The organism is Streptomyces sp. NPDC053673 (assembly GCF_055585225.1).
Genome location: NZ_JBVJKN010000009.1, coordinates 224,412 through 264,967, shown reverse-complemented (window position 1 = coordinate 264,967; position 40,556 = coordinate 224,412). Strand labels below are relative to the sequence as shown.

The following is a 40,556-nucleotide window of genomic DNA, read 5'->3' as shown; positions in this document are numbered from 1 at the left end:
GTAGACGGCTACGCTCGCGATCCCGGCGTCCCGGCATGCACGGGCAACGCGGACAGCGATCTCGCCTCGGTTGGCGATGAGCACCTTGCGCACGATGGCTCCCTCCTTGCTGTGTTATCCCGGGGGCCACCCCCGGACTCCCGGCCGGTCTCCCGGGCCGGGGTGCTCGGCGGGTCACCGCGCCGAAGACTTCCCTGAAACACGCTGAGTTTAGGGACTGCCGACACGGCCTTTCGACCCGTCCCCAATGGTGAGCTTGCCCACACGGAGCGTGATTCGAGGCGTGCTCGCGACGCGAAACCCCTTGTCGCACCACGGTACGCCGAGTTTCTTCACCGCAGAGTAGCTCTCCGATGTGGTCAAGGTCTCTGTTCTGCCGCCCCTCGGCCGATCGTGATTCTTTGTGGAGTCCCTACGAATGGCCGAATGATTCTTTGCCTGTGCTCAGACCCTTGTCCGGTGGTTTACCCATTAGTAGCGTTCGAGGTGTCGTTCGTACTGCTGGTAACAGAGGCTGGGAACCTGAGGGGTGGGCGTCGTGGCGCGGAGACCGGTGGCTGTGGTGGCCGCGATCGTGCTCTTTCTGGAAGCAGTCGGCATCGTGGCGATCAACGGCATCCTCGCCACCTTCGTCGACGGCCAGAACATGTCCCTGGACGGCCTGGATCCGGATGTCATGGCCATGAGTACCTGGGTGATGGGCGGCGTCCTCGGCTTCTACCTGGCCGTCTGCGGTGTGGTGCTGCTGGTCACCGGCCTGCGTGACCGTGCGCCCGGCCGCTTCGGCCGCATCCTGCTGATCGCCTGCGCGGTCCTGCACGGTGTCCTCGGCGCCCTGACCGTGGGCCTGGTCGGCTGGCACGCCTTCGCGTTCCTGATGGTGGTGCTGGGGCTGGTCGTGCTGTCGCTCGTGCTGTACGCCCAGCCGGAGGCGGCGGACGCGGAGGAGCCGGTGCCCGCCGACGCGGGGTCTCCGGTCTCCGACGGTCCCGCCACTGCGTGACCGTTCTGCGGCCGACGGGAGTTGACGGACGTCGAGGCCCGGTGCCTCAGACCCAGAGGTCCGTGATCCGGATCTCCAGCTCGCCCAGCAGCCGCCGCAGCAGCGGCAGCGACAGCCCGATCACATTGCCGTGGTCGCCCTCGATCGCGTCGACGAACGGTGCCGAGCGGCCGTCCAGCGTGAACGCGCCCGCCACGTGCAGCGGTTCGCCGCTCGCGACGTACGCGGCGATCTCGGCGTCCGTCGGGTCGCCGAAGCGGACCGTGGTGGAGGCCGTGGCCGAGACGCGGCGGCCGGAGGCGGTGTCGATCACGCAGTGACCGGTCTGCAGGATGCCCGCGCGCCCGCGCATGGACTTCCAGCGAGCGATGGCCTCTTCCGCGTCGGCCGGCTTGCCGAGGGCCTCGTTGTCGAGTTCGAGGACGGAGTCGCAGCCTATGACGAGTGCGCCGGCGGTCCCGAGCAGGGCGGCCACCGCGGCGGCCTTCGCCTCGGCGAGGACCAGGGCGAGCTCACCCGGGGTCGGGGCGGTCAGCGCGTCCTCGTCGACACCGCTGACGATCACCTCGGGGGCGAGTCCGGCCTGGCGGAGCAGGTTCAGGCGGGCGGGCGAGGCGGAGGCGAGGACGAGGCGGCGGCGCTGATCGGTCATGCGGGCCATCGTAGGGGGCGGGGTGTGCTGCGGTCCCGGGGTCGGGTCGATGCGGGCCGGCCGCTGATGCGGACCCACTGCTCAGTGCGACCCACGGCTCAACGCAACCCACCGCTGCGGACCCACGATCCGGTGTGGACCAGCGGTTCAGCGCGGACCTGCGATCCAGTGCGGACCACGATTCGGCGCTGACCCGCCGCTGAGTGCTGACCCGCCGCTCAGTGCAGACCCACGACGAACATCGCGACGATCATCGCGATCGCCAGCAGGATCCCCGCGCGCCGCATCATCACCTGCATGTCGCGCATCTCCTGGGGAGGCTCGTTCTCGGGGTCGGACCACAGCATGCCTTCGATCCTGATGCTGTGGTGTCCGGGGCGCCTGAGTATCCGTACTCAGGCGCCCCGGTGCCAACGGACTAATCACGCACAGGTGAAGCTACGGTGAACGCACCCACCGTGCCAGGCGTCGCGAGCCAGGCGGGAGTTCTAAAACACGGCCTAGCTGGGCCAGAACGTGCGCGACCAGGCCCGCGGCCCCGGCTGCAGTGCCCGCTCCCGCGCGATGCGCGCGGGATCCGACCAGCCCTCGGGCGGCTGCGGCGCGCCGGACACGGCCGAGGCCGTCGCCGCGGCGCGCGCCTGGACCACCGCCAGTGCGGCGGCCAGCTCCTCCGGGGTCGGATTGCCCCGTACGACCTTGATCATCTCGACTCCTCGAGGTCCAGGGGGCTACAGGGGAATGTTGCCGTGCTTCTTCGGAGGAAGGTTTTCCCGCTTCGTTCGCAGCTGACGCAGGCCCTTCACGATCTGCGCGCGGGTGTCGGACGGCATGATCACCGCGTCGATGTATCCGCGCTCGGCCGCGATGTACGGGTTGAGCAGGGTGTCCTCGTAGTCCGCGATCAGCTCGGCACGGAGCGTCTCCTGGGACTCCGGGTCATCGGCCGCCGCGATCGTACGGCGGTGCAGGATGTTCACCGCGCCCTGCGCTCCCATCACCGCGATCTGCGCGGTCGGCCAGGCGAGGTTCAGGTCGGCGCCGAGGTGCTTGGAGCCCATGACGTCGTACGCGCCGCCGAACGCCTTCCGCGTGATCACCGTGATCAGCGGAACCGTCGCCTCCGCGTATGCGTAGATCAGCTTGGCGCCGCGCCGGATGATGCCGCCGTACTCCTGGTCCACGCCCGGCAGGAAGCCAGGGACGTCCACGAAGGTCAGCACCGGGATGTTGAAGGCGTCGCAGGTGCGCACGAACCGTGCGGCCTTCTCGCTCGCGTTGATGTCGAGACAGCCCGCGAACTGCATGGGCTGGTTGGCGACGATGCCGACCGGGTAGCCCTCGACACGCCCGAAGCCCGTGACGAGGTTCGGCGCGAACAGCGCCTGTGTCTCCAGGAATTCACCGTCGTCCAGCACGTGCTCTATGACGGTGTGGATGTCGTACGGCTGGTTGGCGCTGTCCGGGATCAGTGTGTCCAGCTCGCGGTCCTCGTCCGTGAGGTCGAGAGCGGCCTCCTCGGGGAAGGCCGGCGGCTCGGACAGATTGTTCGACGGCAGGTACGACAGCAGGGACTTGATGTACTCGATCGCGTCCTTCTCGTCGCCCGCCATGTGATGAGCGACACCGGAGGTGGTGTTGTGCGTACGGGCTCCGCCCAGCTCCTCGAAGCCGACGTCCTCACCGGTGACCGTTTTGATGACGTCGGGGCCCGTGATGAACATGTGCGAGGTCTGGTCGACCATCACCGTGAAGTCGGTGATCGCGGGGGAGTAGACAGCACCGCCCGCGCACGGGCCGACGATCAGCGAGATCTGCGGGATCACACCGGAGGCGTGCGTGTTGCGGCGGAAGATCTCGCCGTACATGCCGAGGGCCATGACGCCCTCCTGGATCCGGGCGCCGCCGGAGTCGTTGATGCCGATCATCGGGCAGCCGGTCTTCAGCGCGAAGTCCATCACCTTGACGATCTTCTGGCCGAACACCTCGCCCAGCGCCCCGCCGAAGACGGTGAAGTCCTGCGAGAACACGGCCACCGGGCGCCCGTCCACGGTGCCGTAGCCGGTGACGACCCCGTCTCCGTACGGGCGGTTCTTCTCCAGGCCGAAGTTGGTCGAGCGATGCCGGGCGAACTCGTCCAGCTCGACGAACGAGCCCTCGTCAAGGAGGAGCTCGATCCGCTCACGGGCCGTCAGTTTGCCCTTGGCGTGCTGCTTCTCGACCGCACGCTCGGAGCCCGCGTGTGTTGCCTCGTCGATGCGGCGCTGGAGATCAGCGATCTTTCCCGCGGTCGTACGAATGTCGATCTCGGACATCGGGATGCGGCTCCCTGCCTGGTCACGGGGTTCTTGGCTACTGACTCGTAGCGTATCGGCGCGGATACGGTTCGGCAGTGCGGCGTTTGCCACACCGCACTGCGCTTGCGAACGAGATCCGGTACGGGTTTCCGCCCGCCCATGCCCATCATCGCGCTCCACCGCGCCTCCTCCACCGCGCCCGTTCCCGGGCCACCACCGCGCCCGTTCCCTGGCTCACCAACGCGCCCGCCGCCCGGGATGCGCCGCGCCGTCCCCGAGGCCCGTTCGCCTCACGGGCACGGGAACGGCCAAGCTGTGCGGCATGACGCCTGACGACGCCTCCCAAGGCCGCTGGTCCGACCTCGACCGGCCCCCGCTGAACGCTGCCGCGCTGCGCCGCGCCCTGCTGCGCCCGGGCGGTCTGTGGACCTCGCTCGACATCGTCGCGGCGACCGGCTCCACCAATTCCGATCTCGCGGCCCGCGCCGCTGAGCTCCCCGAGGGCGCCGTGCTCGTCGCCGAGGAGCAGACCGCGGGCCGCGGCCGCCTCGATCGCACCTGGACGGCGCCCGCGCGCTCCGGGCTCTTCCTCTCCGTACTGCTCAAGCCGGACGTGCCGGTCGAGCGCTGGGGCTGGCTGCCACTGCTCACCGGGGTCGCCGCCGCGACCGGCCTGGCCAAGGCCGCGGGCACCGACTTCGCCCTCAAGTGGCCGAACGACCTGCTGGTGAAGGTCCACGGCGAGGAGCGCAAGACCGGCGGCATCCTCGCCGAGCGCACGGGTGACGACGGTGTCGTCATCGGCATCGGCATCAACGTCACCCTGCGTGAGAACGAACTCCCCGTCCCCGAGGCCGGCTCCCTCGCCCTCGCCGACTCCGTGTCCACCGACCGTGACCCACTGTTGCGGGCACTGCTGCGCTCACTGGAGCACTGGTACGGACAGTGGCGCGACGCGGGCGGCGATCCGCACCTGTCCAGGCTCCAGGAGACCTACGCGGCGGGCTGCTCGACGCTGGGCCGCACGGTCCGGGCCGAGCTGCCGGGCGACCGCTCGCTCACCGGCGAGGCGGTCGCGATCGACGGCGACGGGCGGCTCGTGGTGACCACTCCGGACGGCGAGGATCACCCCATCGGCGCCGGCGACATCGTCCACCTGCGCCCGGGCGGCTGAACCGGCCGGGCAACCAGGACGTGAGCCAGGGCACACCTGCCGTATCGTTGAGGCCGCGCCGGGGGTCCGTGGGATCCACGGACCGGCACGGCATGACAGATCGGCAGGGCAGTGCGCAGGGAACGGGCAGGAGGCGGCCGGTGACCGTCGACGACACGACTTCCGGCGCGGGCTCCTCCGGCAAGGGTTCCTCCGGTTCCGGCCGGAAGCAGCAGTCGGACGTCCACCCGACGCCGCACCACGAGGTCGACCACACGGCCGAACCGACCAAGGACCCGCTCGCCATCCGTCTGGAGCAGCTGATCCTCGGCGCCGACCGCCGCTACACACCGTTCCAGGCGGCCAGGACCGCCGGTGTCTCCATGGACCTGGCGTCCCGCTTCTGGCGGGCCATGGGCTTCGCCGACATCGGCCAGGCCAAGGCCCTCACCGAGGCCGACGTCCTGGCCCTGCGGCGGCTCGCCGGTCTGGTCGAGGCGGGACTGCTGAGCGAGCCGATGGCGGTGCAGGTTGCCCGGTCGACCGGGCAGACCACGGCGCGCCTCGCGGAATGGCAGATCGACTCCTTCCTGGAGGGGCTGACCGAGCCGCCGGAGCCGGGCATGACCCGCACCGAGGTCACGTATCCGCTGGTCGAGCTGCTGCTGCCGGAGCTGGAGGAGTTCCTGGTCTATGTGTGGCGGCGCCAGCTGGCCGCCGCGACCGGTCGGGTCGTGCAGGCCGCGGACGACGAGGAAATGGTCGACCGGCGGCTCGCGGTCGGCTTCGCGGACCTCGTCGGCTTCACCCGGCTGACCCGCCGGCTGGAGGAGGAGGAGCTCGGCGAGCTGGTCGAGTCGTTCGAGACGACCTGCGCCGACCTGGTCGCGGCGCACGGCGGTCGGCTGATCAAGACCCTCGGTGACGAAGTGCTGTACGCGGCGGACGACGCGGGCACGGCCGCGGAGATCGCGATGCGGCTCATCGAGACGCTGACGCATGACGAGTCCATGCCGGCGCTGCGGGTCGGGATCGCCTTCGGCACGGTCACGACCCGGATGGGCGATGTGTTCGGTACGACGGTGAACCTGGCGAGCCGGCTCACCTCGATAGCGCCGAAGGACGCGGTCCTGGTGGACGGGGCGTTCGCGGAGGAGCTGTCGCGTGCGGGCGACGCGCCGGTGTCGGAGGCGCAGGCGGCGGAAGAGGCGGTCGCGGCGGAGAAGGAGGGCCGGACGCCGCCGTCGTACCGTTTCGCGCTGCAGCCGATGTGGCAGCGGCCGGTGCGTGGACTGGGTGTGGTGGAGCCCTGGCTGTTGACGAGGCGCCCCACCTAGGGCCTGTCGTTCGGATCTTGCCGGGCTCGGGCCAGGCCCTAGGATCCTCCCGGTGAACCATCGTTAACCAGGAGGCTATCCATATGTCCGAGCAGCGGTTCGGGGAATTCGTCGTCGTACGCCGCCTTGAGGACGGGCACGTCGCCGAGCTGGTGCTCGACCGGCCGAAGGCGATGAACGCGGTGTCGACGGACATGGCCCGGTCGATCGGCGCGGCGTGCGAGGCGCTCGCGGCGGATCCCGCGGTCCGGGTGACCGTGCTGACATCCTCGAACGAGCGGGCGTTCTGCGTGGGCGCCGACCTCAAGGAGCGGAACTCCTTCACGGATGCCGAGTTGGTACGGCAGCGGCCGACCGCCCGGGCGGCGTACACCGGAGTGCTGGAACTGCCGATGCCGACGGTCGCGGCAGTGCACGGCTTCGCGCTGGGCGGCGGGTTCGAGCTGGCGCTCGCCTGCGATGTGATCGTGGCCGACGCGACGACGGTCGTGGGGCTGCCCGAGGTGTCCGTGGGGGTGATCCCGGGCGGCGGCGGTACGCAGCTGCTGCCCCGCCGGGTGGGTGCGGCGCGCGCGGCGGAGCTGGTGTTCACGGCGCGTCGCGTGGAGGCGTTCGAGGCGCGGGAGTTGGGCCTGGTGGACGAGCTGGCCGAGGACGCCCGTACGGCCGCGCTGGAACTCGGGGCGCGGATCGCGGCGAACTCGCCGGTCGGGCTGCGGGCCGCCAAGCGGGCGCTGCGGCTCGGGCAGGGGCTCGACCTGCGGGCCGGTCTGGAGGTCGAGGACGCGGCGTGGCGGTCGGTCGCGTTCTCCGGGGACCGGGCCGAGGGCGTCGCGGCGTTCAACGAGAAGCGGAAGCCGGAATGGCCCGGCGAGTGAATCCTTCCCACCCGTCGAGTGAAACCTTCCTGAATGTCCCTAAGCTGGGGTAATGGGTGAGGATGTTCGGCTGCGAGCCGTGGTGGCGCTCGCACAGTCGATGGCCGCCGCGCACACTCCGCGGGAGTCGTGGCGGGCGGCCGCCGTGGGCGCGTGTGACGCGCTGGCCGGGAGCTTTGCCGCGCTGTCGGTCTGGGAGCGGGACTGTGGCCGGCTGAAGGTGCTCGTCAACGCGGGGGACAGGGCCGCGGACGAGGAGGAGTTCCCGGACGGCGAGACCTATCCGGTGCACCGCTTCCCGGAGATCACGGAGTTTCTCCATGAGCAGTGGGCGGGGGGCGGTGCACCGCGCGCGTGGGTCGAGACGGCGGAGGGTCCGGCGGCGGACGACCACGGCTACAGCCATCACCGCGTCGACGCGCTGCGGCAGCGTGGGCGGGGCTGCTGCGTCGTCGCACCGATCGTGCTGCACGGGCGGGCGTGGGGGGAGCTGTACGTGGCCCGGGCGGCGGGCCGGCCCGTGTTCGACCGGGACGACGCGGACTTCGCGACGGTGCTGGCGTCGGTGGTGGCGGCCGGGATCGCGCAGCAGGAGCGGCTGGAGGAGGTCCGCAGGCTCGCCTTCACGGACCCGCTCACCGGGCTCGCGAACCGGCGGGCCGTGGACATGCGGCTCGACGAGGCTGTCGAACAGCACCGTACGGACGGTTCGGTGGTCTCGCTGGTGGTCTGCGACCTGAACGGTCTCAAGCGGGTCAACGACACCCTCGGCCATGCGACGGGCGACCGTTTGCTGGAGCGCTTCGGCTCGGTGCTGTCGCTCTGCGGGGCGATGCTGCCGGGCGCGCTGGCGGCACGGCTGGGCGGTGACGAGTTCTGCCTGCTGACGGTCGGGCCCCCGGCGGACGACGTGGTGAAGGTAGCCGACGAACTGTGCGAGCGTGCGGCCGAGTTGAAGCTGGGGGAGGGTGTGGCCTGCGGCGTGGCCTCCACCGGCGACCCCATCGGCCCGGTCCGCTCGGCCCGCCGTCTGTTCCGTCTGGCCGACGCGGCCCAGTACCGGGCGAAGGCCGCCCGCTCCCGCGCCGCGGTCGTCGCGGGCCGCGACGACACGGTCCTCCCGCTCGCGGACGCGCCGCCCTCCACCCCCCAGGACCGCCGCCGCTTCCGCGATGCGCGTCATTGACGCGGCAGGGAACCGGGGCAGGTCTCCGGACCGGCAGGTCCCGGGACCTCCGTACGGCCGCCGGTCGTGTGCTCAAGCGCCGGACGGGCTCCGACGCCCGCACGCAGGCGTAAGGAGTCCCTCCCCGCAGAGGTGGTGACAGAAAGAGATTCAATCCGTAGGGTGCTGAATATGGATATGCACACTGTCGTGGTGGGGACATCCGGGACCACCGTCGAGGACGTCATCGCCGTCGCCCGCGGCAACGCCCGTATCGAGCTCTCCGAGGACGCCGTCGCCGCCCTCGCCGCCGCGCGGGAGATCGTGGACGCGCTGGCCGCGAAGCCCGAGCCGGTGTACGGCGTGTCGACCGGTTTCGGCGCGCTCGCGACCCGGCACATCGGTCACGAGCTCCGCACCCAGCTGCAGCGCAACATCGTCCGGTCGCACGCCGCCGGCATGGGCCCGCGCGTCGAGCGCGAGGTCGTTCGCGCGCTGATGTTCCTGCGGCTGAAGACCGTGGCCTCCGGCCGCACCGGAGTGCGCCCGCAGGTCGCGCAGACCATGGCCGATGTGCTCAACGCCGGGATCACGCCCGTCGTCCACGAGTACGGCTCGCTCGGCTGCTCCGGTGACCTCGCGCCGCTGTCCCACTGCGCGCTGACGCTGATGGGGGAGGGGGACGCGGAAGGGCCCGACGGCACGGTCCGCCCCGCCGGCGAGCTCCTCGCCGCCCACGGCATCGAGCCCGTCGAGCTGCACGAGAAGGAAGGCCTCGCCCTCCTCAACGGCACCGACGGCATGCTCGGCATGCTGATCATGGCCCTGGCCGACCTCCAGCGGCTCTACACCTCCGCCGACATCACCGCCGCCCTCTCCCTGGAGGCCCTGCTCGGCACGGACAAGGTCCTCGCCCCCGAGCTGCATGCCATCAGGCCCCACCCCGGCCAGGCCGCCTCCGCCGACAACATGCTGCGCGTGCTCGCCGGTTCCGGGCTCACCGGGCACTTCCAGGAGGAGGAGGCGCCCCGCGTCCAGGACGCGTACTCGGTGCGCTGCGCCCCGCAGGTCGCGGGCGCCGGCCGCGACACCCTCGCGCACGCCCTGCTCGTCGCCGAGCGTGAGCTCGCCTCCGCCGTCGACAACCCCGTCGTGCTCCCCGACGGCCGTGTCGAGTCCAACGGGAACTTCCACGGCGCCCCCGTCGCGTACGTCCTCGACTTCCTGGCGATCGCCGCCGCCGACCTCGGCTCCATCGCCGAGCGCCGCACCGACCGGCTCCTCGACAAGAACCGCTCGCACGGCCTGCCGGCCTTCCTCGCCGACGACGCCGGCGTCGACTCGGGTCTGATGATCGCCCAGTACACGCAGGCCGCCCTGGTCAGCGAGATGAAGCGACTGGCCGTCCCGGCGTCTGTCGACTCCATCCCGTCCTCCGCGATGCAGGAGGACCATGTCTCCATGGGCTGGTCGGCCGCCCGCAAGCTGCGCACGGCGATCGGGAACCTCACCCGGATCATCGCCGTGGAGCTGTACGCGGCGACCCGCGCGATCGAGCTGCGGCGCCATGTGACCCCGGCTCCCGCCTCGCAGGCCGCCATCGGGGCGCTGCGCGCGGCGGGCGTCGAAGGCCCGGGACCCGACCGCTTCCTCGCGCCGGACCTGGCTGCCGCCGAGGAGTTCGTACGGGACGGCAAGCTCGTCGCCGCCGTGGAGCCGGTGACCGGCCCGCTGGCCTAGGCCGTGCACCGGCGCCGTACGCGCCGTAGCAGGCAGAGCAGGGCCTCCCCGCCCGGGGGAGGCCCTGCTGTCGTGCTTCAGGTCTGTCGTGCTTCAGGCCATGTGGCCGGTCCTGTCCTGCGCACCGCGAAGCTCACGAACCCGGCCCCGATCCCCAGGAACGCCATCCCGCCGATCAGATACGGTGCGGTCCGCACGCTGCCCGTGTCGGCCAGAGCCAGCTCCTCGGAGCCGTTCCGCGTGGTCGGCGCCGAGCCGGAAGCGGAAGCTCCGGACTGCTCCTGGGCCGGCTGCGCGGCCGCACCGCCAGCTGTCGCGTTTGCCGAGGGGACGAACCACAGAGCGCAGAGAAGGGTGCCGGCCGCGGTGGCGGTCAGCAGTGGACGGCGAGCGACGGACACGGGATCGATCCCCCTTGTGACATCGGCGAATTGGCCGTGTGCGGTGATGCTGCCGCGATGCTAGTGAAAGCAGCGGGTCGCAGGAAAGTCGGGTGTCCCTGAGGCCTAGTCTCCGTCGTATGACCACTTCTGAGACATCACGCTATGTGCGGCTACACGTCGAATTGGTGCTGGAGGTCGCGGAACCGGAGGCGCTGACCGGCGCCGCCCTCGACCGTATCGAAGCGGACGGCCTCATGCCGGACGAGGAACGCCTGCACGCCGGATCCGCCGTACGCGAGGACGCCGCCGAGGCGCTCGCGTATCTCGTCGACCCCTTCGACCTGCTCGGCGAGGTCCCGGGCGTGGATCTCGCCCAGGCGTCATGGAGCTGTGAGCAAATCGACTACGACCCCGATGCCGAAGAGTGGATTCTCGACGAGGAAGATGGGGAGATGGACGACGGCGAGGACGACGAAGACGAAAGCCAGAGCGACCGCGCCGGGCGGCTGTAACAACCTGAACCCCGGAGCCCCGCACCTCCGGGGCCTCCGGGGCCACCCGAGGACGGATGAGCCGGAGCCCGCCGGGGCCCCGGGGCGCCGCGTCGGCGAACCGGGGCCCGTTGGCATCCGTGTCCGAAGGGGGAGCCCATAGCCGGTACAGCCGGAACCGGAGCCTCCGGAGGCGCGTCGGTCAGTGGTGTGCGCCACATCGGCGCCCGAAGCGAAACCGCGCGTGGCGGAATGGGTGTTCTGAAAAGAGATGGCAGGGAATCGGCGACGATGGAGAAGCGTGTGATGACGGTCAGCAAGCGGCGCAGAGGCCTCGTGGCCGCGTCCGCACTGCTCGGCGGCGTGCTGGTGCTTTCGGCCTGCAGTGGGGGCGACGACGGCAAGAACAGCGGCGACGAGGGCTCGAAGAAGTCGCAGGCGCAGGTCGACGCGGCGGCCGCGAAGGACGCCTCGGACGCCCGAATAGTCATCTCACCCAAGAACGGCGCGACCAACGCGAGCATCAACAAGGACGCCAAGGTCACCGTCAGCAAGGGCAAGCTCACCGAGGTCACCATGACCACCGGCGAGGGCAGGAGCGTCAAGGGCACGCTCGCCGCCGACGGCACGAGCTGGCAGCCGGACGAGCAGCTGGAGCGCGCGACCGTCTACAAGATCGCCGCCACCGCCAAGGACTCCCAGGGCCGTGAGGCCCACGAGAACTCCTCCTTCACCACCGTCTCCCAGGCCAACAGCTTCATCGGGAACTTCACGCCCGAGGACGGCTCCACCGTCGGCGTCGGCATGCCGGTCTCGATCAACTTCAACAAGGCGATCACCGACCGCAAGGCCGTCCAGTCCGGCATCACCGTCTCCAGCAGCAGCGGCCAGGAGGTCGTCGGCCACTGGTTCAACTCGCAGCGGCTCGACTTCCGCCCCGACCAGTACTGGCAGGCGGGCTCCACCGTCACGCTGAAGCTGAAGCTCGACGGAGTCGAGGGCGCCGAGGGCGTCTTCGGCGTCCAGCAGAAGACGGTCACCTTCAAGATCGGCCGTAACCGGGTCTCCACCGTCGACGCCGCCGCCAAGACCATGACGGTCACCGAGGACGGCAAGACGATCAAGACCATCCCGATCTCCGCCGGTTCGCCGGAGAACCCGACCTACAACGGTCAGATGGTGATCTCCGAGAAGTTCAAGGAGACCCGGATGAACGGTGCGACGGTCGGATTCACCGACGACGACGGCAAGGGCGAGTACGACATCAAGGACGTCCCGCACGCCATGCGGCTCTCCTCGTCGGGCACGTTCATCCACGGCAACTACTGGGGCTCCGACAGCGTCTTCGGCAGCGTCAACACCAGCCACGGCTGTGTCGGCCTGAACGACGTCAAGGGCGCGGGCGACCCGAACCAGCCCGCCGCCTGGTTCTACGACAACTCGATCGTCGGCGACGTCGTGGTCGTCAAGAACTCCCAGGACACGACGATCAAGCCGGACAACGGCCTCAACGGCTGGAACCTGAGCTGGGCCGACTGGAAGGCCGGCTCGGCGGTCTGACCCTCGCGACCTCGTCCACCGCACCATGACGGCGGCGGCTCCCGGAACACTCCGTGAGCCGCCGCCGTCGTCGTACGGCATCCGCCCGGTGCCCTCGTACGGCCCGGGTCCGCCCGGTGCGCCGAGGACCGGTGCGCGTGGCGTACCGCCGGCGCCAGGGACACTCAGTGCGTCGCCGAGGTGACCGTGCTGTCCCAGTCGCTGCGGAAGAAGGACGACGGGGTGCGACTCGGCGCCCATCACTACTACGCGACCAGCGACGACGCGACCTTCGAGGCTCTGGCAGGCACCTTCGACCTGATCATCAACACGGTGTCGGCGCCGCTGCCGCTGGACAAGTTCCCGGGGCTGCTGAAGACCGACGGGGCGATGGTGAACGTCGGCGCCCCCGAGGAGCCCGTGTCGCTGAACGTCTTCTCCCTGATCGGCGGCCGCAGGACCCTCGCCGGCTCCGGGATCGGCGGACTCCCCGAGACCCAGGAGATGCTCGACTTCTGCGCCGAGCACGGGCTGGGCGCGGAGATCGAACTGATCCGGGCGGACCAGATCAACGAGGCGTACGAGCGGGTGCTGCGCAGCGACGTCCGCTACCGGTTCGTGATCGACACCTCGACGATCTGACGGACCGGCGCGTGCCCGCCCCGGCCGGCTCACCTGCCCCGCCCGGCTTACCCGGCAGGTAATCGACGGGGCGGACCAGTCCGGGCACGATCGGATCATGAGCGCATACGCGATAGGCAATCTGCATCCCGCGGCCCGTCTCGACGACGAGGTCCTCGTCTACATGGAGCGCATCCAGGCCACGCTCGACCCCTTCGACGGACGGTTCCTCGTGCACGGAGCCCCCGAGCGCGAGGTGCCGGAGGGGAAGTGGCCGGGTGCACTCGTCATCATCGCATTCCCTTCCCTGGACGCCGCCCGCGGCTGGTACGACTCCGCGGCCTACCAGGAGCTGCTGCCGCTGCGCACCCGGCACATGGCGGGCGACGTCCTGCTGATCGACGGCGTACCGCCGGGTTATGCCCCCGCGGACACCGCGGCGAAGCTGAGGGCCGCGCAGACGTCGCAGGCGCAGGCCTAGACGAGTAAGTCCTATCTCCCGCCTGCTTCGCGACGCCCGGCACGCACATCTGCTGCGTTGTCGGGATCGTCCAAGTACGCCCAGTACGAGGACGACCCTCCGCCTTGCATCTGCACGCACCAGACGCCGCGAAGCCCGCCCTCCGGGCGGACGGCGGGAGATAGGACTTACTCGTCTAGGGCCGGCCCAGGGCCTGTCCTGCAGGAGGCCGATGATGCCGCCATTGATGCCGCCGGTGATCAGACGATGCCGGTCAAACCCTCGATCGCCGTCCGCGCCCACTCCTGCGCCCCTACCGCCGTACCGGCCGCCACCCCGGTCGCGACCGGAGCCAGTGAACCCTTGAGCATGGCAAGCGCGCGGCGGAGCCTGCCTTCCTCGGGGGCGTCCGGCCGGCTGATCGTCGCGAGGACCTCTCTGGCCGCGGACTCGGCGTCCTCGCGGTCCTGTTCGGCGAGGCCGGCCTGGGGCAGCTGCCGGAGCAGGCCGGTGACCAGCTCGGCGAGTGCCTCGAAGCCCGGGGCAACCGTGCTGTTGGTCTGCTGGTTCTGGGTGACCGTGTCGTTGTTCCAGGCGAGCTGAGCGCCTGAGACCCCGGCGTTGAACACCGGCCCGTCGTAATTATTGACGTTCTGCGGGTCGTTCATGTGCTGGAACCGTCCTCGTTGGTCTGCTGCTGGATGACGTTGTTGTTGTTCCACGCCAGCTGAGCACCGTGGACCTCGGCGTTGAACACCGGGCCGTCGTAGTTGTTGACGATCGTCGACGGACGCTCGACCGGCTTTTCGATCTGCTTGACGACCGGCAGCGACGTGCGCAGCGAGACCAGGTCGACGCGGCCGTTGTCCTGCACGGCCACGCCCTGCGTTCCTTTCACGGAACTGTCCACCAGCCGACCGCCGCACGTGCCTTGGAAGGTGGCACCCGCTGTCGCGCAGTCGACGAACTCGCTGTTCACGACATCCAGATAGGCGGAGTCATTGCCGCCGAGGCCGAAGCCCTCCGAGCCGGTCACAGTGAGGTTCCGCGCGACGAGCCTCGCCTTGCCGAACGCGATGACCCCACCGGTGCTCACGGCTTTGACGTCACAGTCGTGCACGAACAGCTGAGCGTCCTCGGCGACGCCGAAGCCCAGCGCTCCGCGCTCCGCCGTCACGCCTCTGAGCGTGACCCGGGACTGGCCGAGAACCTCCACCGCGGACATGTCGAAGTCACGGAACACCGTGTCGGCAATGTCGGCCGTGGTGCCGCCGTTGCCCCGGGTCTCCACGTGCGACGGGCAGCGCTCCACACGGACTTGCTCGAACACGGCCTTGGCTCCGTCCATGACCCGCAGTGCGACACTCGTCAGATCCTCGATGTCGACCCTTGTGAAGCGGCCTCTGGCGGCGTCGGTGACGGCAATGCCGACGTTGCCTCGCGAGATGCGGCAGCCGTGGACCTCCGGAGCGCCGCCCTTGGTCGACAACACCGCGACGTTGCCCGCGTCGAAGACCTCGCAGTCCTCGAACCTGCCACGGCCCGAGGTCGCGACGTTGATGCCGGTGTCGCGACACCCGGTGAACGCGCAGCCGCGCACCACCGGGTCGGCACCACTCGCCACCCCGATCCCGTGTTCCGCATCGGTGACGCGCGTGCCGTCCACGGAGCCCCTGGACTGCTCGATGAACATGATCGCCTCTGCGTGCACGGCGTTGATCGCGCAGTCGGCCACGGTGAGCTCGGCCCGCGTGTCGGCCATGATGGCCGCCTTTCCGGTGCCGGTCAGCTCGCACCCGGTGACCTGGGCACGCGCATCGCTGACGCGCACGCCGTGGATCCGGCTGCCCCCGATCCAGCTGTCGCGGACCAGGACGCGGGCGCCTTCGATCACCGCGACCGCATTGTCGGCGGCGTCGGTGAACCGGCATCGTTCGACGAGCCCGCCGGACCCGGTGAAGACGGCCCGGCCATACAGGATCACGCTGTCCCGCAGTGTCACGGAGGTGTTGGGCCTCGCGTGCACGCTGACGCCGTTGTGCGCCCGGATCTCCGACCGCTCGAGGGTGAGCGTTCCGGCGTGGCAGCCGACGACATCGGCGTCGCGGCCGATCAGCACCAGGCCGTGGACACGAACCGACCCGAAGGCGTCGAGGACGGCACCACGGGGCCTGCTCACCACCACGGAGCCAGGGCCGCCGACGGCGGCCAACTGGACCTCGCCCCGGACGGTGAGCGCCTCCTCGTAGCGGCCGGGCGCGATCTCGATCAGTGCCGCTCGGCCCCGTCCGGCCGCGGCGGAGAGAGCGGAGCTGATGTCGGGGTAGGCACGACGACCGCCGTGCGGCGAGACGAAGTACCTCGAGACCATTCCCGGCTTCCCCCCGCGCCGCTCACTCGGAACTGCCGATGTTACCCGAGCGGTTGAACGGCGGCGGCTATGAAGGGAGCCTGCGCCGAAGCTTGCGCCGTGGCTTCACGGTGTGGCTTCGGGCGTACGCGTAGGTGCGTATACGTATACGTATACGTATACGCATAGGTGGAGGAGCGCCGGGAGGACGCCTGCCTGTGCCTTACCCCGCGGGGGCGGCCACCGCCGACAGGGACGGTGGAGTCGCGGTCTCCGGGATCTCCACATCGGCCATCGATTCCGGCGTCTCCGAGACGGCTGCGGCGGCCGCGACGTCCGGGACCTCCGAGAGATCCGGGTTGTCCACCGGATCCGGGTCGGCCATCGATTCCGGCGTCTCCGAGACGGCTGCCGCGGCCGCGACGTCCGGGACCTCCGAGAGATCCGGGTTGTCCACCGGATCCTGCGGGCCCGGCAGGGCCAGCAGCCGCGACACGTCCGGCAGTGCGGCGGCGGGCAGCTCCGTGGCGCCGTCCCATGTGCCGTCCAAGAATCCGTTCAGGAGGTTCAGGACGCTGAGCAGGAGGTCGTCGACGACGCCCGGGCCCTCGGGGGCCGTCTCGGACTCGTCGGTGTCCGCCATCGTGTCGATCGGCTCGACGGCATCGACCTGCATCGGAGGAACGGGCTCGGCGGCGAAGGCGCTCGCCGCACCGGCGGCACCGAGCAGCAGGGCGACGGACAACATGGGTGGGGCCACGACGCGGGACAGCGCTCTGCGGGACATGGGACTTCCTTCTGATGGTGAGTGCGGGGTTCGATCGAATCCCCGCACTCACCGTCAGAGCCCCCGCAACCGACTGCAACCAGGGTGATCGCTTCGAGTGAACGGCCACCAGGTGAGTCGGCCCCCCGCGCCTCGTGGCTCCGCGCTGCTGTCTCTTCGACGCGTCTCGGGCCCCGAGACGCACGAGCAACCGGAGGTCCTGCCGTGCCCGTGCATCACGTCGGACAACGACGCCTGCCACGTCGGTAGGCGCGTCACACCGGGGCAGGCATCACCTTCAGGACGCTCCCACGCCTCTCGGACAGTCGCACGGCGCCGATGTGCTCGTCGCCGCTGCCGTAACCGGGACGGCTGCAGAGAGCGATGTGGCCGAGCCGCACGTTCCAGCAGCCATCTCGTGATGTGAGGGAAACCGCGGTCATGGGCGGCACATCGAGGTGCCAGAAGGCCTTCGCCGGTGCGGACAGAGCATGGATGAGCGAGGCCCGTACAACGGCCGGCTCGGCGATGGCCAAGGCGCGGCCCGTGTCGGGCCGCATGGCGCTCAGCCAGTCCGCGGTTCGGCGGCAGAGCTGGCGTACGGACTCGCCGCCGTGTGGTGCGGCATCCGGATCCGTGAGCCAGGCGGCAAATCCGTGGGGGTCGGTGGCGGCGATTTCGTCGACCGTGCGCCCGCTCCACGTGCCGTAGTCGAAGTCGCGCAGCGCGGGCTCCGGCGTCGCCTTCACGCCGAGCGCGTCAGCGGTCTGCGCGCAACGGAGCGAGGGCCCCCGGACGGCCCGCGAGTACGGGGGGAGCGCTGTTCCGGCGGCCCCTCCTGCCCCAGGCAGTGCCTCACGCTGGTCCCGATGCAGTGCCCCATGGCGATCCTCGTGCACTGCCCCACGGCGATCCTCATGCACTGCCTCATGGAGGCCGAGCTCGCTCACGGGTACGTCACCGAAGACTGCATCCCTCGTGAGGTCCCCGGCGGTGGCACACAGAAATGTCAGACGAACAGTCATACGGCTGACCTTCTTCCTGGACCGGCAGGACGCCGGAAGGTTGTGAGACTGCCGAAATCTCCGGGGGCCGGGGAGGCTGCAACGCTGCAGGCCGGGCCCCGTAGGGGGTTTCCTTGCCCGCCGCCGGTGAGCTGACCAGGCAGGCGGGTGTGGTGGCGGCGTGAAGCAGGTACTCCAGTGGTCCGCGCCGGAAGGCCCGGGTCCAGAGAAGGGCCGCCGACATGGCGACCACGGCGAAGCCGAGGAGGGCCAGCAGGGCGTCAGAGCCCTGCAGGCCGCCGATGCCCAGGGCCTTGATGGCGATGATGTGGCCGACGTATGCGGTCAGGGAGATCGAGCCGACCGCGACGACCGGCGCGGTCACCCACCGCAGTCGCGCCGCCGGGGCCGTGGCGACCAGGCAGGCGGCCAGGACCACCAGGCCGACGCCCGTGTTGCCCAGGATCGACCATGTCGTCTGGCTGTGCGGCGCGGCCACCAGCAGCCAGGCGGGAACGCCCGTGGCGGGGTTTTCACCGACTCCGTCGGCCCACCAGGCCGATGCCGCCGCCGTGGTGCCCGTGGCCGCGTTCACGGCGGCCGGCGCACCCGGGACCAGGTGCAGGGCCAGCCATGAGCCTCCGTAGCCGAGCACGGCCAGCGCGCCGCCGGACAGGGCCATCCTGGCACGTACGCCGGGCCTGGTGAGATCGAGCTTGGCCACCGCCATTCCGGCGATGACGAAGGACAGCCAGGTCAGTACCGGGTACGCGCCGGTGATGAACAGCTCGATGATCCCGTCCGAGCCGGTGATCCGGGCCAGCGGGTCGAAGGCGATGACGGCATCGGCCCAGCTTCCGTCGGCGACCGCCATCCGAAGCAGATACAGGACAGGGGGCAGCACGAGCGCGGTCGACGCGGCGATCACGGCCAGCGTGCCGGCCCGCAGCCGGTACAGCGGAAGGGTGAGGACGAAGAGCAGCCCGTAGAAGGCGAGGATCACGTCGACGTCGGTGCCCAGGGCGGTCAGGGCGTACCCCAGGGCGATCAGGACCGCGGAGCGGATCAGCACCCTGGCCACGGCCTGCTGCCCTGCGAGCCCGGTCCGCGGTTGCGGGCGGCCGGTCAGAAGGACCAAGGTGAAGCCGGCGAGCAGAGCGAACAGGGCAGCGGACCGGCCGCGCGCCAGCTCCATCACCCAGCCCAGTGGGCCGCCCACCGACGGGTCGGGGCCGACGTGGGCCGCGAACATGCCCAGGATCGCCAGACCGCGCGCCAGGTCGATCCCGATGAGTCGTCCTGTCGACGACGCACGGGAAGGGTGGCTTGCGCCGGCCACGGATCCCTGGGACGGCACGGCCGGCTGGACGTCGTGCCTCATGTGCTCCAGGGTCCGGGTCGGCCGCCGGGTTCAACCATCCTGCACGTGTCCGGAACCACCCCCGCCGACTGACTGGCGAGGTCCCGCCGCCCGGCCGGATCCGGTGTCCGGCACCGGCGGGGCGAGCCTCGGCGTGGTACGAATCGGACAGTGGTCCGACGGCGGTCCGACGGTGGTCCGAAGGCGAGTGGAGCACACGTGATCCGGGTACTGGTGGTCGACGACGAGGCCCTTATCCGTACGGGCTTCCAGCACATCCTCGACGCGGCGGACGACATCGAGGTCGTGGCGACGGTTCCGGGCGGCCTGGCGCTCCGGACGGCGCAGGACGTACTGCCCGACGTCGTGCTCCTGGACATCCGGATGCCGGACGTGGACGGACTCACCGTCCTGGCCGGTCTCCGTCGGCTGCCGCACCCTCCAGTGGTGGCCATGCTCACGACATTCGACATGGACGAGTACGTGGTGGCAGCTCTGCGCTCGGGCGCCGCCGGCTTCCTGCTCAAGGACACCGACCCCGAGGAGCTGCCGTTCCTGGTGCGGACCCTCGCCGACGGCGGCACCGTACTGTCGTCCAAGGTCACCCGGACGGTCGTGGACGGCTACCTGGACGCCGGCTGCCAGGAACCCGCCGCCCGCAGCCTCGACCGGCTGACCGAGCGCGAACGCGCCGTACTCGTCCTCATCGCCGAGGGCCTGTCCAACAGCGACATCGCCACCCGGATGAACCTGAGCACCGGGACGGTCAAGGACCATGTGAGCGCCATCCTCACCAAGCTGGAGGTGGGCGGCCGAGTCCAGGCCGCCCTGCTCGCCGAACGGGCCGGCCTCCTCAAGCCGGCGCGGGAGCCGGAGCGGCCGCGGGAGCCTGAGCGGACGCGCGATGGGGAGCCGCCTCGGGAGGAGCGGCCTCGGGACCAGGAGCGGTCTCCGGATCAGGATCGGCCTCGGGACCAGGAGCGTCCCCGGGATCAGGAGCGGTCTCCGGATCAGGATCGGCCTCGGGATCAGGATCGGCCTCGGGATCAGGAGCGGCCTCGGGACCTGGAGGAGGAATGACCCCCCGCCGCCTGCCCGCCCCGCTGCTGGACGCCGCTCTCGTCGCAGCCTCGCTGCTCGACGTCTGGGTCCACTTCGACGCCGACGAGCGGCTACGGATGGCGTGCGCCACGGCCGCTGCCTTCGCTCTTCTTCTGCGTCGCCGGCTGCCGCTGCTCACCTTCCTGCTCACGCTGCCCGCCGTCCTGTTCTCCGACGCGATCGTCGCCGCGCTGGCCGCGCTGTACACGCTCGCCACACTCACGCGCCGCCGCATCCTGCTGGCCGTCTGCGCTCTCGCGTTCACGATCAGCGGCATCACCTCGTGGCCGTCACCGGCCTTCGACCTGTCGGACACCTCGACCTTGATCACTCTGGGCTATACGGCGGCGACGGCGGCCGCTCCCGTCTTCCTCGGCCAGCTCGTCCAGGCCCGGCGCGATCTGTCGCTGCGGCTCGCCGAGATCTCCGAGGCGCGTGACCACGAGCGGCTGCTGACCGCCCAGGCCGTACTGGCCAAGGAACGCGCGCAGCTCGCCCGGGAGATGCACGACGTGGTCTCCCACCAGGTCAGCCTGATCGCGGTACGGGCCGGAGCGCTCCAGGTCGGCGCCCAGGACGCCGAGGTCAAGGAGGCCGCGGCCACGATCCGGAGGCTGAGCGTCCAGACCCTGGACGAACTGCGGCACATGGTCAGCGTCCTGCGCGCCTCCGGGGGCCGCCCCACAGAGCTGACCCCGCAGCCGTCCCTGGCCGATCTCCAGCAGCTGGTCACCAGCAGCGGCATCGATGCCGAACTGCGGACGGACCTGCCCGACGGCCTCCCGCCCACCGTCCAGCGGGCCATCTACCGCACCGTCCAGGAGGCGCTGACCAACGTACGCAAGCACGCGCCCGGCGCCACCGCGACGGTTCACATACGCCACGCGGGCGACGTCGTCCGTGTCACGGTCACCAACACCGCACCGACCCGGCCCTCCCTCCCACTGCCCAGTGCGCACTACGGCCTGGTCAGCCTGCGCCAGCGCGCCGCGCTCCTCGGCGGCACCGTCAGCGTCGGCCCGACGCCCGACGGCGGCTACGAACTTCGCCTGGACCTTCCGGTCGACGGCACGTCGTGACCGGGTACGCCGGACCGTTGGCCAGGCCGGCGACCGGGTGCGTCACGCCCACGCCTCGAGGAGGTCCTCCGGCGTGATGCTGAGGACACCCCCGGCAGTACAGCCGCTACGGGCGACGGCAAGCAGAGGCGTGCCATCGTCGGCGCCGGGGAGCCGGGAGCGGTGAGTGATCAAGCGGGCGAGGTCCCGATGATCGAAGGGCTTGTTCTCCAGCCATTTGATCGATCCGGCGAGAGTGATCTTCTTGGCGATGGGCGAACGGTCGGCGCCGATGATGTCTGGCGTGAGGAATCTGCGCGCGGAGCGCGCTGCTCACCGGTCGGTGTCGGTGAGCAGCGCGGTCAGTGTTGCGGCGACGTCCGAAGGCAGTGCCTCAGCCGTCGGCCTTCGCGACGTCGATCGGGCACGAGGCGCCCGTCCCGGCGAGCCCTTGCTGCCATATGACCCGTGGGATCACGCGCGCAGACCCGTGAGCCCGTCATACGCGGCCGTGACGATCTCCAGTCCCCGATTGTCGTCCGCCGGTTCGCGCATCTGATGTGTCACGTACGCCACTGCCATACGGGCGGCAGGATCGATCATGACCAGTGAGCCGCCCCAACCGCCCCACCCGTAGGTGTTGCCGAAGAGCCCGTAGCCCAGACCCCAGCGCATCGGCATGCCCAGGACGCGGTCATCGCCGTGGAACTGCTCCTCCCGGGCACGGTCACACCCCGCCTGCGACAGCAGCCGCGCCCCCCGCACCGATCCTCCGCAGGCCATCACGGACTGGACGAGGGCGACCGAGCGGGCGTTGCCGAGCCCGTTCGCCGCAGGGATTTGCGCACGGCGCCAGGCCACGCTGTTCCCGTCGTGGACCCGTATCGGGGTCCCGGCGGCGGGAGTCGCGCCGCCGGCGGGGGCACTCGCGGCGTAGCCGTCGTCCCGGGACTGTGGCGGGATCGTCAGCGCCACCCGGTGGTCGTGCTCGGCGGGCAGGCCGATGTGGAAGTCCGCGCCCAGCGGGCCGGCAACCTCGTCGGCGAAGAACGCGCCCAGGGTCCGGCCGGTGATGCGGCGTACGACCTCGCCCACGAGGAACCCCTGGGTGAGCGAGTGGTATCCGGCCTCGCTGCCCGGCTCCCATTGCGGAGCCTGCGCGGCCAGTCGTGCCGTGGCGGATGTCCAGTCGTACAGCTCCGCCACCGGCCCGTCCCAGTCGGGCAGGCCGGCCGTGTGCGCGAGCAGGTGGCGTACCAGCACCTTCTCTTTGCCCGCCGCGGCGAACTCCGGCCAGTACCGGGCGACCGGTGCGGCCAGGTCGAGTTCGCCACGGTCGGCGAGAACCAGCGCGCACAACGCGGTCATCGTCTTGGTGACGGACCAGACGTTGACGATCGTGTCGCGCTGCCACGGGATCGTACGGTCGGCGTCGGCGAATCCGCCCCAGACGTCCACCACCGGCCGGCCGTCCACGAAGACGGCCACCGAGCCACCGGCGTCTCCCTCGTCCAGCAATCCCGCCAGCGCGCTGGGCACGGCAGTGAACAGATCATCGTATGAGCCCTGAATGTCTGCCATGCGGAGAATCTAGCCAGCTTGGGGTGACGCGAGGCAACTGAATTCCCGGCCCGCTAGGCCGTGTTTGAGAACTAGCGCCGTCCGCCCGTAGGGCGGGGCGCGCGGCGTCAGGTGCGTGCGATCGCAAGGCGGTGGGGGCACCTCCCAGGCGCAGCTCTGGGGGAGATCATCCTCGTACTGGACGTACGTGGATGAGTCCGACAACGCAGGGTGGGGGCACCTCCCGTGCCCGAAGGGCTACGGGGGAGTGCGTGCCAGGCGTCGCGTGCCAGGCGGGAGTTCTCAAACACGGCCTAGGGGCGACTGTCCCTCAGTGGCTTCCGGCGCAGGGGCGATGCCGGTCGGGCGCGACGCCCCCTGGTTCGTCTCGAACGGGGTACTTGGCTTTACCCCCGTGCCGGCGAGCCTGTGCTGCCATGTGACCCATGGGCCGGAGCGGGCTGTCGGGTGGAGCAGCCCGTCATCCGCGTAGGTGGGCAAGAAGCTCGTCTCCAGCGGGATAGGGGCGTTCCTGGGGCAGCAGTCGGGCGGCGGAGGCCAGGTCCCCGCTGCTGACGAGGGCTGGGATCTCGTGGGCGAGTGGGGTTACGTCGCGGATGGCGACCGTCCACTCGTCCGCGTAGCGTCGTGCGGCCTCACCGGAGAGGCCGAGTTGCAGGGACCGGTACGGCAGGGGTTGCAGGTGCAGGTCCCGCTCGGGGTCCCACTGTGCGCGGGTGGGCGCGCGCTTCAACTGACGCTGCCAAGTTGCGCGGTCGGGGTGGAGCCCGCGGGCGTAGCTCGACAGACACGCCTGGCGCAGCGCCCACTCGAAGCCGTCGCGAGTGATCTCGACAGCCAGAACGGTCTCCTGCCCTGCCTTGGCGCCCCAGCCGCAGCGGTACATCATCCACAGGAACGACGGCTTGATCCATGTCAAGCCTCGCTCACAGACTTTAGCCGCGCGCTGGGGTCGGTCGCCCGTCAGTTGTTGGCCCGTGTGCCCTGTCCCGTAGCTACGCGTGTGATCTTGAATATCGCCATGGTGACCAGAAGGGGCTTGGGACCACCACCGATGGGGTGGTTGTCGATGGTGCCCGCGTAGACGGCGAGCCCCTTAGCCTTCAACTCGTCCAAGAGACCGGTGATGCCTCGCTGAGACTCACGCACGGAAGAGCGGGACACCTCTATGTCCTCAGAAATCTCAAGACAGTCCGTGAAGGTTTGGACGGCAGCGTCAATGAGGTCTTCCTCCTCCTCTGTGCAGTCGTCCGGCTCGACCGCTGGCATCCACGCGTCACTGACCTACAGCGAAGACAAGAGGGCCTCGGATTCCGATCGATCCGGGGCCCTCTGCTGTCGATGTTGAGCGGTGGCGCGATGGGGCGGGCACCACGGGATTTACCACGCCCCCGGCGCGCGCCGAAGGCGCGCTGCACTGCTGACCTGCGAGTATGGCGCTCCTGTCACTGCCCGGAGAGCTAGTTGGTCCACGCAGGTCCAGATCTTGGAAGTAGCTCTCATATGTGGTGAGTGGTCGATGCAAGCACAGCCACGAGCGGGCAGAGCGATCTCAACGGCAACGAGTTCAGCGGGCTATCGTGAGGGCGGCGGTTCGTGAGCGTAGAGGAGCTTGCCGCCCTTGCCGTAGACGGCAGCTCGCACCGTGGTGTCAGCGTTGTCCTCCCACTCGGTGAACGCCTCGGCGACCGTTTGGGCCGGGGCCTTCTCGCTGTGATCGGTCAGGACGAACCCGAGCTCACCGGGGGACTTCCAATCCCCCCACATCATCGACACGTGGCCCACGACGGCGCGGCGCTGTTCCTCGGTGCCCTCCTCCTTCACCCAGGCAGTGAACGACTCGGCCGTCGAGCCGGCCATGCCTTCGTTCTGAACAGTGGGAAGCTGCAGCGGGGCCACCTTGTCCCCCTGCGGCTCCTCTCCCATCAGTCCGCAGCCGGACAGCAGCACCGGGACGAGGAGCAGAGGAAGGATCCTCTTCGCTCGCATTTGGATTCTCCTTGCCATGCATGTGGGCCCCGCGCCGTACCCATCGCGGGGCCCAGAGTGACGGGTGTCACATGTCGATGGAATCTACCCTGTCGTTCCAGCTACCACCGTAGGTGTATTCGTATTTGCTGAAGTTGTTGTAGCAGGACTGTGAGGCCAGTACCAGATACGGGTCGGGCAGTCCCGTACGGTGATCGTTGAGCTCCGCCCCGCCCTGGGGGCGATTCACGCAGGCCGAACTGGCCTGGTCACGGAAACCCCAGTCCGAGAGTTCCTTGTGGCCCTTCGCGGACCACTTCAGCATGCGGCCTGCCCTCTTGGTGTTGTAGTCGTAGTGCTCCCACACGCACACATATCCCGACGGGCAGTCACTGGCCGCCCTGGTCGACACCGTAGATGCGGCGGCGCGAGAGTCCTCCGTCTTGGATGCGGCAGCGCGAGAGTCCGCCGCCTTGGAGTTCTTGGCCAGGCTCGCGTGTCCCGCGTCGATCTTGGCCAGGGCCTTGTTGGACTCCGCAACCGTGTCGTAGCACCGGACATCGTCGACGGCCACTTCGGTGCAGACCTTGGCGCCACCCCACCCGTTGGCAAGATCGATCTTCTTGCCCTTGTACGTGGCGACTACCGGCTCGCTCTCCTTCTTCTGGCGAGCCTCTTCGACGGCTGTTCTTACGCCGGTCTTGTAAGGCGCGCCGCCGGGATCAGCCGCCATGGCAGTAGCCGTGCTCCCGATGGCAAGCGCCGCGCTAGTAGCGAGAACGGCTATGAGCCGTGTGAACTTCACGTGATTCCCCCTTGAAGGTAGTGCAACGAGGAGGAACTCTAGAGGTACTGATGGGTAACATGCGCCTATAGTCGAAAAGTTGACCTAAAGTCACTTGTTCCACTACGGCGAGGCAGCCGCCAACCGTGCCGCTCTGCGGATGATTGGCGAGTCCCCCGAACTCTGTGGCCATTGCAACCTTCGACGGTCCGCATTCGTGCCGCCAGCGCTCATCCGGCGCAACCTCGAAGGTACGAGGATGGGGCAACACGCCGCGAGGAGGGCCGACGGCCTCCTGTTCCGATCGCTCAGGTTGGTGATCACGGGCGTCTGCGCGCCGTCGAGGCTCCCGTGCCGTTTAGGGAGGTGCGTCGGACCTGGGCCAGAGACTTACGGTGCACTGAAAGCCCCTGACCTGCGGCAACGCCGTCGTTACAGGCTCCAAAGCCCCGTTAAGTCAGCGGCATTGGGGCTAGAACGGAAGCTCGGGTCGAGCTGTGCCTCGCTTGATGGCCATCACCTGCTCGTGGAAGTCGCGTGTGGAGGCCTCACGCGGGTACCGGGAGCGAAGTTCCTTGTTCAGCTCGTCAGCGACTAAAAGCAGGGATGGGAGGGACTTGCGGTCTGCTTCGAGTGCCGTGGTGCCCATGCCGATGGCTTGCTCGATGTCGCCGGTGCGGGCGGCGGCGACTCCGAGCGTGAGACGGGCCTCCGCCGCGCGCATGGGGGAGATCTCGGTTCCGTCGGGGCCGGTGCTGATGCGGATCACTGAGTGGGCGTGGGCGGCGGCGCGCTCGTCGTCTCCGAGGAGACGGTAGGCGTCCATCTCGTAGAAGTCCCACTTGTCCGGGTCGATGATGAAGTGGTGTTCGGGGTGGTCGGGGCGTGGTAGGCGGTCCAGCCGTGCGCGTCCGGCGTCCAGGGACTCACGGACGAGGCGGCCGTTTCCCATGCGTGCGGCGGCGCGGGCCTTGTGGGCGTACAGCTGCACGCCAACGGAGTGTGTCTGGTCGGCGATGTGCCCGGCCTCGACGGCCTCGAGCATGTCCTGCCAGCGGCTTTGGGTGAGGGCGAACCACGCCTCGATCTCCCAGGCCCACGCCTTGATCTCGCCGTGGCCGGCCTCGTCGCCGATGCGGAGTGCGGCTGCTTTGCTGAGGTTCGCGGCCTCGCGCTGGCCTCGGTCGTACTGGACGCACGCGTTCAGCAGGAACAGCCATCCGGCGTCAACGAGTAGTTCCCGGTGCTGGCGGAGCGTCATCCGGCCTTCGAGTTGCTTGGTGACGTAGTGGAGGCCGTTGCGGGTGCGCTCGTGTAGGTAGTCAGCGTCGGCGTATGGGTACGCACGGGCCAGTTGGTCAATGCCCTGTTCGATCGACTCCAGCGCGGCGCTGTTGATGTTGGACATCTCCGTGCGACGCAGCATCTCGGCGACGTCCCACAGTCCGGCACCCCCTTGCGCGATCAAGGCGCTTGGATCGGCGGTGCGAGAGCTGATGGCGGGTCGTTCCAACTCCCATGGGCGTGGGGCAAGTCCGGCGAGATGGCCGGGGATGCGCAGTCCGTCCACCACTTCAAGGATCTTGTGGAACTGGGTGATTCGCGGGCGGACGCCCTTGCCGTCGGTCTCGAGCCGGGCCATCTTGCCGATGTGTTCGCGCTTGTAGCTGACGGCCTCGGCAATCTTGGCGAAGCTGATGTTGCCGTGAAGCTTGGCGAGTCTGAACACTTCGCCGAAGTCGTGGTTGGCGATGGCTGACCGCACGTCCGCGCGTTCCAGCACATGCGGCGGTAGAGCTGCCGGTGTCGGTGCAGCTTCGGTCATCTCACTTCCCCATGGTGATTGACCTGACGTTTCTTCTGGCTCGACCTGCTCTTTCGATCTTCGCTTGCGTCCGTCTTGCGAGTGTACCCAAGAGGGGGGTCCCCAAGAGGGGGGAGCGGTAGGCCGTGCAAGGGGTGCACCCTCGGGTCACCCTGCCGGGAGAGCCTCGGTAGACGTGACCTGCGACGGGACCGTTTCATGGACGCGAGGAAAGCGCGGACGCATGAGCACTTAGCGAATGAGCTGGATGCGTACGCTCACTGGTACACGGCGCCGGACGCTTCCTCCGGTGGGCACTTCCTGACGCTGACTCTCTTCGCCGAGTGCGGCAACACCGCCCGCATCGCGCGTGACCACACGGCCGAGTTCCTTCGGGGCGCGGGTGCCGGTGACGTGGCGGACGATGCCCGGCTGATCGTGTCAGAGCTGGTCGGGAACGTGGTCAACCACGCAGTCCCGGAACGCTGTCTCGCACGCCCCGGCGGCTCCCGGCGCATCGACGTGAAGTTCAAGATGTGGCCGAAGTGGCTGTTCATCGGGGTCGCGGATGAGGACTCGACGCCTCCGCTGCTTCCGCTGGGCGAGACGTTCTCGCCGGGGTTGATGGGTGAACTGTCGGAAGCGGTCGTGCCGGACAGCGGCCGTGGGCTGCTGATCGCTCAGCGGCTGGCAACGGCGGTCTGGTGGACACCGGAAGACCGGGGCGGCAAGACCGTGTGGTGCCGACTTGACCTAGACGGCGGAACTCGGGGCATGCCGTCTTGATGATCCCCGGCTGTCGCTTCGCCGGTCGCTGTCTCGCGGGCGACAGCCGGGGGCTGGAGGGTGAACCCTCTGGCGGACGGGGCGCGGTCCCTGGAACGGTCCGCTGAGCTCCCCACTCAGCCCCAGGGGCCGCGCTTCACAACCGAAACCGAGACCGGGCCACCCATTCAGCCCTGGAAAGCGACGGGTGGCCCGGTTGGGGAACGCGAAGATCCCCGGTGCCTGATGGTACCGGGGTCTTCGTGCTGTGCATCTGCCCTGGGCCAAAGGAAGTTGATGACCCATTACCTAGATCAGGGCAGAGGTGGGACAACGTGACTGGCTCGGGTGAGGGCTGGCTGAGCGACGGACTCGACGACGTCGCGGGGGCGAACGCCGGACTGTGGGTGTCCGGCGTCGACTACGTCGCGGGTTGGCGTACGGCACGTGAGGCTGCGGACCGCCTGAACCGGGCCTTACTCGGTTCCGGGCTGGAGCTGTCGGAGTTACGGGCTGTCGCCTCAACGAACGAGGACGGGCGCGGGGTCGTGCGGCTGGCGGGCTGGCCGGACGCCGTGGACCGGCTTGCCGGGCTCCTGGAGGCGCTCGCAGATGGCGACGGTGGTTCGCGGTGAGGGGTGTGTCCGCTGGTGAGAGGTGCACGTGGGCACGTCGCCGGCCGCAGAGGCTTTGGGCGGTAGCTGCCATGGGGCGAGAGAGCAGGGGGCCTTACGCTGGCCCGGCGAATCGGGCAGGCTCCTGCCCTGCCCGCTGTGGTGCCCGATCGGCCCCCTGCTCTTCGAGGCTCGCCCCATGGGAGCTGCCTAAAGCCTCGAAGGCCGTCGCCCCCGGCCACGAGTACCCCGGCTGATGTCGGCCGGTCGCCGTATCTCGACCTCTGACGCGTTGTGGTGTGGGGCGCCCGGTGCCCGGACGGGACCGGCGGCCACGCCGCATGCCCGGCCGGGGCGGCCGGGCTGCCTGGCGCGCCGCAGGCGCGCCCTTGAGGAAGTGAAGGCGGTTTCGACCGATGCCTGTTGGCGATCATGCCGAGGGACGTCGGGCGGGTTCTTTTTCGGCGGTGATCCGGTAGGCGAGTTCGGTGCGGTCCGCACCGATACGGAGTTCTTCGAGGATCAGCGCCTGGTCATCGGTGCCGCAGGTGACCCGGGACAAGTGCAGGACTGGGGTCGCATCCGGCAACCGCAACGCGGTGCGCTCGTCGGGCAGTGGCATGCGGGCGCGGACCGTCTCGGACCACCACAGCTTGTGACCGGCCTTCGTCAGCATCGCGTACACGGCCTCGGGCTCGGCATCCGGCGCTTCGGCCAGATTCGGTACGGCCTCGGCCGTGGCGAACGGGATCAGTGTGCGGTGCATGGCGCGCGTGCCGGTGGCGGGGTCGGTAAGCAGACGGTCGCAGCCGAACAGCGCTTCCTCAACCTGGAGTTCCAACAGGTGCGCCGTGGGCTCGGTGGTGTGCGTGCGGTAGGCGCTTGGCTCCTCGGCCTGCTCCCACGCGGCCACTCCATGGAGCACGAAGCGGCCGCCGGACGTACGGCCCACGTAGCCGGGGAGGCTGACGATGGGGTGGCCGTCGGAGCGCACGAAACTGCCCTTGCCGTGGTGCACGTCGATCAACCCTTCCGCGCGCAGGGCGGCAACGGCGTTGCGGACGGTCGGGCGCGAGACCTTGTAGCGCTCCATGAGCTGCGTCTCGGAGGGCAACGGGGCGCCGGGTTCGTACTCGCCGGACAGGATCGCTTCGCGAATGGCGGCGGCCACCTGCTGGTAGAGGGCTCCGGGGCGCTGGAGTTCAGACATCTCGGCATCTCCGACGGCTTGAGGTCGTAGTCACGTCGCACGCGCGACGTCACTCGTCAGCATAAGTAGTTGCGCTCTCGCCGTACAGCACCCCACACTCATAACTCGTAAGGACAAGTGACGTCAGCATAAGCTTGGCGTCGTGACTGGCCAGGGAGGCCAAAGATCATGCAGTCCATTCCCGTGGACACGGCGCGGCTCGGCGTACTGCGGTGCGCCATCGCGCCGGAAGTGAAGCTCAGCAACTCCGAGACACAGGAGGTGAAGAAGGACCGGGACGGCAACCCCGTCTACACCGTGGCGGTCACCGTGCGGCAGGACCGGCGGCGGATCTCCGTCATCGAGATCGCCGTCAGCGGTGAGCCGACCGGCATCGAGGAAGGACAGATCGTCAAGGTCACCGGCCTGACCGCGTTCGTGTGGTCGATGGGCGACCGCCACGGCGTCAGCTTCCGGGCCGACGCCATCACGCCCGTGCCCGTGCCCGCGGCTGCGGCGCAGCGCAAGGGCGGTGACGCGTGATGGAGCCGTACATCATCGCCTTCGCCCTGGCCGTGCTCGCCTGGATGCTCGTCGTCGGCGACCTGGCGCGTCGACACCGTCCGGTCTGGCACTGGTACCTCGTCGGCTACCCGGTGACCGCCTGGCGCGTGGTGTCCACCTGGCGGCGCGTCGCGGTGCTTCACGATCTCGCGGTGTCCCGGCTTCCGGCGCGCACGCTCGTCGGTCACCTGCTGGTCAAGGGTGACCCGGTGCGGCCGATGGCGCCTCGCTGCTCCTTCCCGCGCGTCACCTCCATGGGCCTGACGCTGGTGGTGCGGCTGCACGCGGGCCAGACCCCGGCGACCTATCTGAAGGCGGCGGATGCCTTCGTGCACGCGTGGAAGGTGCACGCGGTGCGCGTCACCTCGCCGGAACGCGGCCTCGTGCTCCTGACCGCGATGGCCCATGACCCGCTGGAACGGCCCGGCTTAGCCACGGCCCCGGCCGAACTCCTCTCCGCGCTCATCGGCGCGCTGGAGACCGGTGGGGCGTGGGTGATGAACCTGCGCCTGGTGCCGCACTGGCTGATCACCGGAGCCACCCGGTCGGGCAAGTCGACCCTGCTCGCCCGGCTCATCACCCAACTCGCAACACAGCGCGTCGCCCTGGTCGGGATCGACTGCAAGGGCGGCATGGAACTCGGCCTGTTCGCCGGGCGGCTGAGCGCGCTGGCCACCTGCCGCCGTGAAGCGGTTGCGCTCCTCTCCGCCCTGGTGGTCGACATGCAGGACCGGATGAGCGCGTGCCGGTCGGCCGGAGTCCGCTCCATCTGGGAGCTCCCGGACAAGCTCCGCCCCGTGCCCGTCGTCGTCCTGGTCGACGAGATCGCGGAACTGTACCTGTCCGACGGCACCCGCGAGAGCAAGGCGGAAGCCGAACAGTGCTCGACGCTGCTGCTGCGGCTGGCCCAGCTCGGTGCCGCCCTCGGCATCCACCTGGTCGTGGCCGGCCAACGCGTCGGATCCGACCTCGGCCCCGGCGTCACCGCCCTGCGCGCCCAGCTCGGCGGCCGGATCTGCCACCGGGTCAACGACCCCGGCACCGCGGAGATGACCCTCGGCGACCTGAACAAGGACGCCGTGGCTGTCGCCCAAGCCATCACACCCGAGGAACGGGGCGTGGCGGTGTGCACCGGCCCGGACGGCGGATGGAGCCGCGCACGCTCCCACCTCACCCCCACCGATGAGGCCGTGGCCACGGCCCGCAAGTACAGCGCGATGACCCCGGAACTGCCCCTCGTCACCCGCGCGCTGACGGCGCTGAAAGGAGAGTCCAAGTGATCAGCGAAGGCACGGCGTTCACGTTCGCGGTGATCTTCGGGATCATCACCCTCCTCCTCATCCGCTCCCGCGACGTGCGCGCCTGGGAAGCGGTGTGCGTCGGCCTCTTCGGCCTCTACCTCGGTCAGACCCCCGTGCTCTTCACCATTCACGGGCTCGTGACCTGGTTCATCAGCGGCTTCTCCCACACCTGAGCAGAGAGGACACCCGGCCATGCCCATGCCTCGCGTGAGGTGCCCGAACTGCAAGGGCGACGGCGCCCGTAAGACCTGGACCGGACGCATCCGGCGCTGCCGCGTCTGCCGGGGCACCGGCACCATCCGCTGAACCCCCGCTACACCCAACCGCACAGGGAGTGATCCCCATGACCAACCACGCGCCACCAACCCACATCCGTGCCGCTACGGCGGCTCACCCCGGAAGGTCACCACCATCACCCCGCAGTACACCCCGGCTGACAGGCGCGCCGTTCTCGACCGCGCGGCGCGCCTGCGTCAGCTCCCCGAAACCGACCGCGACGCCATCCGCCTCGCCCAAGACCCGAGATTTGCCCGCTGGCTGGAGCAGATCACCGCAACCGGCGGATGCTCCCAGCCCGTCCACCTCTCCGGCTCCACCACCACCCTGGACGGCACAACCGGCGAGATCCTCCACCACTACGACACCCGCGACGAACCCGGCGAACGCCTTCTCGTCCGCTGCCGTAACCGGCGGGCGACCATCTGCCCGGCCTGCTCCCGCCTCCACGCCGGAGACACCTACCACCTCGTCCGCGCGGGCCTCCTCGGCGGCAAGAACGTCCCCGCCACCGTGCGCCACCGGCCGCGGCTCTTCGTCACCCTCACCGCCCCCTCCTTCGGACCGGTCCACCGTGCCGGAGGACGGTGCTATCCCCGCCGCGACGGTCGTACGTGCGAGCACGGGCGTTCCCTAGGCTGCGGCACCGTCCATGCCCCGGACGCCCCGGTCGTCGGCCAACCTCTGTGCCCCGACTGCTACGACTACACGGCACATGTTCTGTGGCACGCGCACGCCTCCAAGCTGTGGGATCGGTTCGTCATTGACGTCCGGCGGCGCCTCGCCTCCTCGGTCGGCCTCGTACAGTCCCGCTTCGCGCAGGCTGCCCGGCTGTCCTTCGCCCGCGTTGCTGAGTACCAGAAGCGGGCGGCCGTCCACGTTCATGCCGTCGTCCGCCTCGACGGCCCGAACGGTCCCGATGAGGAACCCCCGGCCTGGGGCACTGCGGAACTCCTCATCGAAGCCGTACGCGTCTCCGCCCGACGGGTCCTGGTCCGCTCGTCCTACAGCCCGGCCGTGGGTGAGCGGGCCTTGCACTGGGGCGACCAGATCGACGCCCGACCGCTGCACGCCAATGGCGACGGCCCGGACGACGACGCCGTAGCCGCATACGTCGCCAAGTACGTCACCAAGGGAGCCAGCGAGACCGGCGCCGGCCTCGACCACCCGCTCACCGCCTGGGCCGACATCGCCACGGCACCCGTCAGCACACACGTCCGCACGCTCATGCGCACCTGCTGGCGCCTCGGCAACCTCCCGGAATACGAGCCTCTCCGCCTCCGGGCCTGGACCCACACACTCGGCTACCGGGGCCACATCCTCACCAAATCCCGCGCCTACTCCACCACCTACGCAGCACTCCGCGCCGAACGCGCCCACCACATGGGCCACGCCGACATCCCCGACGCGATCACCGAACGCAACTGGCGCTACGTCGGATCGGGCCACACCCCCGGGGCGGCCCTCATCGCGGCCGGAGTCGCCGAAGATCTCGCCACGAACCGCGAGATCGCCCGCGAAGCGATCCACTGGACGGTGGTGGGCCATTGACAAATCAGAACCGTGACGCGGAAAGAGCTCGCCATCTGGAAAGAGTGTGCCGGACCTTCTCCACCAGGATCGGCCCGGAATCAGCAAAGCGCCTTGCGCGACTCCTGGAACGCCAACCAGGGGGCAAGATCGAATAAGACAGCGAAGAGGGGGCCTCGCGTGAGGCCCCCTTCGTTCTCCTGCGAGTCAGGTCCAGATAGGGTTCTGCTCGATCTCGATCCTGCCGTAGTCGAAGTATCGACCCTTCTTCGTCGCTTCCTTGATCTTGACCGCCGCGAACAGGAAGCGGATCACGGCGTTCATCCGCTGGCAGTCCTCCGCCTCCTTCAGGGCTTCCCAGCTCGCCCGTGCGTTCGGGCCCACAAGACCATCCAGCACCTCGGTGGTCGGACGGACGACCATCTTGCGCTCTATCTCCGCGATGCGTGCTTCGACGATCTTGCGCATCTCGCGATACTCCCGAGTCTTCAACTCCTGCTTCTGCCACATGTCCTTGAGCTCGTCGAGCTCGCGACGGTCGACCTCGATGGTGGCCCGATCCTCGTCCGACAGTTCAGAGGGCGTCGGTGCCTCCGACAGGTCAAGCCGCTCAAGGAGGTTGACAGCGGCCTCGCTCACGAACTCTTCCAAGATCGGAGCGGAGATGACTCTGTTGCAGCGCGGGGTATCGAGCCGGTGAGTGTGACGATGGCAGACGTACTTGGCGCCACTTCCTCCTGAGCCGCCCATGATCCTGCCGCATCCTGTGCAAGTAACCACGCCACGCAGCAGATAGAACCTGCTCGGCTTCTTGCCGCTCGCCAGCTTCGCGGCCCGGTAGGCGCGGCGCTCCCGGACTTCGAGCCACATCCCCCGGTCGATGATCGCGGGCCATTCACCGTCCCCGACTTCCTCGCCCCGGAAGACACGGATCCCGGCGACGTGGCGGCTGTCGAGAACATCCCGCACTCGCGGGGCACTCCAGTTGCGCCCTTCAGCGGTCTTCTCACCCCGCTCGTACAACTCCTTCGCCAGTTGGACCGGGCTCACTCCGTCGAGATAGCGAGTGAAGATCTCCCGCACGATGTCGGCCTCTTCAGGGACGAAAACCATGCCGGTCTTGTCGTACCCGTACCGTCGCCTGCCGGTGTGCGGCCTGCCGTCCTGCACACGGTCGATCATGGAATCGATCAGTCGGCGAGAAGTGTCGTCACTTGACCGGCACGCGTGCGCGACCTCGATCCGCAGGAAGAAGCGGTCATCGGGGTCGGCGAGATCACGCCGGTTCGCCTGACCATGCAACGTGATGTCGTGATCGTCAGCGATCTGCAAGAGCTCTTCGAGATCGCGCGGCTGTCGCATCAGCCGATCCGGGTGGTACGTGAGGACGTGACGCACGCGGCCCTTGCTGGCCTCAGCCAGTAGTGCGTCCCACCCCGGACGCTTGCGCTTCCGCTGCCATGCCGACCGGTTGTTGTCCACGAAGACCTGGTCTTCGTCCACTATGAGCCCTAGACGGTCGGCCACCTCGCGACAGATGCTCTCCTGGCGTTCCACGCCCGTCTGGTCGTCGTCGTTCACGTGAGAGATGCGGCAGTAGATCGCCGCCGGCTCTCCTGCCCAGTTGGCCCGGTGCTTCTTCTCCCTCTGCCCGCCAGCTGCCTGCCTAGCCCGGAGGGCGCGCCGTAACCGGGCGTCCGTCTGCTGGTCGTTGTCGTCTTCAGCCATGGAAAGAGGCTATGAGCACTGCTTGATCCATGTCATCCTGTCCCGCTTCCACGCGGCGGGGAAGCGGCCGTCGCGGACGGCGGGCAGGCCGATTTCCGGGGAGTACGCCTGGTAGACGGTGATCGTGGATTCCGAGTAGGCCGCACGGATCCTGCGTTGCGGTTCTTCCATGGCGTACAGCGTGGGGTCGGCCGGTTCAGGCGGCCACCGAATTTCGACTCGAGGGTTCAGCAGCGCGCTTCACCGCCTCACTTGGCCGGCACGATGAGCGCCCCGGCGTTTCCGGCGACTGCCAGGGGCCTGGGGAAGGGATCATGCGCCAGGGTTGCCATGCGGGACGTCGAGGATGATGTCGGCGGCGCGGGCGATGACCGGGGCGCGGGTGCGGCCGGGGTGGTCGGCGGCGAGGAAGTGAATGCCGATGGCCGCGCAGAACGCGAGCAGGGCGCGAGCCTCGACCTCGTCGGGGTCGGCGCAGAAGGTGCCGATCGCGTCTCGGGCCAGCTGAATGCGCCTGTTGTCCACGCGGCGCAGGCGGTCGGCGACGGTGTGGTCACGGCGGGCCCATTCGCGGATGGCCAGGTCGATGGGGAGCAGGCGGTCGCTGGAGAAGGTGAGCTGTCCGGCCAGGCGGACCTTGTTCCGTGCGTCACCGCCCTCCCGCTCGACCCGGTCCACTACGTCGTCCACGCTCTCGCGCTCCCAGGCGTCCAGCATCTCGGTCAGCAGTGCGTCACGGTCGGCGAAGTAGCCGTAGAAGCCCCCTTTGGTCACCCCCAGCGCCTTGGCGAGCGCCTCGACCCGCACCGCGTCCACTCCGCCTGCGGCCAGCGCCCGAAGCCCCTCCTCGACCCACTTCTCGCGCGGTGTGCGCAATGCGCCCATCTGTGACCCACCTCACCCAGTCAGACCTGTTGTACGGCCTCGTACAACAGGTCTAGCCTCGTCTTGTACGGCATCGTATAACCCGAGAGGGGACACGTCATGTCATTCGGTTTCGTTGCCTTCCACTACCCGGCCGCCGAGCACGTCGAGGAGTTCGTCGGCGAATGCCACCAGGTCGCCGAGGCGACGCGGCGGCAGCCGGGCTTCCTGTCCGTCGGGGTCTGGGTCACGCCGGACGGCGACGCCGTCGTCACCACCGGCGCCTTCGAGTCCGAGGAGGCATTCCTGGCGGCGGCCGACGTCGCCCGCGAGATGGGCGCGACGCCCGACGGCTTGAGCGACCTGGAGGTCAGGCCCCGTGAGGTCCACTTCCTTGTGTCGCGCTAGTGCCCCTCCCAGCAAGCTTTGCCCTGTCGCGCCGCCCGGCACGCACCCTCGCTGCGTTGGCCAAAAGCCCTGGTAGCTCCGCTACAAGGACTTCTGGCCGCCTTGCGATGCTTCCCCTCGGCCCTGCGGGCCTGGGGAGACCCCATGCACCGGACGATGCTCCTTGACGGGCAAACATTGCCGGTCGCGGCACTAGGTCTCGGTGAGGTCAACTCCCCGTTGGGGTTGGAGCTTTGGCGGGCGTGGCGGTGATGCCGAGGCTTTTGGCGGTGGAGTTGACGCCTGAGCAGCAGGTCCAGCTGCGGCAACGGCCAGGCGGTCTTGAGTGCGTGGCTTGTGGTTGTGGTTGGTGCCAGTGCGGCGGCTCGTCGGCTCGTTGGACCGCTTGGTTTGACCCGCTTCTCGGCGGGTCTGTGATGCCGGGTGACTCACCCCGGCAGCGACGGTTGAGCGTTCGGCGGCCTTGTCGGCGTGGGGGTGGGCAACAGGTCGGTGCGCTTCTCGACGTGGCCGGCGGTCGGCGACCGCAGGGCCGGTCGGAGGGGCACGGAATCGTCTGGATCTCTCGCGCGTTGAGGAGGGCGGGTATGGGATGCCGGTGGTGTGCGAGCCGGGTAGCCCGAGTGAGCGAGCTGACAGATATTGGAGGGCAGCAATGGCTGCGCAGACGCAGAGGGCCGTGCTGGCGGGCGGATGCTTCTGGGGGATGGAGGAGCTGATCCGCCGACTTCCGGGCGTGACGGCGACCCGGGTGGGATACACCGGGGGTGACGTGCCGAACGCGACGTACCGTAACCATGGCACGCACGCGGAGGCCATTGAGATCCTTTTCGACCCCGCGAAGACCGACTACCGCGCGATCCTGGAGTTCTTCTTCCAGATCCACGACCCGAGCACAAAGAATCGTCAGGGCAACGACATCGGCCTCAGCTACCGCTCGGCGATCTACTACGTGGATGACGAGCAGAAGCGGATCGCCGAGGACACGATCGCGGATGTGGATGTCTCCGGCCTGTGGCCGGGCAAGGTCGTCACTGAGGTGGAGCCGGTCGGCCCCTTCTGGGAGGCCGAGCCCGAGCACCAGGATTACCTGCAGCGTTACCCGGACGGCTACACCTGCCACTTCCCGCGCCCGGGATGGCGACTGCCCGCCCGCGCTGAGGGCTGACCGCGAGGCGGCCCGGCGGAAGGCGAAGGCTGCGGGGTGGGTGCCGCTGCTGTGCACCGTCCCCCTTCGGTGGACGGTCACAAGTCAGGGGCCCGCCCCGCGGGCCGCGTACGCGGCACCCCAGGAGAGATCCGTCACCGTGCGTCGCGTAGCTGAACAAGGTACGCCGCTTCCGGCACGAGCACGACCACGGCCCGCCAGGCGCTCCGCGCCACTTCGTCGTCGGCGTCGGACAGGAGCGCCCGTGTGATCGCCGGCCACGCCCGCCGGTCCCCGATCTTGGACAACGTGTGCAGCGCCTGGCTCCGTGCCTGCACACGCTCCGAGCGGACTTCGCGGAGCAGCTCGGGGAGCGTCATGGACACCGGGTGGCCGGTGAGCGCCCAGGTCAGCATGTCGCGGACGAAGAACTCGGGCTCGATCGCGCATCGCTCGATGAGCTTCTCGACGAAGCGCGGATCTGGCGTCGTGCCGACCGCCAGAGCCGCCCGCAGTCGCACGGACGAACGGCTGTCCTCCAGGCCCTGGAGCGCTCGTATCGCATCCGCGTCCTGTCTCGTCATGGTCATCGAGACCACCTCCCTGGCAAGCGGTGAAGGCCTTGTCGCTGTGTCAAGGTCAAACGCTCACCGGGTGACTTCGCACCTTCGCCGGCCTTGAGGGCTCACCCGGGCTCAGCTGAGCAGCGTCGCCGGGCTTCCCCCATTCGCCTCGTAGCCCGCCACCGCCATCGCCCGGTACACGGCGTAGGCCTCCGCCGGGTCGCCGCCGTGGGTCCAGGGCAGGGCACCGACATGGCCGTCGACCCGTACCAGCTGGTACATGGCCTCGGCCCAGCGCTCCGACCCGACCAGGAAGAAGACCAGCAGATGGCGGACGTGCGGGAGCACCGGGTCGTCGGCCGCGGCGGTCTGCGTCGCGTGCAGCGCGCCCTCCACCGCCCTGGTGACCACCGCGCTCTGGTAGAAGCCGGACACGAGATTGACCTCGGGCAGATGCTCGAAGACCGCGAACAGCGGCAGCGCCGCGAGCAGCGAACCCTGCGGGGCGCGGGCCGCGGCTGTGGTCGCGAAGTGGTCGGCCTCCTCCCGCGAGCCGTGCCACTTCTCGCACCAGTAGTGCAGGGCGGCGAGGTGTGCGCCCATGTGCGTGGGGGCGCGGTCGATCACCTTCGCCCAGAGCTGGTCGAACTCCTCGTGGGAGTAGCCGAGTCCGCGGGCCACGGCCAGTTCGACGATGTACGGGACGGGGTCGCCGGGGGCCAGCAGCGCCGCCTCCGCGCAGACCGTACGGGCCTCCTCCAGGATGATCCGGAAGTCGTCGCTCCCGGAGCCGCCGGAGGACCGCCAGGCCTGCTGCACCAGGAACTCGGCGTGCACGGCCGCGCCGCCCGCGTCCTTCGGGGACTCCGCACGCCAGGTACGCAGCCACGAACCGCCGCTGCCGGGCTGCTGCTGCAGTTCGAGTGATGCCGCGCCCGCGAACGCCTGCACGCGCTGCCAGCGCAGCTCGCCCTCCTTGCCCGTGCCGGCGAGCAGCTGGGACGCGGCCCGCCAGTCCTGGGTGCGCTGCACGATGTCGAGCACGTCGAGGAGGTCCTGGTCGGGCCCGGGCAGCCGCAGATCGAGAAACTCCTGGCGGACGAATCCGTACGCGGAAGGGTCGGCGGCGTCCGGTGATCCGGGCGCGACCTGCCGGACGGCGTTACGGCGGCGCATCACATACGGGCCGATCGCGGCGGCCAGCAGGCCCATCGCGATCAGGAACCAGAGAATCTCCATACGGCCATTGTCCCGGACGGCACGGGGACGACTACCGGCCGGGGACTACCCTCGGGGCACATGAGCGACCAGCACAGCTTCGAGACCATCGCGATCCACGCGGGCAACACCGCCGACCCGCTGACCGGCGCGGTCGTCCCGCCCATCTACCAGGTGTCCACTTACAAGCAGGACGGCGTGGGCGGACTGCGTGGCGGCTACGAGTACAGCCGCAGCGCCAACCCCACCCGTACCGCGCTCGAGGAGAACCTCGCGGCCCTCGAGGGCGGCCGCCGTGGCCTCGCCTTCGCCTCCGGCCTCGCCGCCGAGGACTGCCTGCTCCGTACGCTGCTGACCCCTGGGGACCACGTGGTGATCCCCAACGACGCGTACGGCGGCACGTTCCGGCTCTTCGCCAAGGTCGTCCAGCGGTGGGGTGTGGAGTACTCCGTCGCCGACACCTCCGACCCGGCTTCGGTACGGGCGGCACTCACCGACCGTACGAAGGTGATCTGGGTCGAGACCCCGTCGAACCCGCTGCTCGGCATCACCGACATCGCCGCCGTCGCGGACATCGCCCGTAGCGCCGGGGCGAAGCTCGTCGTCGACAACACCTTCGCCAGCCCCTACCTCCAGCAGCCCCTCGCGCTCGGCGCGGACATCGTCGTGCACTCGCTGACGAAGTACATGGGCGGTCACTCGGACGTCGTCGGCGGCGCGCTGATCACCGCGGACGCCGGGCTCGGCGAGGAGCTGGCGTACCACCAGAACGCGATGGGCGCGGTCGCCGGCCCGTTCGACTCGTGGATCGTGCTGCGCGGTATCAAGACGCTGCCGGTCCGTATGGACCGCCACAGCGACAACGCCGAGCGCGTCGCGGAGATGCTGACGAAG

Annotated in this window: 40 protein-coding genes and 4 pseudogenes (1 of these 44 only partly in view); 21 read left to right on the top strand and 23 right to left on the bottom strand. The window is 69.4% G+C overall.

All coding sequences use genetic code 11. The annotated features are described in order from the left end of the window. The coding region (locus ACZ6ZQ_RS16450) for a biotin carboxylase N-terminal domain-containing protein (protein WP_280842533.1) at positions 1-93 on the bottom strand (93 nt) is incomplete at its 3' end. Positions 94-529: 436 nt separating this feature from the next. Here ACZ6ZQ_RS16450 and ACZ6ZQ_RS16445 point away from each other — a divergent pair. Continuing rightward, entirely contained in the window at positions 530-1,003 is a 474-nt protein-coding gene (locus ACZ6ZQ_RS16445) for a hypothetical protein (protein WP_469769217.1), read from the top strand. A 46-nt stretch (positions 1,004-1,049) separates the two neighbouring features. Here the strand turns inward: ACZ6ZQ_RS16445 and ACZ6ZQ_RS16440 are convergent, their stop codons facing one another. The 4 genes from ACZ6ZQ_RS16440 to ACZ6ZQ_RS16425 form a co-directional block, all read right to left on the bottom strand. Further along, positions 1,050-1,664: a nucleoside triphosphate pyrophosphatase gene (locus ACZ6ZQ_RS16440; RefSeq protein WP_469769216.1), complete on the bottom strand. Its 615-nt coding sequence runs from the start codon at positions 1,662-1,664 to the stop codon at positions 1,050-1,052. 209 nt (positions 1,665-1,873) lie between these two features. Continuing rightward, positions 1,874-2,002 (bottom strand): morphogenic membrane protein MmpB, encoded by a 129-nt coding sequence (gene mmpB, locus ACZ6ZQ_RS16435; protein WP_469769215.1) that lies wholly within the window; start codon positions 2,000-2,002, stop codon positions 1,874-1,876. Between the two features lie 153 nt (positions 2,003-2,155). After that, a complete protein-coding gene (locus tag ACZ6ZQ_RS16430; protein ID WP_469769214.1) occupies positions 2,156-2,362 on the bottom strand; it encodes an acyl-CoA carboxylase epsilon subunit in 207 nt (68 codons plus the stop codon). Positions 2,363-2,386: 24 nt separating this feature from the next. Beyond that, positions 2,387-3,970, bottom strand: coding sequence for an acyl-CoA carboxylase subunit beta (locus ACZ6ZQ_RS16425; protein ID WP_469769213.1), 1,584 nt, complete (start codon positions 3,968-3,970; stop codon positions 2,387-2,389). A 304-nt stretch (positions 3,971-4,274) separates the two neighbouring features. On the opposite strand from ACZ6ZQ_RS16425, the gene ACZ6ZQ_RS16420 reads away from it, so the two are divergent. The 5 genes from ACZ6ZQ_RS16420 (at position 4,275) to hutH (ending at position 10,225) form a co-directional block, all read left to right on the top strand. Continuing rightward, positions 4,275-5,126 carry a biotin--[acetyl-CoA-carboxylase] ligase gene (locus ACZ6ZQ_RS16420; protein ID WP_469769212.1) on the top strand — a complete coding sequence of 284 codons (852 nt, stop codon included), beginning with the start codon at positions 4,275-4,277 and terminating at the stop codon, positions 5,124-5,126. Between the two features lie 140 nt (positions 5,127-5,266). Then, entirely contained in the window at positions 5,267-6,442 is a 1,176-nt protein-coding gene (locus tag ACZ6ZQ_RS16415) for an adenylate/guanylate cyclase domain-containing protein (protein WP_469769211.1), read from the top strand. A gap of 83 nt (positions 6,443-6,525) precedes the next feature. Continuing rightward, complete coding sequence (locus ACZ6ZQ_RS16410) at positions 6,526-7,320, top strand: enoyl-CoA hydratase/isomerase family protein (RefSeq protein WP_469769210.1); 795 nt, start codon at positions 6,526-6,528, stop codon at positions 7,318-7,320. A 52-nt stretch (positions 7,321-7,372) separates the two neighbouring features. Beyond that, entirely contained in the window at positions 7,373-8,506 is a 1,134-nt protein-coding gene (locus ACZ6ZQ_RS16405) for a GGDEF domain-containing protein (protein ID WP_469769209.1), read from the top strand. 177 nt (positions 8,507-8,683) lie between these two features. Continuing rightward, a complete protein-coding gene (gene hutH, locus ACZ6ZQ_RS16400) occupies positions 8,684-10,225 on the top strand; it encodes a histidine ammonia-lyase (protein WP_469769229.1) in 1,542 nt (513 codons plus the stop codon). 77 nt (positions 10,226-10,302) lie between these two features. On the opposite strand, the gene ACZ6ZQ_RS16395 is transcribed toward hutH, so the two are convergent. Further along, positions 10,303-10,626: a hypothetical protein gene (locus ACZ6ZQ_RS16395; RefSeq protein WP_469769208.1), complete on the bottom strand. Its 324-nt coding sequence runs from the start codon at positions 10,624-10,626 to the stop codon at positions 10,303-10,305. A 119-nt stretch (positions 10,627-10,745) separates the two neighbouring features. Here ACZ6ZQ_RS16395 and ACZ6ZQ_RS16390 point away from each other — a divergent pair, with 119 nt between their 5' ends. From ACZ6ZQ_RS16390 to ACZ6ZQ_RS16375, 4 genes and pseudogenes are all read left to right on the top strand, one after another. Beyond that, positions 10,746-11,120, top strand: a complete 375-nt coding sequence (locus tag ACZ6ZQ_RS16390; RefSeq protein ID WP_469769207.1) for a hypothetical protein — start codon at positions 10,746-10,748, stop codon at positions 11,118-11,120. A 270-nt stretch (positions 11,121-11,390) separates the two neighbouring features. Continuing rightward, positions 11,391-12,659: a L,D-transpeptidase gene (locus ACZ6ZQ_RS16385; protein WP_469769206.1), complete on the top strand. Its 1,269-nt coding sequence runs from the start codon at positions 11,391-11,393 to the stop codon at positions 12,657-12,659. A 174-nt stretch (positions 12,660-12,833) separates the two neighbouring features. Continuing rightward, a pseudogene (locus ACZ6ZQ_RS16380) lies at positions 12,834-13,280 on the top strand (zinc-binding dehydrogenase); the annotation flags it as partial. A 97-nt stretch (positions 13,281-13,377) separates the two neighbouring features. Further along, a complete protein-coding gene (locus ACZ6ZQ_RS16375) occupies positions 13,378-13,740 on the top strand; it encodes a DUF1330 domain-containing protein (RefSeq protein WP_469769205.1) in 363 nt (120 codons plus the stop codon). Between the two features lie 239 nt (positions 13,741-13,979). On the opposite strand, the gene ACZ6ZQ_RS16370 is transcribed toward ACZ6ZQ_RS16375, so the two are convergent. The 5 genes from ACZ6ZQ_RS16370 to ACZ6ZQ_RS16350 all read right to left on the bottom strand — a co-directional run bounded on the left by ACZ6ZQ_RS16370 (position 13,980) and on the right by ACZ6ZQ_RS16350 (position 19,220). Further along, entirely contained in the window at positions 13,980-14,387 is a 408-nt protein-coding gene (locus tag ACZ6ZQ_RS16370; RefSeq protein WP_469769204.1) for a hypothetical protein, read from the bottom strand. Then, a complete protein-coding gene (locus ACZ6ZQ_RS16365; protein ID WP_469769203.1) occupies positions 14,384-16,090 on the bottom strand; it encodes a right-handed parallel beta-helix repeat-containing protein in 1,707 nt (568 codons plus the stop codon). Before ACZ6ZQ_RS16365 ends, ACZ6ZQ_RS16370 begins: the two co-directional genes overlap by 4 nt. A gap of 202 nt (positions 16,091-16,292) precedes the next feature. Further along, the gene (locus ACZ6ZQ_RS16360) at positions 16,293-16,856 is read right to left on the bottom strand and encodes a hypothetical protein (RefSeq protein ID WP_469769202.1); all 564 of its coding nucleotides are present in this window, start codon (positions 16,854-16,856) and stop codon (positions 16,293-16,295) included. Positions 16,857-17,110: 254 nt separating this feature from the next. Beyond that, the gene (locus ACZ6ZQ_RS16355) at positions 17,111-17,860 is read right to left on the bottom strand and encodes a histidine phosphatase family protein (RefSeq protein WP_469769201.1); all 750 of its coding nucleotides are present in this window, start codon (positions 17,858-17,860) and stop codon (positions 17,111-17,113) included. Beyond that, positions 17,793-19,220: a DUF418 domain-containing protein gene (locus tag ACZ6ZQ_RS16350; protein ID WP_469769200.1), complete on the bottom strand. Its 1,428-nt coding sequence runs from the start codon at positions 19,218-19,220 to the stop codon at positions 17,793-17,795. Before ACZ6ZQ_RS16350 ends, ACZ6ZQ_RS16355 begins: the two co-directional genes overlap by 68 nt. Positions 19,221-19,418: 198 nt before the next feature. Between ACZ6ZQ_RS16350 and ACZ6ZQ_RS16345 the strand changes: the two are divergent. After that, positions 19,419-20,075: pseudogene (locus ACZ6ZQ_RS16345) on the top strand (response regulator); the annotation flags it as partial. A gap of 200 nt (positions 20,076-20,275) precedes the next feature. Continuing rightward, the gene (locus ACZ6ZQ_RS16340; protein WP_469769199.1) at positions 20,276-21,379 is read left to right on the top strand and encodes a sensor histidine kinase; all 1,104 of its coding nucleotides are present in this window, start codon (positions 20,276-20,278) and stop codon (positions 21,377-21,379) included. 453 nt (positions 21,380-21,832) lie between these two features. On the opposite strand, the gene ACZ6ZQ_RS16335 is transcribed toward ACZ6ZQ_RS16340, so the two are convergent. The 6 genes from ACZ6ZQ_RS16335 to ACZ6ZQ_RS16310 all read right to left on the bottom strand — a co-directional run bounded on the left by ACZ6ZQ_RS16335 (position 21,833) and on the right by ACZ6ZQ_RS16310 (position 27,516). Beyond that, positions 21,833-22,939 carry a serine hydrolase domain-containing protein gene (locus tag ACZ6ZQ_RS16335; RefSeq protein ID WP_469769198.1) on the bottom strand — a complete coding sequence of 369 codons (1,107 nt, stop codon included), beginning with the start codon at positions 22,937-22,939 and terminating at the stop codon, positions 21,833-21,835. Between the two features lie 460 nt (positions 22,940-23,399). Continuing rightward, positions 23,400-23,906: a DUF4291 domain-containing protein gene (locus tag ACZ6ZQ_RS16330; RefSeq protein WP_469769228.1), complete on the bottom strand. Its 507-nt coding sequence runs from the start codon at positions 23,904-23,906 to the stop codon at positions 23,400-23,402. Next, entirely contained in the window at positions 23,903-24,208 is a 306-nt protein-coding gene (locus tag ACZ6ZQ_RS16325) for a hypothetical protein (protein ID WP_469769197.1), read from the bottom strand. Before ACZ6ZQ_RS16325 ends, ACZ6ZQ_RS16330 begins: the two co-directional genes overlap by 4 nt. A gap of 306 nt (positions 24,209-24,514) precedes the next feature. After that, entirely contained in the window at positions 24,515-24,928 is a 414-nt protein-coding gene (locus tag ACZ6ZQ_RS16320) for a hypothetical protein (protein ID WP_469769196.1), read from the bottom strand. A gap of 67 nt (positions 24,929-24,995) precedes the next feature. Continuing rightward, the gene (locus ACZ6ZQ_RS16315; protein WP_469769195.1) at positions 24,996-25,712 is read right to left on the bottom strand and encodes a peptidase inhibitor family I36 protein; all 717 of its coding nucleotides are present in this window, start codon (positions 25,710-25,712) and stop codon (positions 24,996-24,998) included. A gap of 451 nt (positions 25,713-26,163) precedes the next feature. Next, positions 26,164-27,516, bottom strand: coding sequence for a tetratricopeptide repeat protein (locus tag ACZ6ZQ_RS16310; protein WP_469769194.1), 1,353 nt, complete (start codon positions 27,514-27,516; stop codon positions 26,164-26,166). A gap of 198 nt (positions 27,517-27,714) precedes the next feature. Here ACZ6ZQ_RS16310 and ACZ6ZQ_RS16305 point away from each other — a divergent pair, with 198 nt between their 5' ends. Together ACZ6ZQ_RS16305 and ACZ6ZQ_RS16300 are read left to right on the top strand one after the other, a co-directional pair. Beyond that, positions 27,715-28,281 carry an ATP-binding protein gene (locus tag ACZ6ZQ_RS16305; RefSeq protein WP_469769193.1) on the top strand — a complete coding sequence of 189 codons (567 nt, stop codon included), beginning with the start codon at positions 27,715-27,717 and terminating at the stop codon, positions 28,279-28,281. Positions 28,282-28,595: 314 nt separating this feature from the next. Next, on the top strand, positions 28,596-28,895 hold the full coding sequence (locus ACZ6ZQ_RS16300) for a hypothetical protein (RefSeq protein WP_469769192.1): 300 nt from the start codon (positions 28,596-28,598) through the stop codon (positions 28,893-28,895). Between the two features lie 409 nt (positions 28,896-29,304). Here the strand turns inward: ACZ6ZQ_RS16300 and ACZ6ZQ_RS16295 are convergent, their stop codons facing one another. Beyond that, positions 29,305-30,084 carry a GntR family transcriptional regulator gene (locus ACZ6ZQ_RS16295; protein WP_469769191.1) on the bottom strand — a complete coding sequence of 260 codons (780 nt, stop codon included), beginning with the start codon at positions 30,082-30,084 and terminating at the stop codon, positions 29,305-29,307. A 168-nt stretch (positions 30,085-30,252) separates the two neighbouring features. Between ACZ6ZQ_RS16295 and ACZ6ZQ_RS16290 the strand changes: the two genes are divergently transcribed. The 4 genes from ACZ6ZQ_RS16290 (at position 30,253) to ACZ6ZQ_RS16275 (ending at position 33,755) form a co-directional block, all read left to right on the top strand. Next, complete coding sequence (locus ACZ6ZQ_RS16290; RefSeq protein ID WP_469769190.1) at positions 30,253-30,606, top strand: SCO3933 family regulatory protein; 354 nt, start codon at positions 30,253-30,255, stop codon at positions 30,604-30,606. Then, positions 30,606-31,907, top strand: coding sequence for an FtsK/SpoIIIE domain-containing protein (locus ACZ6ZQ_RS16285; RefSeq protein ID WP_469769189.1), 1,302 nt, complete (start codon positions 30,606-30,608; stop codon positions 31,905-31,907). The genes ACZ6ZQ_RS16290 and ACZ6ZQ_RS16285 overlap by 1 nt, the downstream gene beginning before the upstream one ends. Next, the gene (locus tag ACZ6ZQ_RS16280) at positions 31,904-32,101 is read left to right on the top strand and encodes a hypothetical protein (protein ID WP_469769188.1); all 198 of its coding nucleotides are present in this window, start codon (positions 31,904-31,906) and stop codon (positions 32,099-32,101) included. Before ACZ6ZQ_RS16285 ends, ACZ6ZQ_RS16280 begins: the two co-directional genes overlap by 4 nt. A gap of 295 nt (positions 32,102-32,396) precedes the next feature. Next, positions 32,397-33,755: a replication initiator gene (locus ACZ6ZQ_RS16275; protein ID WP_469769227.1), complete on the top strand. Its 1,359-nt coding sequence runs from the start codon at positions 32,397-32,399 to the stop codon at positions 33,753-33,755. A 186-nt stretch (positions 33,756-33,941) separates the two neighbouring features. Here the strand turns inward: ACZ6ZQ_RS16275 and ACZ6ZQ_RS16270 are convergent, their stop codons facing one another. The 3 genes and pseudogenes from ACZ6ZQ_RS16270 to ACZ6ZQ_RS16260 form a co-directional block, all read right to left on the bottom strand. After that, entirely contained in the window at positions 33,942-35,462 is a 1,521-nt protein-coding gene (locus ACZ6ZQ_RS16270) for a recombinase family protein (RefSeq protein ID WP_469769187.1), read from the bottom strand. 21 nt (positions 35,463-35,483) lie between these two features. Continuing rightward, positions 35,484-35,633, bottom strand: a pseudogene (locus tag ACZ6ZQ_RS16265) (DUF4291 family protein); the annotation flags it as partial. A 141-nt stretch (positions 35,634-35,774) separates the two neighbouring features. Next, positions 35,775-36,347 carry a TetR/AcrR family transcriptional regulator gene (locus tag ACZ6ZQ_RS16260; protein WP_469769186.1) on the bottom strand — a complete coding sequence of 191 codons (573 nt, stop codon included), beginning with the start codon at positions 36,345-36,347 and terminating at the stop codon, positions 35,775-35,777. Positions 36,348-36,446: 99 nt separating this feature from the next. On the opposite strand from ACZ6ZQ_RS16260, the gene ACZ6ZQ_RS16255 reads away from it, so the two are divergent. Together ACZ6ZQ_RS16255 and msrA are read left to right on the top strand one after the other, a co-directional pair. Beyond that, on the top strand, positions 36,447-36,734 hold the full coding sequence (locus tag ACZ6ZQ_RS16255) for a putative quinol monooxygenase (protein ID WP_469769185.1): 288 nt from the start codon (positions 36,447-36,449) through the stop codon (positions 36,732-36,734). Positions 36,735-37,389: 655 nt separating this feature from the next. Then, a complete protein-coding gene (msrA, locus tag ACZ6ZQ_RS16250; RefSeq protein WP_469769184.1) occupies positions 37,390-37,902 on the top strand; it encodes a peptide-methionine (S)-S-oxide reductase MsrA in 513 nt (170 codons plus the stop codon). A 170-nt stretch (positions 37,903-38,072) separates the two neighbouring features. Here the strand turns inward: msrA and ACZ6ZQ_RS16245 are convergent. Next, positions 38,073-38,471: pseudogene (locus tag ACZ6ZQ_RS16245) on the bottom strand (HEAT repeat domain-containing protein); the annotation flags it as partial. Positions 38,472-38,576: 105 nt separating this feature from the next. Next, positions 38,577-39,683 carry a hypothetical protein gene (locus ACZ6ZQ_RS16240; protein ID WP_469769183.1) on the bottom strand — a complete coding sequence of 369 codons (1,107 nt, stop codon included), beginning with the start codon at positions 39,681-39,683 and terminating at the stop codon, positions 38,577-38,579. A 60-nt stretch (positions 39,684-39,743) separates the two neighbouring features. On the opposite strand from ACZ6ZQ_RS16240, the gene ACZ6ZQ_RS16235 reads away from it, so the two are divergent. Next, positions 39,744-40,556: the 5' portion of a cystathionine gamma-synthase gene (locus ACZ6ZQ_RS16235; protein ID WP_469769182.1), read on the top strand. It continues 333 nt past the right edge of the window; 813 of the gene's 1,146 nt are visible here — the first part of the coding sequence; the start codon lies at positions 39,744-39,746; its stop codon lies beyond the right edge, outside the window.

Bases quoted from the DNA above. Each gene is read 5' to 3' on its own strand.
- ACZ6ZQ_RS16405 (WP_469769209.1), top strand. From the start codon at position 7,373: ATGGGTGAGGATGTTCGGCTGCGAGCCGTGGTGGCGCTCGCACAGTCG.
- ACZ6ZQ_RS16350 (WP_469769200.1), bottom strand. From the start codon at position 19,220: ATGAGGCACGACGTCCAGCCGGCCGTGCCGTCCCAGGGATCCGTGGCC.
- msrA (WP_469769184.1), top strand. From the start codon at position 37,390: ATGGCTGCGCAGACGCAGAGGGCCGTGCTGGCGGGCGGATGCTTCTGG.
- ACZ6ZQ_RS16385 (WP_469769206.1), top strand. From the start codon at position 11,391: ATGGAGAAGCGTGTGATGACGGTCAGCAAGCGGCGCAGAGGCCTCGTG.
- ACZ6ZQ_RS16305 (WP_469769193.1), top strand. From the start codon at position 27,715: ATGGACGCGAGGAAAGCGCGGACGCATGAGCACTTAGCGAATGAGCTG.
- ACZ6ZQ_RS16375 (WP_469769205.1), top strand. From the start codon at position 13,378: ATGAGCGCATACGCGATAGGCAATCTGCATCCCGCGGCCCGTCTCGAC.
- ACZ6ZQ_RS16290 (WP_469769190.1), top strand. From the start codon at position 30,253: ATGCAGTCCATTCCCGTGGACACGGCGCGGCTCGGCGTACTGCGGTGC.
- ACZ6ZQ_RS16325 (WP_469769197.1), bottom strand. From the start codon at position 24,208: ATGCCAGCGGTCGAGCCGGACGACTGCACAGAGGAGGAGGAAGACCTC.
- ACZ6ZQ_RS16370 (WP_469769204.1), bottom strand. From the start codon at position 14,387: ATGAACGACCCGCAGAACGTCAATAATTACGACGGGCCGGTGTTCAAC.
- hutH (WP_469769229.1), top strand. From the start codon at position 8,684: ATGCACACTGTCGTGGTGGGGACATCCGGGACCACCGTCGAGGACGTC.
- ACZ6ZQ_RS16285 (WP_469769189.1), top strand. From the start codon at position 30,606: ATGGAGCCGTACATCATCGCCTTCGCCCTGGCCGTGCTCGCCTGGATG.
- ACZ6ZQ_RS16335 (WP_469769198.1), bottom strand. From the start codon at position 22,939: ATGGCAGACATTCAGGGCTCATACGATGATCTGTTCACTGCCGTGCCC.
- ACZ6ZQ_RS16270 (WP_469769187.1), bottom strand. From the start codon at position 35,462: ATGGCTGAAGACGACAACGACCAGCAGACGGACGCCCGGTTACGGCGC.
- ACZ6ZQ_RS16310 (WP_469769194.1), bottom strand. From the start codon at position 27,516: ATGACCGAAGCTGCACCGACACCGGCAGCTCTACCGCCGCATGTGCTG.
- ACZ6ZQ_RS16360 (WP_469769202.1), bottom strand. From the start codon at position 16,856: ATGTCCCGCAGAGCGCTGTCCCGCGTCGTGGCCCCACCCATGTTGTCC.
- ACZ6ZQ_RS16420 (WP_469769212.1), top strand. From the start codon at position 4,275: ATGACGCCTGACGACGCCTCCCAAGGCCGCTGGTCCGACCTCGACCGG.
- ACZ6ZQ_RS16410 (WP_469769210.1), top strand. From the start codon at position 6,526: ATGTCCGAGCAGCGGTTCGGGGAATTCGTCGTCGTACGCCGCCTTGAG.
- ACZ6ZQ_RS16365 (WP_469769203.1), bottom strand. From the start codon at position 16,090: ATGGTCTCGAGGTACTTCGTCTCGCCGCACGGCGGTCGTCGTGCCTAC.
- ACZ6ZQ_RS16440 (WP_469769216.1), bottom strand. From the start codon at position 1,664: ATGGCCCGCATGACCGATCAGCGCCGCCGCCTCGTCCTCGCCTCCGCC.
- mmpB (WP_469769215.1), bottom strand. From the start codon at position 2,002: ATGCTGTGGTCCGACCCCGAGAACGAGCCTCCCCAGGAGATGCGCGAC.
- ACZ6ZQ_RS16240 (WP_469769183.1), bottom strand. From the start codon at position 39,683: ATGGAGATTCTCTGGTTCCTGATCGCGATGGGCCTGCTGGCCGCCGCG.
- ACZ6ZQ_RS16260 (WP_469769186.1), bottom strand. From the start codon at position 36,347: ATGGGCGCATTGCGCACACCGCGCGAGAAGTGGGTCGAGGAGGGGCTT.
- ACZ6ZQ_RS16320 (WP_469769196.1), bottom strand. From the start codon at position 24,928: ATGCGAGCGAAGAGGATCCTTCCTCTGCTCCTCGTCCCGGTGCTGCTG.
- ACZ6ZQ_RS16425 (WP_469769213.1), bottom strand. From the start codon at position 3,970: ATGTCCGAGATCGACATTCGTACGACCGCGGGAAAGATCGCTGATCTC.
- ACZ6ZQ_RS16430 (WP_469769214.1), bottom strand. From the start codon at position 2,362: ATGATCAAGGTCGTACGGGGCAATCCGACCCCGGAGGAGCTGGCCGCC.
- ACZ6ZQ_RS16390 (WP_469769207.1), top strand. From the start codon at position 10,746: ATGACCACTTCTGAGACATCACGCTATGTGCGGCTACACGTCGAATTG.
- ACZ6ZQ_RS16255 (WP_469769185.1), top strand. From the start codon at position 36,447: ATGTCATTCGGTTTCGTTGCCTTCCACTACCCGGCCGCCGAGCACGTC.
- ACZ6ZQ_RS16355 (WP_469769201.1), bottom strand. From the start codon at position 17,860: ATGACTGTTCGTCTGACATTTCTGTGTGCCACCGCCGGGGACCTCACG.
- ACZ6ZQ_RS16340 (WP_469769199.1), top strand. From the start codon at position 20,276: ATGACCCCCCGCCGCCTGCCCGCCCCGCTGCTGGACGCCGCTCTCGTC.
- ACZ6ZQ_RS16295 (WP_469769191.1), bottom strand. From the start codon at position 30,084: ATGTCTGAACTCCAGCGCCCCGGAGCCCTCTACCAGCAGGTGGCCGCC.